Annotated in this window: 51 protein-coding genes (2 of these 51 cut by a window edge); 20 read left to right on the top strand and 31 right to left on the bottom strand. The window is 55.4% G+C overall.

Annotation, left to right across the window (positions count from 1 at the left end; genetic code table 11):
- On the top strand, positions 1-334 hold the final stretch of the coding sequence (trmA, locus tag EDF81_RS22830) for a tRNA (uridine(54)-C5)-methyltransferase TrmA (protein WP_123350465.1). It extends 767 nt beyond the left edge of the window; the window shows 334 of its 1,101 coding nt (coding positions 768-1,101); its start codon lies beyond the left edge, outside the window; its stop codon occupies positions 332-334.
- A 31-nt stretch (positions 335-365) separates the two neighbouring features.
- Here trmA and EDF81_RS22825 read toward each other — a convergent pair whose 3' ends face one another.
- On the bottom strand, positions 366-719 hold the full coding sequence (locus tag EDF81_RS22825) for a YijD family membrane protein (RefSeq protein ID WP_123350464.1): 354 nt from the start codon (positions 717-719) through the stop codon (positions 366-368).
- 15 nt (positions 720-734) lie between these two features.
- A complete protein-coding gene (gene fabR, locus EDF81_RS22820) occupies positions 735-1,370 on the bottom strand; it encodes an HTH-type transcriptional repressor FabR (RefSeq protein WP_123350463.1) in 636 nt (211 codons plus the stop codon).
- Between the two features lie 197 nt (positions 1,371-1,567).
- Here fabR and sthA point away from each other — a divergent pair, with 197 nt between their 5' ends.
- Complete coding sequence (sthA, locus tag EDF81_RS22815) at positions 1,568-2,968, top strand: Si-specific NAD(P)(+) transhydrogenase (protein WP_123350462.1); 1,401 nt, start codon at positions 1,568-1,570, stop codon at positions 2,966-2,968.
- Here the strand turns inward: sthA and oxyR are convergent.
- The 4 genes from oxyR to argC form a co-directional block, all read right to left on the bottom strand.
- Complete coding sequence (oxyR, locus tag EDF81_RS22810; RefSeq protein ID WP_123350461.1) at positions 2,951-3,868, bottom strand: DNA-binding transcriptional regulator OxyR; 918 nt, start codon at positions 3,866-3,868, stop codon at positions 2,951-2,953. The two genes, sthA and oxyR, sit on opposite strands and share 18 nt — an antisense overlap.
- A 269-nt stretch (positions 3,869-4,137) precedes the next feature.
- Entirely contained in the window at positions 4,138-5,511 is a 1,374-nt protein-coding gene (argH, locus tag EDF81_RS22805; RefSeq protein ID WP_123350460.1) for an argininosuccinate lyase, read from the bottom strand.
- A 68-nt stretch (positions 5,512-5,579) separates the two neighbouring features.
- Positions 5,580-6,356, bottom strand: a complete 777-nt coding sequence (gene argB / locus EDF81_RS22795) for an acetylglutamate kinase (protein WP_123350458.1) — start codon at positions 6,354-6,356, stop codon at positions 5,580-5,582.
- A 6-nt stretch (positions 6,357-6,362) separates the two neighbouring features.
- Positions 6,363-7,367 (bottom strand): N-acetyl-gamma-glutamyl-phosphate reductase, encoded by a 1,005-nt coding sequence (gene argC / locus EDF81_RS22790; RefSeq protein ID WP_123350457.1) that lies wholly within the window; start codon positions 7,365-7,367, stop codon positions 6,363-6,365.
- Between the two features lie 194 nt (positions 7,368-7,561).
- On the opposite strand from argC, the gene argE reads away from it, so the two are divergent.
- The 4 genes from argE (at position 7,562) to EDF81_RS22770 (ending at position 13,608) form a co-directional block, all read left to right on the top strand.
- Positions 7,562-8,713: an acetylornithine deacetylase gene (argE, locus tag EDF81_RS22785; RefSeq protein ID WP_123350456.1), complete on the top strand. Its 1,152-nt coding sequence runs from the start codon at positions 7,562-7,564 to the stop codon at positions 8,711-8,713.
- A gap of 267 nt (positions 8,714-8,980) precedes the next feature.
- Complete coding sequence (locus tag EDF81_RS22780) at positions 8,981-9,805, top strand: DUF1796 family putative cysteine peptidase (RefSeq protein WP_123350455.1); 825 nt, start codon at positions 8,981-8,983, stop codon at positions 9,803-9,805.
- A 221-nt stretch (positions 9,806-10,026) separates the two neighbouring features.
- Positions 10,027-12,678 carry a phosphoenolpyruvate carboxylase gene (gene ppc, locus EDF81_RS22775; RefSeq protein ID WP_123350454.1) on the top strand — a complete coding sequence of 884 codons (2,652 nt, stop codon included), beginning with the start codon at positions 10,027-10,029 and terminating at the stop codon, positions 12,676-12,678.
- Between the two features lie 96 nt (positions 12,679-12,774).
- Positions 12,775-13,608, top strand: coding sequence for an AraC family transcriptional regulator (locus EDF81_RS22770; RefSeq protein WP_123350453.1), 834 nt, complete (start codon positions 12,775-12,777; stop codon positions 13,606-13,608).
- Here the strand turns inward: EDF81_RS22770 and EDF81_RS22765 are convergent.
- The 5 genes from EDF81_RS22765 to EDF81_RS22745 are packed head-to-tail and all read right to left on the bottom strand — an operon-like array spanning position 13,595 to position 18,552.
- Positions 13,595-13,951: a PTS fructose-like transporter subunit IIB gene (locus tag EDF81_RS22765; protein ID WP_123350452.1), complete on the bottom strand. Its 357-nt coding sequence runs from the start codon at positions 13,949-13,951 to the stop codon at positions 13,595-13,597. The genes EDF81_RS22770 and EDF81_RS22765 overlap by 14 nt on opposite strands.
- Position 13,952: 1 nt before the next feature.
- Positions 13,953-14,828, bottom strand: a complete 876-nt coding sequence (locus EDF81_RS22760) for a [formate-C-acetyltransferase]-activating enzyme (protein WP_123350451.1) — start codon at positions 14,826-14,828, stop codon at positions 13,953-13,955.
- Complete coding sequence (locus EDF81_RS22755; protein WP_123350450.1) at positions 14,794-17,091, bottom strand: formate C-acetyltransferase; 2,298 nt, start codon at positions 17,089-17,091, stop codon at positions 14,794-14,796. The genes EDF81_RS22760 and EDF81_RS22755 overlap by 35 nt, the downstream gene beginning before the upstream one ends.
- 48 nt (positions 17,092-17,139) lie before the next feature.
- The gene (locus tag EDF81_RS22750) at positions 17,140-17,460 is read right to left on the bottom strand and encodes a PTS fructose-like transporter subunit IIB (RefSeq protein ID WP_123350449.1); all 321 of its coding nucleotides are present in this window, start codon (positions 17,458-17,460) and stop codon (positions 17,140-17,142) included.
- 12 nt (positions 17,461-17,472) lie between these two features.
- Positions 17,473-18,552 carry a PTS fructose transporter subunit EIIC gene (locus tag EDF81_RS22745; RefSeq protein WP_123350448.1) on the bottom strand — a complete coding sequence of 360 codons (1,080 nt, stop codon included), beginning with the start codon at positions 18,550-18,552 and terminating at the stop codon, positions 17,473-17,475.
- A gap of 310 nt (positions 18,553-18,862) precedes the next feature.
- Here EDF81_RS22745 and ptsP point away from each other — a divergent pair, with 310 nt between their 5' ends.
- From ptsP to EDF81_RS22730, 3 genes are read left to right on the top strand one after another with little or no spacing between them, the layout of a single operon-like run.
- The gene (gene ptsP, locus EDF81_RS22740) at positions 18,863-21,364 is read left to right on the top strand and encodes a phosphoenolpyruvate--protein phosphotransferase (RefSeq protein ID WP_123350447.1); all 2,502 of its coding nucleotides are present in this window, start codon (positions 18,863-18,865) and stop codon (positions 21,362-21,364) included.
- 17 nt (positions 21,365-21,381) lie between these two features.
- A complete protein-coding gene (fsa, locus tag EDF81_RS22735; RefSeq protein WP_123350446.1) occupies positions 21,382-22,044 on the top strand; it encodes a fructose-6-phosphate aldolase in 663 nt (220 codons plus the stop codon).
- 9 nt (positions 22,045-22,053) lie between these two features.
- Positions 22,054-23,157 carry a glycerol dehydrogenase gene (locus EDF81_RS22730; protein WP_123350445.1) on the top strand — a complete coding sequence of 368 codons (1,104 nt, stop codon included), beginning with the start codon at positions 22,054-22,056 and terminating at the stop codon, positions 23,155-23,157.
- A gap of 61 nt (positions 23,158-23,218) precedes the next feature.
- On the opposite strand, the gene katG is transcribed toward EDF81_RS22730, so the two are convergent.
- The 4 genes from katG to cpxR form a co-directional block, all read right to left on the bottom strand.
- Positions 23,219-25,399 carry a catalase/peroxidase HPI gene (gene katG / locus EDF81_RS22725; RefSeq protein WP_123350444.1) on the bottom strand — a complete coding sequence of 727 codons (2,181 nt, stop codon included), beginning with the start codon at positions 25,397-25,399 and terminating at the stop codon, positions 23,219-23,221.
- A gap of 143 nt (positions 25,400-25,542) precedes the next feature.
- A complete protein-coding gene (gene metF, locus EDF81_RS22720; protein ID WP_123350443.1) occupies positions 25,543-26,433 on the bottom strand; it encodes a methylenetetrahydrofolate reductase in 891 nt (296 codons plus the stop codon).
- Positions 26,434-26,638: 205 nt separating this feature from the next.
- Positions 26,639-28,012 carry an envelope stress sensor histidine kinase CpxA gene (gene cpxA, locus EDF81_RS22715; protein ID WP_123350442.1) on the bottom strand — a complete coding sequence of 458 codons (1,374 nt, stop codon included), beginning with the start codon at positions 28,010-28,012 and terminating at the stop codon, positions 26,639-26,641.
- Complete coding sequence (cpxR, locus tag EDF81_RS22710) at positions 28,009-28,707, bottom strand: envelope stress response regulator transcription factor CpxR (protein WP_123350441.1); 699 nt, start codon at positions 28,705-28,707, stop codon at positions 28,009-28,011. The genes cpxA and cpxR overlap by 4 nt, the downstream gene beginning before the upstream one ends.
- Positions 28,708-28,858: 151 nt before the next feature.
- Here cpxR and cpxP point away from each other — a divergent pair, with 151 nt between their 5' ends.
- Positions 28,859-29,359, top strand: coding sequence for a cell-envelope stress modulator CpxP (cpxP, locus tag EDF81_RS22705; RefSeq protein WP_123350440.1), 501 nt, complete (start codon positions 28,859-28,861; stop codon positions 29,357-29,359).
- A 75-nt stretch (positions 29,360-29,434) separates the two neighbouring features.
- Here the strand turns inward: cpxP and amyA are convergent, their stop codons facing one another.
- Positions 29,435-30,922 (bottom strand): alpha-amylase, encoded by a 1,488-nt coding sequence (gene amyA, locus EDF81_RS22700; protein WP_123350439.1) that lies wholly within the window; start codon positions 30,920-30,922, stop codon positions 29,435-29,437.
- 104 nt (positions 30,923-31,026) lie between these two features.
- Between amyA and fieF the strand changes: the two genes are divergently transcribed.
- On the top strand, positions 31,027-31,932 hold the full coding sequence (gene fieF, locus EDF81_RS22695; protein WP_123350438.1) for a CDF family cation-efflux transporter FieF: 906 nt from the start codon (positions 31,027-31,029) through the stop codon (positions 31,930-31,932).
- 186 nt (positions 31,933-32,118) lie between these two features.
- Positions 32,119-33,081 (top strand): 6-phosphofructokinase, encoded by a 963-nt coding sequence (pfkA, locus tag EDF81_RS22690; RefSeq protein ID WP_123350437.1) that lies wholly within the window; start codon positions 32,119-32,121, stop codon positions 33,079-33,081.
- Positions 33,082-33,140: 59 nt separating this feature from the next.
- Here pfkA and rraA read toward each other — a convergent pair whose 3' ends face one another.
- The 7 genes from rraA to priA form a co-directional block, all read right to left on the bottom strand.
- Positions 33,141-33,626 (bottom strand): ribonuclease E activity regulator RraA, encoded by a 486-nt coding sequence (gene rraA / locus EDF81_RS22685; RefSeq protein WP_123350436.1) that lies wholly within the window; start codon positions 33,624-33,626, stop codon positions 33,141-33,143.
- Between the two features lie 88 nt (positions 33,627-33,714).
- Positions 33,715-34,644 carry a 1,4-dihydroxy-2-naphthoate polyprenyltransferase gene (menA, locus tag EDF81_RS22680; RefSeq protein WP_123350435.1) on the bottom strand — a complete coding sequence of 310 codons (930 nt, stop codon included), beginning with the start codon at positions 34,642-34,644 and terminating at the stop codon, positions 33,715-33,717.
- A gap of 68 nt (positions 34,645-34,712) precedes the next feature.
- Positions 34,713-36,047 carry an HslU--HslV peptidase ATPase subunit gene (hslU, locus tag EDF81_RS22675; RefSeq protein ID WP_123350434.1) on the bottom strand — a complete coding sequence of 445 codons (1,335 nt, stop codon included), beginning with the start codon at positions 36,045-36,047 and terminating at the stop codon, positions 34,713-34,715.
- A gap of 9 nt (positions 36,048-36,056) precedes the next feature.
- Positions 36,057-36,587, bottom strand: a complete 531-nt coding sequence (gene hslV / locus EDF81_RS22670) for an ATP-dependent protease subunit HslV (RefSeq protein WP_123350433.1) — start codon at positions 36,585-36,587, stop codon at positions 36,057-36,059.
- Positions 36,588-36,678: 91 nt separating this feature from the next.
- Positions 36,679-37,653 (bottom strand): cell division protein FtsN, encoded by a 975-nt coding sequence (gene ftsN / locus EDF81_RS22665; RefSeq protein ID WP_123350432.1) that lies wholly within the window; start codon positions 37,651-37,653, stop codon positions 36,679-36,681.
- A 95-nt stretch (positions 37,654-37,748) separates the two neighbouring features.
- Positions 37,749-38,777, bottom strand: coding sequence for a DNA-binding transcriptional regulator CytR (gene cytR, locus EDF81_RS22660; protein ID WP_123350431.1), 1,029 nt, complete (start codon positions 38,775-38,777; stop codon positions 37,749-37,751).
- A 158-nt stretch (positions 38,778-38,935) separates the two neighbouring features.
- Positions 38,936-41,131, bottom strand: a complete 2,196-nt coding sequence (gene priA, locus EDF81_RS22655; RefSeq protein WP_123350430.1) for a primosomal protein N' — start codon at positions 41,129-41,131, stop codon at positions 38,936-38,938.
- A 201-nt stretch (positions 41,132-41,332) separates the two neighbouring features.
- Here priA and rpmE point away from each other — a divergent pair, with 201 nt between their 5' ends.
- The gene (rpmE, locus tag EDF81_RS22650) at positions 41,333-41,545 is read left to right on the top strand and encodes a 50S ribosomal protein L31 (RefSeq protein WP_123350429.1); all 213 of its coding nucleotides are present in this window, start codon (positions 41,333-41,335) and stop codon (positions 41,543-41,545) included.
- A 50-nt stretch (positions 41,546-41,595) separates the two neighbouring features.
- Here rpmE and metJ read toward each other — a convergent pair whose 3' ends face one another.
- A complete protein-coding gene (gene metJ / locus EDF81_RS22645) occupies positions 41,596-41,913 on the bottom strand; it encodes a met regulon transcriptional regulator MetJ (RefSeq protein WP_123350428.1) in 318 nt (105 codons plus the stop codon).
- 276 nt (positions 41,914-42,189) lie between these two features.
- Between metJ and metB the strand changes: the two genes are divergently transcribed.
- Both metB and EDF81_RS22635 read left to right on the top strand, forming a co-directional pair.
- Positions 42,190-43,350 carry a cystathionine gamma-synthase gene (gene metB / locus EDF81_RS22640; RefSeq protein ID WP_123350427.1) on the top strand — a complete coding sequence of 387 codons (1,161 nt, stop codon included), beginning with the start codon at positions 42,190-42,192 and terminating at the stop codon, positions 43,348-43,350.
- 2 nt (positions 43,351-43,352) lie between these two features.
- Entirely contained in the window at positions 43,353-45,785 is a 2,433-nt protein-coding gene (locus tag EDF81_RS22635; protein WP_123350426.1) for a bifunctional aspartate kinase/homoserine dehydrogenase II, read from the top strand.
- 50 nt (positions 45,786-45,835) lie between these two features.
- Here EDF81_RS22635 and EDF81_RS22630 read toward each other — a convergent pair whose 3' ends face one another.
- From EDF81_RS22630 to EDF81_RS22605, 6 genes are all read right to left on the bottom strand, one after another.
- Positions 45,836-46,861, bottom strand: a complete 1,026-nt coding sequence (locus tag EDF81_RS22630) for a hypothetical protein (protein ID WP_123350425.1) — start codon at positions 46,859-46,861, stop codon at positions 45,836-45,838.
- Positions 46,858-47,853, bottom strand: a complete 996-nt coding sequence (locus tag EDF81_RS22625; protein ID WP_123350424.1) for a hypothetical protein — start codon at positions 47,851-47,853, stop codon at positions 46,858-46,860. Before EDF81_RS22625 ends, EDF81_RS22630 begins: the two co-directional genes overlap by 4 nt.
- A 253-nt stretch (positions 47,854-48,106) precedes the next feature.
- Positions 48,107-49,021, bottom strand: a complete 915-nt coding sequence (locus tag EDF81_RS22620; protein WP_123350423.1) for a carbohydrate kinase family protein — start codon at positions 49,019-49,021, stop codon at positions 48,107-48,109.
- Positions 49,022-50,032 carry an SIS domain-containing protein gene (locus EDF81_RS22615; protein ID WP_123350422.1) on the bottom strand — a complete coding sequence of 337 codons (1,011 nt, stop codon included), beginning with the start codon at positions 50,030-50,032 and terminating at the stop codon, positions 49,022-49,024.
- Between the two features lie 5 nt (positions 50,033-50,037).
- Positions 50,038-51,114, bottom strand: a complete 1,077-nt coding sequence (locus EDF81_RS22610; RefSeq protein WP_123350421.1) for an ADP-ribosylglycohydrolase family protein — start codon at positions 51,112-51,114, stop codon at positions 50,038-50,040.
- 13 nt (positions 51,115-51,127) lie between these two features.
- The gene (locus EDF81_RS22605) at positions 51,128-51,880 is read right to left on the bottom strand and encodes a GntR family transcriptional regulator (RefSeq protein ID WP_123350420.1); all 753 of its coding nucleotides are present in this window, start codon (positions 51,878-51,880) and stop codon (positions 51,128-51,130) included.
- Positions 51,881-52,187: 307 nt separating this feature from the next.
- Between EDF81_RS22605 and EDF81_RS22600 the strand changes: the two genes are divergently transcribed.
- The 5 genes from EDF81_RS22600 to EDF81_RS22580 are packed head-to-tail and all read left to right on the top strand — an operon-like array spanning position 52,188 to position 57,165.
- The gene (locus tag EDF81_RS22600; RefSeq protein ID WP_123350419.1) at positions 52,188-53,522 is read left to right on the top strand and encodes an MFS transporter; all 1,335 of its coding nucleotides are present in this window, start codon (positions 52,188-52,190) and stop codon (positions 53,520-53,522) included.
- Positions 53,519-54,325: an outer membrane protein OmpK gene (locus EDF81_RS22595; RefSeq protein ID WP_123350418.1), complete on the top strand. Its 807-nt coding sequence runs from the start codon at positions 53,519-53,521 to the stop codon at positions 54,323-54,325. Before EDF81_RS22600 ends, EDF81_RS22595 begins: the two co-directional genes overlap by 4 nt.
- Before the next feature lie 52 nt (positions 54,326-54,377).
- Positions 54,378-55,514, top strand: a complete 1,137-nt coding sequence (locus EDF81_RS22590) for an esterase-like activity of phytase family protein (RefSeq protein WP_184999581.1) — start codon at positions 54,378-54,380, stop codon at positions 55,512-55,514.
- Between the two features lie 34 nt (positions 55,515-55,548).
- Positions 55,549-56,283 (top strand): oligogalacturonate-specific porin KdgM family protein, encoded by a 735-nt coding sequence (locus EDF81_RS22585; protein WP_260232765.1) that lies wholly within the window; start codon positions 55,549-55,551, stop codon positions 56,281-56,283.
- 12 nt (positions 56,284-56,295) lie between these two features.
- Complete coding sequence (locus EDF81_RS22580) at positions 56,296-57,165, top strand: DUF2608 domain-containing protein (RefSeq protein ID WP_123350416.1); 870 nt, start codon at positions 56,296-56,298, stop codon at positions 57,163-57,165.
- Between the two features lie 52 nt (positions 57,166-57,217).
- On the opposite strand, the gene yiiM is transcribed toward EDF81_RS22580, so the two are convergent.
- On the bottom strand, positions 57,218-57,671 hold the 3' portion of the coding sequence (gene yiiM, locus EDF81_RS22575) for a 6-hydroxyaminopurine reductase (protein ID WP_123350415.1). 224 nt of this gene lie beyond the right edge of the window; only the last 454 of its 678 coding nucleotides appear in the window; its start codon lies beyond the right edge, outside the window; it ends in the stop codon at positions 57,218-57,220.

Here is a 57,671-nt window from a genome sequence, read left to right as displayed (position 1 = left end):
TATCGATAATGTGCAAATCATTCGAATGGCAGCGGAAGAGTTTACCCAGGCGATGAACGGCGTGCGGGAATTTAACCGCCTGCAGGGGATCGATCTAAAAAGCTATCAGTGCGAAACGATTTTCGTCGACCCGCCGCGCAGCGGGCTGGATAGCGAAACCGAGAAGATGGTGCAGGCGTATCCGCACATTCTGTACATTTCCTGCAACCCGGAAACCCTGTGCCAGAACCTGCAAACCTTGAGCCAGACCCATAACGTTACGCGCCTGGCCCTGTTCGATCAGTTCCCCTACACGCACCATATGGAGTGCGGCGTGCTCCTGACGCGTAAGTAAGATGATACCCGGGCGGTTCACCGCCCGGACATTACTCTGTGACCCGCCGATTACGGATGCGGAAGCCAATCCAGAAGACCAGCGCCACGGACAGCACCGCAGGCAGGAAGTTAGAGCCGATATCCGGATATTCTGCGCGCACCACCGTGCTGTACAGCAACACCCCGAGAATAAAACAGGCGGCGGCCAGACCCGGCAGCCCGACGGGCATGGTGCGATTCTGGTAGCGCTGATGCAGACAGTAGACCGTCAGCACCAGCGAGATCATCGGGAAGAGAGAAAACGGTACAATTGAACTAAACACCGCGGCAAAGGTGCCGTTGATGGAAAGGCCGGCAATCAGCGCCAGCAGTAGCGTACCTTTGTCCTGAACACTCTGTTTCATTGTATCCCCTTCAGATTATTCGACGGATTGCGGACTCTTTTCCTGTTCGCGGCGATACCAGTAGTATGCGCCTTTGGCGATCATCCGCAGCTGTAACACCAGGCGCTCTTCGAGCTGGCGCCGCTGTTCAATGCCAACGTCCAGCGCTTCCGCACCGGCGCTAAACACAATCGTAACCATTGCTTCCGCCTGGGCTTCAGTAAAGGCGCGAGACATATGGTTTTCGAGTTCAAGGTAGTCGGCAAGTTCCGCGATAAAGTGCTGGATTTCGCGGGCGACGGCGGCACGAAACGCCGACGAGGTGCCGGAACGCTCACGCAGCAGCAAACGAAATGCGTTGGGGTTATTGCCGATAAACTCCATAAAAGTGGAGACGGATGTGCGGATCACACTGCCGCCTTTGGCGATACGCTGGCGCGCCTGGCGCATCAACTGACGCAGCATCAGGCCGCTTTCATCGACCATGGTCAGGCCCAGTTCATCCACATCGCGGAAATGGCGATAAAACGATGTCGGTGCAATCCCTGCTTCACGCGCAACCTCACGCAGACTCAGACTGGCAAAACTCCGCTCCGCGCTTAACTGGCTGAATGCCGCTTCCACCAGCGAACGCCGGGTTTTTTCTTTCTGTTGCGCTCTTACGCCCATCACAATATTTGAATCCTTCCAAAAGCCCAGCAGGCACTATACCAGAGAATAAAATTAATCCGTTCATGCTGGATTGTGAATGATTGTTTACGAGATATTCCCGCGGTCTCACAACAAAAAAGCACAGTGATAATTGGGTTATCCCGACGATGATGTTACTATTCTGTTGCTTTTATGTATAAGAACAGGTAATCCATGCCATGCCACATTCTTACGATTACGATGCAATAGTTATAGGCTCAGGCCCGGGCGGCGAAGGCGCGGCCATGGGGCTGGTTAAGCAAGGCGCGCGGGTCGCAGTGGTCGAGCGATACAGCAGCGTCGGCGGCGGCTGTACCCACTGGGGAACCATCCCGTCAAAAGCCCTCCGCCACGCCGTCAGCCGCATTATCGAATTTAATCAAAACCCACTCTACAGCGACCACTCCCGACTTCTGCGCTCCTCCTTTGCCGATATCCTTAATCATGCTGATAACGTGATTACCCAGCAAACGCATATGCGGCAGGGTTTTTATGAGCGTAACCACTGCGAAATTTTACAGGGCGATGCCCGTTTCGTGGATGAACACACGCTGGCGCTGACCTGTCCTGACGGCTCGGTAGAAACTCTGACGGCAGAAAAGTTTGTGATTGCTTGCGGCTCACGCCCCTATCATCCGGCCGACGTCGATTTTTCACATCCGCGCCTCTACGACAGCGACTCAATCCTCAGCCTGCACCACGAACCGCGCCACGTCATTATTTATGGCGCCGGGGTGATCGGCTGCGAATACGCCTCGATTTTCCGCGGGATGAACGTCAAGGTGGATCTGATTAACACCCGCGACCGCCTGCTGGCGTTTCTCGATCAGGAGATGTCCGATTCGCTCTCTTACCACTTCTGGAACAGCGGCGTCGTTATTCGCCATAACGAAGAGTATGAGCGTATCGAAGGCACCGATGACGGGGTGATTATGCACCTGCGTTCCGGCAAGAAGGTCAAGGCGGACTGCCTGCTCTACGCCAACGGCCGTACCGGCAACACCGATAGCCTGGCGCTGGAAAACATTGGTCTGAAGGCGGATGGTCGCGGCCTGCTGAAGGTCAACAGCATGTATCAGACTGCGCTGCCGCATGTCTATGCGGTGGGTGACGTCATTGGCTATCCGAGCCTGGCCTCAGCCGCCTACGACCAGGGGCGTATTTCTGCCCAGGCGATGATGACCGGCGAAGCGACGGCCCATCTGGTGGAGGATATTCCGACCGGTATCTACACCATTCCGGAGATCAGCTCCGTCGGGAAAACCGAGCAGGAACTGACGTCGATGAAAGTGCCTTATGAAGTGGGACGTGCACAGTTTAAACACCTGGCGCGGGCGCAAATCGTCGGAATGAACGTGGGGACGCTGAAGATCCTGTTCCACCGGGAGACCAAAGAGATTCTGGGGATCCACTGCTTTGGTGAACGCGCCGCCGAAATTATTCATATCGGCCAGGCGATTATGGAGCAGAAAGGTGGTGGTAACACCATCGAATACTTTGTTAACACCACCTTTAATTACCCGACCATGGCGGAAGCCTATCGGGTGGCCGCGCTGAACGGCTTAAACCGCCTGTTTTAACCCGCTGTCGAAGTGGGTGCTCATCATCCCGCGTACCGACTCTGCCAGCTGCTCATAGCGGCTGCGCAGGGGCGATCCCGGACGATAAACCAGCCCAACGGTACGACGCGGCTCAGGCTTGATGCACGGCAGATAGACCACCCCATCGCGCTTGCGCTCCTTCGGTACCGCCAGTGCCGGCAACAGCGTGATGCCGCTGCCCGCCGCCACCATATTACGCAGCGTTTCCAGACTGGTCGCCCGGAAGTGGGTGTCTTCATCCGCACCGGCTTCAAAGCAGAAGCCCATCGCCTGATCGCGCAGGCAGTGGCCATCTTCCAGCATCAGCAGTTTCTCGCCCGCCAGATCGGAGAGCGGTACACGATCCCGGTTTGCCCACGGGTGATCCTCATAGATCGCCAGCAGCATTGGCTCGTCAAAGAGAGGGACTTCGATAAAGGACTCGCTCTCTTTGACCAGCGCCAGAATGGCACAGTCCAGTTTGCCGCTATCAAGCTGCGCAAGCAGCTGATGCGTCTGGGCTTCATGCAGGTACATTTCCAGCTTCGGAAACGCCTGGTGCAGCATCGGGATAATATGGGGTAGTAAGTAGGGTCCGACTGTCGGGATTAGGCCGATATGCAATGGACCGGACATGGTCTCTCCTTGCTGGCTCGCCATTTCCTTGAGCACTTTGACCTCACGCAGTACCGTACGTGCCTGATCCACCAGCAGTAAACCTGCCTGAGTGAACAGCACTTTGCGGCTGGTGCGTTCCAGCAGCATTACGCCAAGCTCATCTTCCAGTTTGCGAATTTGCCCACTGAGCGTCGGCTGGCTGACGTGACACGAGTCCGCCGCACGACGAAAATGGCGATGCTCGGCTAACGCGACCAGGTATTCAAGATCACGAATATTCATTATTCATCCTCCGTCACCACGATAGTTCGTGGCGATAGATAGCATAGCAACGAACGATTATCCCTATCAAGCTTTCTGCTTAATAATACGTATCAAGACGAGGCGGCCCTCATTTAACCCTGAAAGCTAACGCCTCGTCTGGAGAGTTTCTCTCGAACAACTAAAGCCAACGTGAACGTTTTGCGGACCCCGTGTCCGCTTTTTTTTATCTGAAAAAGCCCGACTCTCGCCAGGCTTTTCGTGCTTTCGCTTTAATACCGTATCGACGCTTAAACCAATCGTGCTTTGGCATCCGCAATCGCCTGCGCAACCTGCGTCGGAGATACGCCGCCTTTGGCCGCACGTTTATCCAGGCAGGACTGCAGGGAGAGGATCGGGTAAACATCGTCTCCAATCACCGCACTGAATTTTTGCAGATCGACCAGCGCCAGCGCTTCCAGTGGTTTCCCCTGACGAATCGCCTCAACCACCGCTTCGCCGACGATATGGTGCGCTTCACGGAACGGTACGCCTTTCGCGACCAGGTAATCTGCCAGCTCGGTAGCATTAGCATAACCCTGCTGCGCGGCTTCCTGGCAACGCGGACGCTTCACCTGAATACCGTCCAGCACCAGCGCGGCCATATGCAGACAGTCGAGCCAGGTATCGAGCGCGTCGAACAGCCCCTCTTTGTCTTCCTGCATATCTTTGTTATAGGCCAACGGCAGACCTTTCAGGGTCATCATCATGCCGGTCAGCGCGCCCTGCACGCGTCCGCATTTACCACGGATCAGCTCCAGCGCATCCGGGTTTTTCTTCTGCGGCATCAGGGAAGAACCTGACGTTACGCGATCGGACAGCTCGACAAAACCGGCTTCGCCGGAGTTGAAGAAAATCAGGTCTTCGGCAAAACGGGAGAGGTGAACCATACCGATGGAGGCGTCGGACAGCAGCTCCAGGACATGGTCACGATCCGAGACGCTGTCGAGGCTGTTACGGGTAGCGGACGCAAAGCCCAGCCAGCCGGCTAGCTGCTCGCGGTCAATTTCATAGGCGGTCCCCGCCAGCGCGCCGCTGCCCAGCGGGCTGACGTCGAGACGTTTCAGCGTATCCTGCAGGCGGCTCTCATCGCGGGCCAGCATTTCCACATAGGCCAGACACCAGTGGGCAAAGGTCACCGGCTGGGCGCGCTGAAGGTGGGTATAACCCGGCATCACCGCGTCCTGGTTATTCGCTGCGGTTTCCACCAGCGCAGACTGCAGCTGACGGCTGGCCGCCAGCAGTTCAGCAACCGTATCTTTGCACCACAGTTTAAGGTCGGTCGCGACCTGGTCATTACGGCTGCGGCCGGTATGCAGTTTCTTGCCCAGCTGGCCGACTTTGTCGATCAGCTTGCCTTCCACCCAGCTATGAATATCTTCAGCATCGCTTTCGAGGATCTGCTGTGGATTAGCCTGCACCTCTTCCAGCAGCACCTTCAGCGCCTCTTCCAGCTGCAGCTGCTCATCCGCCGTCAGCACACCTACCGTGACCAGCGCTTTGGACCAGGCTACAGAGCCGACGATATCCTGCTCGGCCAGACGGTAGTCAAAGCGCAGCGAGTCGTTAAACTGTTTGAACCGCTGATCCGCTGCCTGTGTAAAACGCCCACCCCAAAGTGCCATAACCGTGCTTCCTTAATTATCTGATATTGACTACACCGGACGACCTCTGCCATCCGGCCTCTAACAACTTACGCCAGAATGCGCGTGCCGATTGGCGTGCCGTTAAACAGCGCCGGTAACTGCTCGGCGTGACGCCAGGAGGCGATATCCACCGGACGACCCAGGGTACGAGCCGCATCCAGCGCCGCATTCACTTTGACAATCATGCCATCGGTAATGATGCCCTGCTCGATCAGCTGCTCTGCTTTCGCCGCCGTCATCTCGGCGATACGCTGCCCTTTGCCGTCGAGAATACCGCTGACGTCCGAGAGCAGGATCAGGTCCGCACCCAGCGTGGCAGCAAGCGCAGTCGCCGCCTGGTCAGCGTTAACGTTCATTAACTGGCCGTCATCGGTCACCCCAATGGAGCTTATCACCGGCAGGAAACCACTCTCCAGCAGGGCGTTAATCAGCTTCGGCGAACCCGGTTTCGCCAGGCCCACGTGGCCCAGTTCTTCATCCAGCTGCGTCACCGACACGCTATCGCCGTCGCCGAGGAACAGCCCCACGCTGGCAATCTGGTTTTTCTTCGCCCACGCCAGCAGCGTTTTGTTGGCGGTCCCGGCCAGCGCACCGGTGATGATGTCAATTTGATCGGCAGGCGTCACGCGCAGGCCATTTTTCTTTTTCACCGGCAGATTCAACTGCTTCATCAGCTCATCCACCACGCAACCGCCGCCGTGGACGATCACCAGCGGACGCTGATGGGATTCGCGGTAGTTCACCAGCGCGGTAAACAGGCGCTCCAGCGCCTCTTCGCTATCCAGCAGTACGCCGCCAAGTTTGATAATTAATGGGTTCATCATCGCACCTTAAATAAGAGCCTGGGTTTCAGCATAGCCGAAACGAATATTTGCACACTGCATCGCCTGTGCCGCCGCGCCTTTCAGCAGATTATCTTCGGCAGCCACCACGATTAAATGTTCGCCCTGCACCGCAAAACCGATATCGCAGAACGGTAGCCCAACCACATTTTTCAGCGCCGGCAGCGTTTTGTCATACAGACGCACCAGCGGTTTATTGCCGTACGCCTGCTGGAAGACTTCCGCCACCTGCTCTTTGCTGACGCCAGGCTTCATGCGGCAGGTAATGGTTTCCAGGATCCCACGCGGGAAGCTCCCCAGATGCGGAGTGAAGATCACCTCTGCCCCCAGGTGGGTCGTAATTTCCGGATGGTGGCGATGGTTAAAGACGCCGTAAGGCTGGAGGCTTACTTCACAGAAGCTATTAGAGACAGCTGCTTTACGTCCTGCGCCGCTGACGCCACTGGTCGCGTTGATCACCGGCCACTGGTTTAGATCCAGCAGCCCGGCTTCGATCAGCGGGCGCAGAGAGAGCTGCGCCGCCGTCGGATAGCAGCCCGGGACGGCAATCAGATTCGCTTCTTTCATCGCCTCGCCGTTCCACTCGGCCAGGCCATACACCGCCTCGGCCAGCAGCTGCGGTTGCTGATGGGTGAAACCATAGTATTTTTCGTAGAAGGCGCTGTCGTTAACGCGGAAAGCCCCGGAGAGATCGAACACCACGCAGCCCGCATCAAGGAACTGCGGCGCCAGATCGTGGCTCACCTCGTGGGCGGTGGCGAGAAACACCACGTCCACACCGGCGCTAAATTCGCTGATATCGGACATCGGCTGCAGGGGCATATCCACGATCCCCTTCAGCTGCGGATGCAAATCGGAGATTAATTTTCCTGCATCATTGCTTTGCGCTGAGACCGTCAAAGCAGTTATGTTCATATGAGGATGGCGATTTACATAGGTCACAAGCTCTGCGCCGGCATAGCCGCTGGCGCCCACTATCAGCGTATTTAACATCGGGGCTGTTCACCTTCTTACGTCATGTTTGTCGGGGAGAGATAGACTTTAGCCTACGGATATCTTCCCTTACCGAGTTCAGCGCGACCAATAACCACTGTGATTATGGGTTTTATTCCGCTCAACGTTAATGTATTTTTATTCACAAATAATGCATGAATATTGATACTATCACGAGCCAGGGTATGTCAACAATGAAAAAGAATTTACCGCCATTTATCGAGATTTACCGCGCTCTGATCGCCACTCCGTCGATCAGCGCAACGGAAGAAGCACTGGATCAGAGCAATGCGTCTTTAATCAATCTGCTGGCAGGCTGGTTTAGCGATCTTGGCTTTGCGGTGGAGGTACAACCCGTTCCGGGAACGCGCAATAAGTTCAACCTGCTTGCCAGTACCGGACAGGGTGCCGGTGGCCTCTTGCTGGCCGGTCACACCGATACGGTGCCGTTTGACGATGGCCGCTGGACCCGCGATCCCTTTACCCTGACCGAACACGACAACAAGCTGTACGGCCTCGGCACCGCCGATATGAAAGGCTTCTTTGCCTTTATTCTTGATGCCCTGCGTGACGTGGACGTGACAACGCTGAAAAAGCCGCTCTATATTCTGGCCACCGCCGATGAAGAGACCAGCATGGCCGGGGCGCGTTATTTCTCAGAAACCACCGCTCTGCGCCCGGACTGCGCCATTATCGGCGAACCGACATCGCTGCAGCCGGTCCGCGCCCATAAAGGCCACCTCTCCAACGCGATCCGCATCCTGGGCCAGTCCGGCCACTCCAGCGATCCGGCGCGCGGCGTCAACGCCATTGAGCTGATGCACGACGCTATCGGCCATATTCTGACCCTGCGCGACACGCTGAAAGAGCGCTATCACTACGAGGCCTTTACCGTGCCTTACCCGACGCTCAACCTCGGCCATATCAGCGGCGGCGACGCGGCCAACCGCATCTGCGCCTGCTGTGAACTGCATATGGATATCCGTCCGCTGCCGGGGATGACCCTCAACGATCTGGACGGACTGCTGAATGATGCTCTGGCCCCGCTCAGCGAGCGCTGGCCGGGCCGCGTGACGATTTCCGAGCTGCACCCGCCGATCCCGGGCTACGAGTGCCCGCCGGACCATCAGCTGGTTGAAGTGGTAGAAAAACTGCTCGGTGCGAAGACCGAAGTAGTGAACTACTGCACCGAAGCGCCGTTTATTCAGACCCTCTGCCCGACGCTGGTGCTGGGGCCAGGCTCTATCAATCAGGCCCACCAGCCGGATGAATACCTGGAAACACGCTTTATTAAGCCAACGCGGGAATTAATTACCCAGGTGGTGCACCACTTCTGCTGGCATTAAATTTTCACCAGCGGGGCCTCTGAACCAAGATTGCCGATAGCCGGCAACCCTTTTAGAGGCCCTTCGCTATTCAGTGAAAGCGCGAGGTTGTATCCCTTCTAATTATATGATTATATCGACTTACCATAATGTAAATATGGAGAAACCACTCTATCTGGCTCAATATATTTATGAAACAAAACAATCCATTCACAAGATAAATAAATATTCCAAATTAAAGAATATTTTAAATTAAGGATGAAATTATAACCCGGGAAGGTGATATTAATGGGTGGTGAAATATTCAGGCAGTATATACGAAACAATCTCAAGTCGCTAAAGCGAACCCTTTGTAACCTGCGTAAAAAATGGAAGTATCGTCACAACGTAGGTGCTGACACTCTCTGGGTTTCACTGGGGGAAAACTGCCTGGCCGATGACATTCTCAGGCGGCATGGCAGAAAATCCTTCAGTTCGGTCTTTTCCTCCGGGCGCTCCAATATTGAATACCTTCTTCAGATGGAGCACGACGGTTATCAGAATCTACTTAAAAAAGAACACCTGCAGCATTTTCCAGATGGTGACCGTTCCGTTGTACGCTCGACGTTTTATAAACACTGCGTGGGGCAGTATAGCGAAAGACATATGCTTGGGTTTGAATTCTCTCATCACGACCCTCTCAGGATTAAAGAAGATAATCGTGCATTCAAACGCCGGGTCGCTCGCCAGTTACAGTATCGTGGTAAAAAGAACTTTGTTTTTCTTTACCATCACCGGATAACAGAGAATTCAGACCTTCGCCTTTTAAGGGCGAACTTAAACGAGTTCCTGTCGCTCTACAACACCGCTGGCTGTAACTGCAAAATCATCCTTTTTTATCAACATATCATCGCAGATTGCGATGCTAAGCATCTCGCCTGTACCTCATACGGCACTGGGTTACTTGAGTTTGTATGTTTCACCCACGAGATATGGGGCGGGGATGATCTGGACACGTTCTGGGCCAGAAAAGACGATCTCCTTTTCGCCGAGATGTTCGATACAGTAGACGATTACAACCGGCTCGGAGGTCAGTCTGCCGTAGCAGGGTTGCAGACGCCCGGTTGTCCCTGACACGGCCAAAAACCCCCGTTTTCATAAGCTATGCTTATCTGGCGCAAAGTGAATTAAATTTCGTAAATTGCCGACATTTTTTCGTTTGCTGAAGCGATTTCGCCGCAATTGACGCACGGGGTTTTACGTGGCTTTATAAAGGACGGTGTCGATATCCGATGTCTCAGGTTCCGGGGCGTCAGGTATAACAAAATAAAATGAGATGGGGTGTCTGGGTTAACATGAACGAACAATATTCCGCATTGCGTAGTAATGTCAGTATGCTCGGCAAAGTGCTGGGAGAGACCATCAAAGACGCGCTGGGAGAGAACATCCTCGACCGCGTAGAGACGATCCGTAAGCTGTCAAAATCCTCCCGCGCGGGCAACGAGGCCAACCGCCAGGAATTGCTCACCACCCTGCAGAATCTGTCGAATGACGAGCTGCTGCCGGTGGCCCGTGCATTCAGCCAGTTTCTGAACCTGGCGAATACCGCCGAGCAATACCACAGCATCTCGCCAAACGGCGAAGGCGCCAGCAACCCGGAAGTGATTGCCCGTACGCTCAGAAAACTCAAAGACCAGCCCGAACTTAACGAAGCGACCATCAAGAAAGCGGTCGAATCCCTTTCGCTGGAATTAGTGCTTACCGCCCACCCGACCGAGATCACCCGCCGTACGCTGATCCACAAAATGGTGGAAGTAAATAACTGCCTGAAGCAGCTCGATAATAAAGAGATTGCCGACTACGAACGCAACCAGCTGATGCGCCGCCTGCGCCAGCTGATTGCCCAGTCCTGGCACACGGATGAAATCCGTAAATATCGCCCAAGCCCGGTTGATGAAGCAAAATGGGGCTTTGCCGTTGTCGAAAATAGCCTGTGGGAAGGTGTACCAAACTACCTGCGCGAGCTGAACGAACAGCTGGAAGAAAACCTGGGCTATCGTCTGCCTGTCGATTTTGTTCCCGTCCGTTTCACCTCCTGGATGGGCGGTGACCGCGATGGCAACCCGAACGTAACCGCCGATATCACCCGCCACGTCCTCCTTCTCAGCCGCTGGAAAGCAACCGATCTGTTCCTGAAAGATATCCAGATCCTGATTTCCGAGCTGTCGATGGTTGAAGCCACGCCTGAGCTGCTGGAGCTGGTCGGTGAAGAGGGAGCCAGCGAGCCATACCGCTACCTGATGAAAACCCTGCGTAGCCAGTTAATGGCGACCCAGGCCTGGCTGGAAGCGCGCCTGAAAGGCCAGCGTCTGCCGAAACCTGCCGGTCTGCTGAGCCAGAACGAGCAGCTGTGGGATCCGCTGTACGCCTGTTATAAATCACTCCAGGCGTGCGGAATGGGCATCATCGCTAACGGTGAACTGCTCGATACCCTGCGCCGCGTGAAGTGTTTTGGCGTGCCGCTGGTGCGTATCGACGTGCGTCAGGAAAGCACCCGCCACACCGAAGCGCTGGGCGAACTGACTCGCTATCTGGGCATTGGCGACTATGAAAGCTGGTCAGAAGCCGATAAACAGGCGTTCCTGATCCGCGAACTGAACTCCAAACGACCTCTGGTGCCGCGCAGCTGGGAGCCGAGCGAAGAGACGCAGGAAGTGTTCAAAACCTGCAAGGCCATCGTCGATGCGCCGAAAGGCTCCGTTGCAGCCTATGTCATCTCCATGGCGAAAACGCCCTCCGACGTGCTGGCGGTTCACCTGCTGCTCAAAGAAGCGGGGATTAGCTTTGCCCTGCCGGTCGCCCCGCTATTTGAAACCCTCGACGACCTGAATAATGCCAACGACGTGATGACCCAGCTACTGAATATCGACTGGTATCGCGGCTTTATTCAGGGCAAACAGATGGTCATGATTGGCTACTCTGACTCCGCTAAAGACGCGGGCGTGATGGCTGCTTCCTGGGCGCAGTATCAGGCTCAGGATGCGCTGATCAAAACCTGCGAGAAAGCCGGTATTGAGCTGACCCTGTTCCACGGACGCGGCGGCTCCATCGGTCGCGGCGGCGCACCGGCACATGCGGCACTGCTCTCGCAGCCGCCGGGCAGCCTGAAAGGTGGCCTGCGTGTGACCGAGCAGGGCGAGATGATCCGCTTCAAGTACGGCCTGCCGGAAGTCACCATCAGCAGCCTGTCGCTCTACACCAGCGCCATTCTGGAAGCCAACCTGCTGCCGCCGCCGGAGCCGAAAGACGACTGGCGTCATATTATGGACGAGCTGTCAGACATCTCCTGCGACCTGTACCGCGGCTACGTGCGTGAAAACAAAGACTTCGTACCTTACTTCCGCTCTGCAACGCCTGAGCAGGAGCTGGGTAAACTGCCGTTGGGTTCGCGCCCGGCCAAACGTCGCCCAACCGGCGGCGTGGAGTCGCTGCGTGCGATCCCGTGGATCTTCGCGTGGACCCAGAACCGCCTGATGCTTCCGGCCTGGCTGGGCGCGGGTGCGGCGCTGCAAAAAGTGATGGAAGACGGCAAGCAGAGCGAGCTGGAAGCCATGTGTCGTGACTGGCCGTTCTTCTCCACCCGCCTGGGTATGCTGGAGATGGTGTTCTCCAAAGCCGACCTGTGGCTGGCGGAGTATTACGATCAGCGCCTGGTAAAACCTGAGCTGTGGAAGCTCGGTAACGAACTGCGCACGCTGCTGGAAGCGGATATCAAAGTGGTGCTGGATATCGCCAACGATTCACATCTGATGGCCGACCTGCCGTGGATTGCCGAGTCCATTCAGCTGCGTAATATCTACACCGACCCGCTGAACGTGCTGCAGGCCGAACTGCTGCACCGTTCGCGTAAAGCGGAAGAAGATGGCCTTGCGCCGGATCCACGCGTCGAGCAGGCGCTGATGGTGACCATCGCAGGCGTTGCCGCCGGGATGCGTAATACGGGCTGATCCTCTCCCTGTCTCACAAATGGCCACACCTCGTGTGGCCTTTTTTTTGCGCCCCGGTTAATGTGGATCCGTCACTTTCGCAATCGTTCAGGGATTATGAACCACGACGTCAGCACGTTACTTCTGCAGTTCACCCGCGGCACCACACCGCTTCGGCATGTCTACTTTGCCAGCGCTGCCAGCCCGCCTCCCGATATCGCCTGGCAGGTCGGTTTTCCACGGCTGGAGATTGTGCTCAACGGAGAAATAACCGACCTCTCTTTTACGCTGACGGAAAATGACGTGCTTTTTATTCCCGCCGGAGGCTGGAACTGTCCGCAGTGGCTTACGCCCGTGACCACGTTAAGCATTCTGTTCGGCAAACAGCAGCTGGGGTTCAGTATTCAGCACTGGGATGGTACTCAATTGCAAAACCTGGCCAAACAGCACGTTGCCCGCCGTGGCCCTCGCGTGGGATCGTTTTTACTCCAGGCGCTGAATGAAACGCTGATGCAGCCGCAGGACAACCACACGCCCCGGCTGATCGTGACCAGTCTGTTAGGCCACTGTGCCGATCTCCTTGGCAGCCAGATCCAGACGGCATCCCGTAGTCAGGCGCTGTTCGAGGCGATTCGCGACCATATCGACAGCCATTCCGCCGAAGCCCTAAACCGCGAATCGGTGGCGAAGGCGTTTTATATTTCGCCGAATTATCTCTCTCACCTGTTTAATAAAAGTAGCGCCCTGGGCTTTAACGAATATCTGAACCACATCCGACTGGAGAAAGCGAAGGCGCTGCTGAAAGGCTATGATATGAAGGTCAAGGAAGTGGCACGCACCTGCGGCTTCACCGACAGCAACTACTTCTGCCGCCTGTTCCGTAAAAACACCGATCGCTCGCCGTCAGAATACCGCCGGCAGTATCACAGCCAGCTGCTTATGACAAAATAAGGTGCGTGTGCTGTGGCGCGGACAGCAGCTTGCGTACCGCACTGATGACTTTTTGCGGATCGCATAAAAAAGCATTAATGCCCGACTGAACATAGCGGGCCTGCGTAAACCGCCCGGCCCCCGCCAGTTCAATATCGGTGATCAGCAGGACGACATCGGCCCGGCTGATCTCTTCCGCGCTCAGGCTGTTTTCTATACCCAGCGCTCCCTGCGTCTCGATTTTAATGTGCCATTTTTCCTGCTGGCACAGTTTTTCCAGCCGCTCGGCCGCCATATAGGTATGCGCAACGCCGCTGACGCATGCCGTGACCGCCACCATAAATCGCCCGTGTGCTGTCGTCATTTCAGCCTCCGACTCTCACCCGAAAACCGGCCCGTTCGGCCATCAATCGCAAGACGCTCACCTCCTCCCGCGTCGGGGGCGGCACATCTTTCATCTCCCAGATTTCACCCAGCAGCCGGTACTTAGGCTCGCCATACGCGTGAAACGGCAGCAGGTGCAGGTCCGTTATACCCAGAGGCTGTAAAAACCGCAAAGCCCGCTGAAAATTATCGTTGCCAAGCGTATACCCCGGGATCAGCGGCAGCCGTGGGATCACCCGGATACCTTCCGCCACCAGCCGTCGAAAATTATCCCGCACCCGCGGCATATTCATTTTGACGTGCTGCTGGGCACGCCGGGCCTGCATAATTTTCAGATCGAACAGGACTTCGTCACATTGCCGGGCCAGCGGCAGCAGGCGGCTGAACGGCGCATCTCCCGCCGTTTCAATCGCCGTATGCACGCCCAGCCTGCGCAGGCGGGTAAGAAAACGCGTGGCAAAAGCCGCCTGCATCAGCACCTCGCCGCCGGAAAGGGTTACGCCTCCGCCGGAGGTCCGGAAAAAGACCTCATCCTTCATCACCTCTCGTTCAAGCGTCTCGATCGTGACGTCGCGCCCGATACGCTCAAACGCGCCTGAAGGGCACTCGTCGGCATCCTGCGGGCAGATGGCGCAGTGCAGGCACTTGCTTTCTCGCCGCACCGTTTCAATTTTGGGCGAGATAGATTCCGGGTTCGCACACCACGGACAGCGGTGCGGGCAGCCCTTAAAAAACACCACCGTACGGATACCGCCCCCATCATTCAGGGAGTAGCGCTGGAGATTAAAAACGCGCGCAGTCTCTGCGCGTCTCTCCGGCTCCTCACAGCTGATGCGCGGTGCGGCGGATAATGTCATCCTGAATCTCCTTTGACAGCTCCACAAAGAAGGCGCTATACCCCGCGACCCGCACCACCAGCCCGGCGAAATTTTGTGGCTGTTTCTGCGCGTCTCGCAGGGTATCGGCATTCACCACGTTGAACTGAATATGCTGCAGCTTTAGCTGGGTAAAGGCGCGCAAAAAGTCGGACAGTTTCTGCAGCCCGGCGTCACCCTCCAGCGTGGCAGGCATAAACTTCACGTTCAGCAGCGTTCCGTTGGAGAGAAGGTAGTTATCCAGCTTGCTGACCGATTTCAGTACCGCCGTCGGCCCCTGCGTATCCTGGCCCACCATCGGCGAAAGCCCGCCATCCGCCAGCTGCTCTCCGGCCAGACGCCCGTCAGGCGTTGCCCCGACCACGGCCCCCAGCGGCACGTGCGCCGATACCGTATAAGAGCCCGGCGTAAACAGCCCGCCGCGGGGGTTACGGTATTTTTCTACCTCTTTACAGTAATATCGCAGCAGTTCGGCGCTAATATTATCGACCTCGTCAATATCGTTGCCGTACTTCTCAAAGCGGTTAATCAGCCGGGCGCGGACTTTTTCACCCTCCGGGGTGGCAAAATTGGCTTTCAGCACCGCCAGTAGCTCATCAAAGCTGAGACGCTGCTGATCGAACACCATACCTTTCAGCGCATGCAGTGAATCGCTGAGGTTGGCGATCCCGATCCCCTGCACGCCGGAGAAGTTGTACCGCGCTCCGCCATCGGTAATATCCCTGCCGTTATGCAGGCAGTCACTGATAAACGAAGAGAGCAGCGGCACTGGTGCCCTGTCCCGGTGGCCGATGTCGCAGATATTGCTGCCTTCAACCATCAGCCGGATGTAATGGTCTATTTTCGTGCGGATATGTTCCAGCAGGCTCTCCCAGGTCAGCGCCGCATTGCCTTCCTGTTCCTGCAGCGCAATCTCCATGACTTTCAGCAGGTTGAACATGGCAATATCGTGCAGGCCATAGGTTTTACCCGGAATAGAGAGCTCCACGCAGCCCACCACCGCGTAGTCGCGCGCGTCCTCCAGCGACACCCCGCGATTTAAAAAGGCGGGAACCACCACTTCATCATTAAAGATTTGCGGAATGCCGGTGCCGAGGCGGATGGTTTCGGCGGTTTTTCGCAGGAATGGCGTATCAATAAGCGCATTAACCCGCACGCCCAGATTCGGCTGGGGCAGCTGCACGCTCTGGTAGGCGTCCAGGCAGAGGAAAGAGAGCACGTTCACCGCGCTGCGGCCGCTCTCCGTCAGCCCGCCCAGCAGCGCCGTGTAGCCGGTCGGAAAACCGGCGAAGTAGCGCGCACTCCCGGTCGAACGCAGTAAGACCACGTCGTTACATTTCACCCACAGCGATTCGAGGATTTCCTGAAGGAATGCGGGCGATTCTCCCTGAGTCAGCGAAGCCTGATAGTAAGGCAGCATATACTGGTCGAAGCGCCCGAGAGACAACGAACTGGCATTGGACTCATACTGCAAAATCACGTTCATATACCAGAACAGCTGACAGGCCTGCCAGAAAGTCTGCGGCCTGTGCCGGGCGTTATGTCGCGAAAGTTCGGCAATGGCCAGCAGCTCTTCACGCCGCTGTGGCTGCTGGCACTGCATCGCCATCTCGTCCGCCAGTGTGGCATAGCGCAGGATATGGCGCTGCGAGGCTTCAAGCAGCAGTAGCGCCGCCTGATAAAAGTCATTTTCCGGCGCACGCTGGCAGTGCGCCCGCATCTGCGCCACCAGCGCGTCGAGACCGTTATCCAGCAGGCGCGGATAGTCGATAATGATATGCCCCTGCCCTTTGTCGGTCTGGTTGACGCTGAAAATGTGCGTCCCTGTCGCGGCCGTGACCTCGTCCGGCATTTGCGCATTAATGAAATCCTTCATTGAACGCGTCGCCCAGTAAGGATACAGCGTCTCACGATAGATCCGCTTATCGTCGTCGCTTATCGCAAAACGGTCCTGCGGCCGCGTCGGGAACGCATCCAGCTCTTTCAGCAGCCAGTAAGGATCCATTTCCGGCGACATAATGCCCGCTCGCGGTTTGACTGTCCGGTTGCCGACGATCAGTTCATCATCACGAATCGCAATCTTGACGCCGTCCAGAATATGCACCGTGGCTTTCGCCCGGCGCAGGATCACCGACTCGCCTTCCGTCTGCCGGTGGCTCTGTGTGTAGAGAAGCGCACGCTCAAGGGAGATTTCACGGGGCTGTGCAAAAAGTGCAGCCTTCAGGCGCTGAATTCGATTCGTCATGGGGCACTCCTTTACAAGAAAAGCCCGCCCTGGCGGGCGGGAAACCAGTCAGGCCATTTGCGCCAGATGCGCTTCGATCTTGTTCATAATGCCGTCAGCGCGCTTAACGGCATCGCTGATGTTCACGCGAACGATCGTCTTACCCTGGAAGCGCTCTTCAAACTTGATGCCAATATCTTTGGTCAGGATCACCAGGTCCGCCGCGGCCACGTCCTCTGCACTCAGCGCGTTCTCCTGCCCAATAGAGCCCTGGGTCTCCACTTTTATCTGCCAGCCTTTGGCCTTTGCCGCGCTTTCCAGCGCTTCAGCCGCCATATAGGTGTGTGCCACGCCTGACGGGCACGCTGTTACTGCAACTATGGTCGTCATCCTTCACCTCGCTTAATGAATTTCAAAATCCAGCTCCAGGTCATCCTGCTTATCATCGACCGGTTTCTGCTGCCTGCGCGCCACGCTTTTCAGAACGTTGACGCTGACCGCCGTCACCACGGCACCCACCGCAACCGCGGCCATATAGCCGAGCTTGCCCTCAACCACCGGCAGCACAATCAGCCCGCCCCACCCGGCATAACACTGTGCGCCGGTCAGCGCTGCCACCACCGCACCGCAGGCCGAGCCAAGCATAATCGAAGGGATCACCCGCAGCGGATCGGCGGCGGCAAACGGGATAGCGCCTTCCGTCACCCCCACGCAGCCCATCACCAGCGCGGCCTTGCCCGCCTCGCGCTCTTCGTCGGTAAAGTTGCTGCGACGCATCAGCGTTGCCAGCCCTAACCCGAGCGGCGGAACGCAGATCGCGACGGCGGCAATGGCCACGACCGCATAGACACCCTGGGCCACGCAAATCAGCATAAAGGCGTAGGCCACTTTGTTAACCGGACCGCCCATATCAAAAGCCAGCATCAGCCCCATCACGACAGCCAGTACAATAATGCTGCCCTGCTGCATCCCCTGTAGCCACTGCGTCAGGCCCTGCGTTAACGCACCAACCGGTTCACCGAGGCCCCACATCATGATCCCGGCAGTCGTCACGGTGCCGATAATCGGGATAACAAAAATAGGCATCACCGAGCGCAGCACTTTCGGAACAGGTATGCGCTTGAGATAAAAGACAATAATGCCGCCGAGGATCCCGGCGATGATGGCGCCAAAGAATCCCGCGCCAAAGCTGTTGCCGACCCAGGCACCGATCGCGCAGGGCGCCAGCGCGGAACGTTCAGCAATGGAGTAGCCGATATAGGCCGCCAGAAAAGGCACCATCAACGTTAAGCCCGCGACGCCGATATCAAAAAGCTTCTTCAGATTCGGGTCTGTCGCCGCATCGGGTACGGCACCCTTACCGTAGAGCATCACGGAAACGGCCAGCAGGATGCCGCCTGCCACCACAAACGGAATCATATGCGACACGCCGGTCATCAAATGCTGACGGGTGTTTTTCAGGATCTGCACCAACTCTTTCATTTGTCGCTCCCGGGCCGGTCGGCCCATCTCCTAAACCTTGATGTGGAAGACAATAGGCAATCAGCGGCGGGACAGACAGTGGACAAACCGACCATTTACTGGATTTTTGTAACATTCGAAGAAAAATGCGATCGCTCTCAAAGAGTCGGCTTTAGCGGTGAAAAACAGAACGGGAAGGCGCCTGTGAGGAAGATCTCACTTTTATACCGACATTACATTTATCCAGTTTTTGGCAGAAATGTCAGATAGTCCGCCGCCTTTTATCCCCTCTATGCTGTCGACCATGCTTTTTGAAATAAGGAGAAAGGTTATGGCCCAGGTAGTGGAGTTCGTCTGCGATCTGCCCAATGGCGTCCATGCGCGTCCCGCCAGCCACGTCGAAACGCTGTGTAATACCTTCATATCGACGATTGAGTGGCATAATTTGCGAACCGGCAGGACGGGCAATGCTAAAAGTGCGCTGTCGCTGATTGGTACCGATACGCTGGCAGGAGACGCCTGTCGACTGTTGATAACCGGCCAGGATGAAGGGGCGGCCGAACAGAAGCTAAGCGCCTGGATACGCAGTGAATTTCCCCGCTGTGACGCCCCCCTGGCAGCGCCTGACAGACAGCCGGTGGCGTCCCTGCCAGAGTCGCTGTCGCGCCTGAACGCAACGCTATTTCGCGCCAGCCCGGTGTGCGGCGGAACCGCCGGAGGCGTGTTAACCCCGCTCGTCTCTCTGGATTTCAGCGACCCCGGACCGCTTCCGGCCGCTCAGGCGCTGCCGGAGGAACAGGCGCTGCTGGAGAAGGGGCTGACAACGCTGGTAAAAACGCTGGCTCTGCGCCTGCTTGACAGCGACGGCACCACGCACGCAATTCTTGAAGCCCATCGCTCTCTGGCGACGGATGCGACGTTACGCCAGCACCTGCAAACCGGCGTCAGCGAGGGGCTGAGCTGCGCCGGAGCTATCGTCCGTAGCGCGGGTCATTTTTGTGACGAGTTCAGCCGCTCCGGCAGCCGCTATCTGCAGGAACGCGCCCTCGACGTCCGCGATGTCTGTTTTCAACTGCTGCAGCAGATCTATGGCGAAGCGCGATTCCCGGCACCGGGCAAGCTGACGCAGCCTGCGATTTGCATGGCGGAAGAGCTAACCCCCAGCCAGTTTCTGGAGCTGGATAAAACGCTGCTGAAAGGTCTGCTGCTGAGGAACGGCGGCACCACATCCCATACGGTGATCCTCGCCCGTTCCTTTAATATTCCGACGCTGGCTGGCGTGGATATCGATCCCCTTGCCCGCTGGAAGCAGCAGCGCATCTGGCTGGACGGCAACGCCGGGGTGATTGCGGTGGAACCTGATAACGCGATAGATCGCTATTATCAGCAGGAAGCACGCGTTCAGGCCGCGCTGCGCCAGCAGGAAAGCCTCTGGCTTCACCGCGAAGCCCGAACCGCCGACGGCGTTCGCCTGGAGGTCGCGGCCAATATTGCCCACGCCGTCGAAGCGCAGGCGGCCTTTAACAACGGTGCAGAGGCCGTTGGCCTGTTTCGCACCGAAATGCTTTATATGGACCGCGCCTGCGAACCCTCGGAAAACGAGCTGTACAACCTCTTTTGCCAGGCGCTCGACGCATCGGACGGGCGTAGCATTATTGTGCGCACCATGGATATTGGCGGTGATAAACCGGTGGATTACCTGAATATTCCTGCAGAGAACAATCCGTTTCTTGGCTATCGCGCCGTGCGAATTTATGAAGAGTACGCCAGCCTGTTTACCACGCAGCTGCGGGCGATCCTCCGCGCCTCTGCGCACGGTAGCCTGAAGATCATGATCCCGATGATCTCCTCTATGGAGGAAATTCTGTGGGTTAAAGAGAAGCTCGCCGACGCAAAGCAGCAGCTGCGGCATGAGCAGGTTCCCTTTGATGAAAAAATCCCGCTCGGCATCATGCTGGAAGTGCCCTCGGTGATGTTTATCATCGATCAGTGCTGTGAAGAGATCGACTTCTTCAGTGTCGGCAGCAATGACCTGACGCAGTATCTGCTGGCGGTCGATCGCGATAACGCCAAAGTGACCCGCCACTACAACAGTCTGAACCCGGCCTTTCTGCGGGCGCTGGATTATGCCGTGCAGGCGGTACATCGTCAGGGAAAATGGGTTGGCCTGTGCGGCGAGCTGGGTGCGAAAGGTTCGGTCCTGCCGCTGCTGGTCGGGCTTGGCCTGGACGAAATCAGCATGAGCGCACCGGCCATTGCGGCGACAAAAGCGCGCCTTGCTAAGCTCGACAGCCGGGCCTGCCGCCAGCTACTCAATCAGGCGATGGCCTGCCGGACGTCGCTGGAGGTTGAACATCTGCTGGCCCAGTTCCGGATGCACCAGCAGGACGCTCCGCTTATCGCCGAATCCTGTATCTCGCTGGATAACGACTGGCAGAGCAAAGAAGAGGTGATGAAGGGGATGACGGACAACCTGCTGCTCGCCGGACGCTGCCGCTACCCGCGCAGGCTGGAGGCCGATCTCTGGGCGCGCGAAGCCGTGTTCTCTACCGGCCTCGGCTTTAGCTTCGCCATTCCACACAGTAAATCAGAGCATATTGAACAATCGACCATCAGCGTCGCCCGCCTGCAAACGCCGGTGCGCTGGGGTGATGAAGACGCACGGTCCATCATTATGCTGACCCTTAACAAACATGCCGCCGGCGACCAGCACATGCGTATTTTCTCCCGACTGGCACGCCGCATTATGCATGAAGAATTTCGTCAGGCTCTGGTCAGCGCCGAATCCGCCCGGGCCATTGCCGGCCTGCTGCAACGTGAACTGGAACTGTAACTTAACGAGGAAGCATCATGGAACTCTATCTGGATACGGCGAACGTCAAAGAAGTCGAGCGCCTGGCACGCATCTGGCCCCTGGCAGGCGTCACCACCAACCCGAGCATTGTGGCAGCAGGAAAAGAACCCCTCTGGGATGTCCTGCCCCGGCTCAGACAAGCCATCGGGCCACAGGGCAGGCTGTTTGCCCAGACAATGGCCCGTGACGCCGCAGGCATGGTCGCTGAAGCGAAACGTCTGACCAATGCGTTTCCCGATCTGGTGGTGAAAATACCGGTGACGGCGGAGGGGCTGACCGCTATCAAACAGCTAAAACAGGCGGGTATTTCCACGCTGGGAACGGCCGTTTACAGCGCCGCCCAGGGATTGCTGGCCGCGATGGCCGGAGCGGAATACGTGGCGCCCTATGTTAACCGTATCGATGCCCAGGGCGGGGATGGCATTCGTACTGTGCAGGAGCTGCAAACGCTATTAAAACTTCACGCTCCGCAGAGCAAAATCCTGGCCGCCAGCTTTAAAACGCCCCGCCAGGCGGTCGATTGTCTGCTCGCTGGATGTGAAGCCATTACCCTTCCATTAGACGTAGCGCAACAAATGCTCGGCACGCCTGCGGTAGAGTCGGCTATTGAGAAGTTTGAGCAGGACTGGAAAAACGTATTTGGCAACCTCAACCTTTAAGGAGTGATAATGGACAGAATCATTCAATCGCCAGGAAAATACATCCAGGGTGCGGACGTGCTTACCCGCCTCGGCGACTACCTCAAACCCCTGTCAGAGCGCTGGCTGATCGTCGGCGACAAGTTTGTTCTCGGTTTTGCCGAAGAGGCGCTACGCAAAAGCCTGACCGATGCCGGGCTGGCGGTGGAAATTGCCCCTTTTGGCGGCGAATGTTCGCAAAATGAAATCGATCGCCTGCGAACGGTAGCGGAAAAATCCCGTTGCGGTGCGGTACTGGGGATTGGCGGCGGCAAGACGCTGGATACCGCCAAGGCGCTGGCGCACTTTATGCATCTCCCGGTGGCGATTGCCCCCACCATTGCTTCGACGGATGCGCCCTGCAGCGCCTTGTCGGTGATTTACACCGACGACGGCGAGTTTGAACGTTACCTGATGCTCCCCAAAAATCCCGAAATGGTGATCGTCGATACCCGTATTGTGGCTGGCGCACCGGCACGGCTGCTGGCCGCCGGGATTGGCGACGCGCTGGCGACCTGGTTTGAAGCCCGCGCCTGCTCCCGCAGCGGCGGTAAAACGATGGCGGGCGGTCAGAGCACCCAGGCCGCACTGGCGCTGGCCGAGCTGTGCTACAACACGCTGGTGGAAGAAGGCGAAAAGGCGATGCTGGCCGCTGAGCAGCATGTGGTTACGGCGGCGCTCGAGCGGGTGGTGGAAGCCAATACCTATCTGAGCGGCGTTGGCTTTGAAAGCGGCGGCCTTGCCGCAGCCCATGCTATCCACAACGGGTTAACGGCCATCCCGGACGCCCACCACTTCTATCACGGTGAAAAAGTGGCGTTCGGCACCCTGACTCAGCTGGTGCTGGAGAACGCGTCGGTAGAAGAGATCGAAACCGTTGCCGCGCTCTGTTACAGCGTAGGTCTGCCCATCACCCTGGCGCAGCTGGATATCAAAACGGATATTCCGGCCAAAATGCGTACCGTGGCGGAAGCTGCCTGCGTCGAAGGGGAAACCATCCACAATATGCCGGGCGGAGCCACGCCGGACCAGGTCTATGCCGCGCTGCTGGTGGCCGATCAGTACGGCCAGCGTTTCCTGCAAGAGTGGGAATAATCCCGATAAAAAAATCCCCGCATCGCTGCGGGGATTGTTATTTTATACGTCAGGTAAAGACTTACAGCAGGTCAAAGCGGTCGAGATTCATCACTTTCACCCATGCCGCCACAAAATCCTTCACGAATTTTTGCTGAGCATCGCTGCTGGCATACACCTCCGCCAGTGCACGCAGTACCGAGTTTGACCCGAAGACCAGATCGGCACGCGTCGCGGTGTATTTCACCTCGCCGCTCAGACGGTCCCGGCCTGCAAAGAACTCGGAAGCGCTGTCCGTGGCTTTCCACTCGGTGCGCATATCCAGCAGGTTGACGAAGAAATCATTGCTCAGCACGCCCGGACGATCGGTGAAGATGCCATGCTGACTCTCATCCGCATTCGCCCCCAGCACGCGTAACCCGCCCAACAGCACCGTCACTTCCGGTGCGGTCAGCGTCAGCTGCTGGGCTTTATCAATCAGCAGTGACTCGGTGGTCGATACGCCAGGTGCCGTACGGTAGTTGCGGAAGCCATCGGCAATCGGCTCGAGCAGGTCAAACATCTCGATATCGGTCTGATCCTGACGCGCATCTACGCGGCCTGGCGTAAAGGGTACGCTGATATCCGTGCCTGCGGCTTTCGCAGCCTGTTCGACACCGACAACACCTGCCAGCACAATAACGTCGGCAAGAGAGACTTTGCCTGACGCCGCCTGAATGGCTTCCAGCTTAGGCAGGACACGGGCGGCAACGGCGTTGACCTCCCATCCTCTCTGCGGTGCCAGCGCCAGGCGCGCACCGTTTGCGCCGCCGCGCTTGTCGCCACCGCGGTAGGTCGATGCAGAAGCCCATGCCACGGAAACCAGTTCGCTGACGGAAAGCCCGGACGCAACAATATCGGCTTTGATGCTCTGGATGTCCTGCGCCATCGGATGCAGCGTCGGCCGCGGCAGCGGATCCTGCCAAATCAGCTCTTCTTTCGGCACTTCCGGGCCAATATAGCGTGCGATCGGCCCCATATCACGGTGTGTCAGTTTGAACCAGGCGCGGGCAAAGGCTTCGTTAAAGGCCTGCGGATCGTTCAGGAAACGACGTGAAATTTTCTCAAACTCAGGATCGAAACGCAGCGTCAGATCCGTTACCAGCATCGTCGGCTTACGCTTTTTCGACGGATCGAACGGATCGGGAATAATTTCCGGCGCATCGACCGCTTCAAACTGAATCGCACCTGCCGGGCTGCGGGTCTGCACCCACTCATATTTGAACAGGTTCTCGAAGAAGTAATTGCTCCACTGGGTGGGCGTCTGTGTCCAGACCACTTCCAGACCCGAGGTAATCGCATCAGCACCTGAACCCGAACCGTAGCTGCTGTTCCAGCCAAAGCCCTGCGCTTCAATCGGCGCGGTTTCAGGATCGTCACTCACGTGCGTCGAGGCCGCAGCACCGTGCGTTTTGCCCAGCGTATGACCACCGGCAATCAGCGCCACGGTCTCTTCGTCATTCATCCCCATATTGCCAAAGGTGGCGCGGATCGCCGAGGCGGCGGAAAGCGGCTCACCGCTGTGCTCCGGCCCTTCAGGGTTAACGTAGATCAGACCCATCTCTGTCGCGCCCAGCGGCGCTTTCGCCAGCGATTCGGGATGACGATGGGTAAGCCAGGCTTTCTCATCGCCCCAGTTCACATCGAGATCCGGCTCCCAGACATCCTCGCGTCCGGCACCAAACCCGAAAGTGCGGAAGCCGGAATTCTCCAGCGCAACGTTACCGGCGAGAACATACAGGTCGGCCCAGGAGATTTTCTGGCCGTATTTCTGTTTGATAGGCCACAGCAGACGACGCGCCTTATCCAGACTGACGTTATCGGGCCAGGAGTTTAAGGGGGCAAAGCGCTGCTGGCCGCGCCCTGCGCCGCCACGACCGTCAACGGATCGGTAGGTGCCTGCGCCGTGCCACGCCATACGGATAAAAAGACCGGCATAGCTGCCCCAGTCCGCAGGCCACCAGGGCTGGGAATCGGTAAGCAGCGCTTTCAGATCGCCTTTAAGCGCTGAATAATCTAATTTGCTGAATTCTTTGCGGTAGTCGAAATCGTCGCCCAACGGATTTGAGCGGCTGGAGTGTTGGTTAAGAAGGTCTGTGCGGAGTTGTTTCGGCCACCAGTCGCGGCTGCCTGTCCCTGCCCCCGCACTCTGATCTGAAGCGCCATGGTGGAAAGGACATTTGCCCGCTGATGTCTTGTTATGGGTATCGTCTGACGTGCTCATCGCTCTGCTCCCTTTATCGTGTATACCGTTACGATATACACCTTCAGAGATCAGATATAGTCGAAAAAATCCACAGATTCGATAGCCAATTCCTTTTATTTACGAACGCTCACAAAAAACGTACTTTTTGAAGGGTTTATCCTTTATATCGCCGGACGCACGCCTAGCGTATGGCAGATGGCATAGCTCATTTCGGCGCGGTTCAGCGTGTAGAAGTGGAAATCCTTCACCCCTTCACGGCTAAGAATCTTCACCATATCCATGGCGATACTGGCCCCGACCAGCTTACGGGTTTCTGCATCGTCATCCAGGCCATTAAACATCTGGGACATCCAGGACGGGATACGCACGTTGGTCATATCGGCGAACTTCTTCGCCTGCTTAAAGTTGGAAACCGGCAGGATCCCGGGAATGATTTCGACATCGATACCGGCGGTGACGCAGCGGTCACGGAAGCGCAGATAGCTTTCGACATCGAAAAAGAACTGGGTAATCGCCCGGTTGGCACCAGCGTCGACTTTACGCTTCAGGTTAAGCAGGTCAGCCTGGGCGCTTTTTGCTTCCGGATGCACTTCCGGGTAGGCGGCAACGGAGATGTCAAAATCCGCCACCTCTTTCAGAAGACAAACCAGATCGGTCGCGTACATATCCGGCTTGCCGCTGCCCGGGGGCAGGTCACCGCGCAGGGCGACGATATGGCGGATGCCGTTGTTCCAGTAATCCTGAGCGATAGCGCGCAGCTCATCACGGGTCGCATCAATACAGGTCAGATGCGGTACGGCCTCAAGGCCGGTGCGATCCTTAATTCCTTTAATGATGCTGTGGGTGCGGTCACGCTCGCCCGAGTTGGCACCGTAGGTCACCGAGACAAATTTCGGCTTCAGGATGCTAAGACGATCGATGGAGTGCCACAGGGTTTGCTCCATTTCACTGGTGCGCGGCGGGAAAAACTCAAAAGAAACGTTAATCTGACCGTGAAGATCGGCCAGATTCTGATTCAGGGCTTCCCGCTGGTTGGCGTGAAAAAAGCTCATACCTTACCTCATCAATCGCTTGTCATTATTCGGCTTTGTGAACTTCTATACGTTTAGACGTCCAGATGCCAAAATGACGGAAAAGCACCCCGTCGTCAACTGAAATATACTGATTAACGGTGAGGAATACTCAGGGAAGGTGAAAAAAATTCAGGAGGGCGACAGGCCCTCATCGCGAGAGCCTGTCGTCAGCGGGATACGCCCGTCAGGAACGTCTGTACAGCGGAAGCCAGAGAGTCAGCCGCAGACCACCCAGCGGGCTGTCATCGGCTTTAACCCAACCACGGTGCTGCTGAATGGCGGTTTCGACAATCGCCAGCCCCAGCCCGGTTCCGCCGGATTCACGATCGCGGGCTTCATCGGTTCGGTAGAACGGTCGGAAAATCTGCTCGCGATCCTCCTGACTGACGCCTGGACCATCATCGTCGACGTTGATGGTGATACCGTCTTTATCCACCGCAAAGCTGACTGAGATTTTGGTGTGCGAGTAACGCAGAGCATTACGCACAATGTTCTCCAGCGCGCTTTCCAGTGCATTCGGGTTACCGTAAAGCGGCCAGGGCCCGGGCGGATATTCCACGGTGAACGATTTGCCGACCTGCTCTGCTTCAAACGCGGCGTTGTCCAGCACCTCATTCCACAGCTGATTCGCCTTCACCGTTTCGCTGACCAGCGCGTTTTTCTGCTGATTGCGCGACATCACCAGCAGATCGTTGATCATACTGTCGAGACGCTGCGCTTCGGTTTCAATACGCTCCAGCTCTTTGCTCTCACCGCTGCGGCGACGCAGCAATGCCGTACCCAGCTGCAGACGCGTCAGCGGCGTACGCAGTTCATGGGAGATATCGGAGAGCAGGCGCTGCTGGGTGGTCATCATACGCTCCAGCGCCGTCACCATCTGGTTAAAGCTGGCCCCCGCTGCCAGAAACTCCTGCGGCCCGGCTTCCAGTTCCGGATGCTGTCGCAGGTTGCCCTGCGCCACTTCGTCCGCCGCGTTTTTCAGCTTACGCGCCGGTTTCGCCAGGCTCCACGCCAGCCATAACAGCAGCGGCGAGCTCACCAGCATAGTGACAATCAGCAGCAGCAGCGGACGGTCAAACAGCAGGTTAATAAAGTCAGACTGAGAGTTACTTGCCGGACGGATCAGGTAGAGCTGGTAATTATCTTCCCCGTCCCGGATAGAAAATGGCCCGACCATCTCCACCCGGCCGTATTTCTTTTTCTGCGGATGATCGGCGTTATCCGACTGCCCGATAAAGTTACGGATGACCTGCATTTCATTGCGCTCCGCGCCGATCACCCGACCTTCACTGGTCACTAATAATAAACGCTGCCCCGGCGGGGCCCATTTATCAATCGCGCGAAATAGTCGCCGCCACCACATCAGATCGTTAGGGGGATCGTTAGCCAGCTCTTCCGCCACGTGCTGTTCAATCATCAGCCCCTGGCGCTGCTCGCTTTCCAGCAGCTCGGTCATCTGACGCGAGTCCAGCTTCGGCAGCATCAATACCAGCATCAACACCAGCGCCAGCGTTAACCAGAAAATGGCGAAAATGCGGGCGGTCAGGCTGCCTATCATGAAGCGGACACCATCAGATAGCCGCGCCCACGCAAGGTTTTAAACCACGGGTGCCCGTCCTTACGCTCCGGCAGCTTGCGGCGCAGGTTGGAGATATGCATATCGATAGCACGGTCAAACGGCGTTAAACGCTTGCCCAGCACTTCCTGGCTCAGGTGCTCACGGGACACCACCTGGCCAAGATGCTGCGCCAGCAGGTATAGCAGAGTGAACTCCGTCCCGGTCAGTTCCAGCGTCAGCCCGTCGAAACTGGCTTCCTGGCGGCCCGGATTGAGGCTCAGCCCGTCAACTTCCACGGTCGGTGAGCTGCTGTCGCTGTTTTGCTGCTGTTCGCTCCAGTGTGAACGGCGCAAAATAGCGCGAATACGCGCTACCAGTTCGCGGTCATTAAAGGGTTTAGGTAAATAGTCATCCGCGCCCAGTTCAAGGCCAAGCACGCGGTCCAGCTCGCTGCCACGAGCGGTCAACATAATCACGGGGGTCTGGTGTGTCTGACGTAGCTCTTTAAGGGTGTCGATACCGTTTTTCTTCGGCATCATCACGTCGAGCAAAAGCAGGTCGATACTGTCGTCAAGAAGCGCCAGCGCCTGTTCCCCATCATGGGCAACCTGCACATTAAAGCCTTCCATCTCGAGCAGCTCCTTTAACAGGGAGGTGAGCTCCCGGTCATCATCTACTAACAGGATTTTATTCATTGTTTAAATACCTCCGAGGCAGAAATTACGTCATCAAGGCGCGCTAATCCATGACTTTACGTTGTTTTACACCCCCTGACGCATGTTTGCAGCCTGAATCGTAGACTCTCTATCGTTGAATCGCGACAGAGAAAGATTTTGGGAGCAAGTGATGCGCAGAGTGACCGTTGCCGTCATGGCCTCAACGCTAGCGCTAAGTGCAACAAGCCAGGCCGCTGAAGTCGTTTCCGGCGTGAACTGGCACCCGAGCGAAGCACTTACGCAACGTGGTAGTCAGACCAATATGTTCGATGGCATTAGTTTAACCGAACATCAGCGACAGCAAATGCGGGATCTGATGCAACAGGCGCGGCACGACAGGCCTCCTGTTAATGTTAGCGAAATGGAGACAATGCACAGCCTTGTCACCGCAGAAAATTTTGACGAAAACGCCGTGCGCGTTCAGGCCGAAAAGATGGCGCGGGAACAGGTTACCCGCCAGGTAGAGATGGCGAAGGTTCGTAACCAGATGTTCCGCCTCTTAACGCCCGAGCAGCAAGCGATTTTGAATGAGAAACATGAGCAACGTATGCAGCAGCTGCGCGACATCGCGCAAATGCAGCGCGAGTCCTCATCGAAGCTTTTGAGTAGTAGCAGTAGTAGCACCCAGTAACAAACCCTGTTTTTCCTTGCCATAGACACCATCCCTGTCTTCCCCCACATGATGTGGGGGTTTTTTTTGCCCTTTTTACACCGTCTCCTCAATCACCCACACGCTCACACCACCGCCGTTGCAGGTAAAGACCCCTTCCCCGTTCTCATCCGTTGTGACCGTCCCCTCGCGGTTGCCGAGGAAATCACACCAAACTTTGTTACCGTAGTTCTCACCCAACGTCAGCGTTTTTTCGCCGTCGTCGCCGTTAGAGAGCACCACCACGCAGCCCGGTGCCTCGTCGGTGCCACTGCGGCTGAAGGCGATACAGTTGGGGTGATCGAACCACAGGGTCTGAACACCGTGGGCAAAACGCTGGCGGGCGAGGATTAACTGCGCCAGATCGTCAATAACCGGCATCTCTATCGGATACGTTTCACCATCGCCGCCGGTTCCTTCATAGCTTGCGCCATAGAGATCCGGATAAAACACGGAGGGTACGCCGTTTTCCCGCAGCAGGATCAGCGCATAGGCCAGCGGCTTAAACCAGGCCTCAACCGGTGCTTCCAGGGCCTGCAGCGGCTGGGTATCGTGGTTGGCCACCAGCGTTACCGCATGGAAAGGGTCGGCTTCCACCAGGGTGCCGGTGAAAATCTGCGTCATGTCGTAATCACGGCCCTGCAGCGACGCTTCGTGAAATTTCATTTGCAGCGGAGCGTCAAACAGCATGGTTTTGCCTTCGACCTGGTGAATGTACTGCTGGAGCTTGTCCACCTCGTGGGACCAGTACTCTGCCACGATAAACAGCGGTTTCGGGGCCACTTCCTGGACGTGCTCAATCCACTCTTTATAGAACCAGGCCGGGATATGTTTGACCGCATCGAGGCGAAAACCGTCGCAGTGGGTTTGCTCCATCACCCAGCGCGCCCAGTATTTGATCTCCTCCGTCACCGCGTGGTTACGAAAATCCGTGTTGGCCCCCATCAGATAATCGAAGTTGCCCAGTTCATCATCGACCTGATCGTTCCAGCCGTCCCCGGTGTAATCGTTGACGATCTTGAACACCCCATCCTCGTCGGGATTTTCAATATGGTCGATGCCGCTAAAGCATTTGAAATCCCAGATAAACCGGGAGTATTGCCCGGCGCGGGCGGGAAAGGTGTAGCGCGTCCAGGCCTCACACTCAACGACCTCCTCATCGATTTGCGTGCGGTCCTGCTCATTCACCCGATTCACGCGGATCGCCTCTTTTTCATCCGCCCCCATCTTGTGGTTCACCACCACGTCGAGCAGCACGGCAATCTCGTTCTGCTGTAGCGCCTGAATCGCGGTAAGCAGCTGGTTTTTATCGCCGTACTTCGTGGCGACCGAACCTTTCTGATCAAATTCACCTAAATCGAATAAATCATAGGTATCGTAGCCCACGGAATAGCCACCGGAAGCGCCCTTAGAAACCGGCGGGAGCCAGACCATATTGATGCCCATATCGTTAAAACCGCCGGCCCGCTCGCGAAGTTCAGCCCAGAGTTTGCCGTCGCCAGGGTAATACCAGTGAAAAGTTTGCAACAGAGTGGGATTGTTCATGTGTCGTGCTCCAGAATGCGACTTCTGGAAGTATGGATGAAAAGGCCAAATTTAGCGCAACCTGAGAATCCGCTATACTGGCGCCAGCAACTGCAGGAGTGTTTATGGATCAATCTTACGGGCGCCTGGTCAGCCGGGCGGCCATCGCCGCCACGGTGATGGCATCGTCATTGCTGGTGATTAAAATTTTTGCCTGGTGGTATACCGGGTCGGTCAGCATTCTGGCTGCGCTGGTGGATTCACTGGTCGATATCGCCGCGTCGCTGACCAATCTGCTGGTGGTACGTTACTCGCTCCAGCCCGCGGATAAAGAGCATACCTTTGGTCACGGCAAGGCCGAATCGCTGGCCGCGCTGGCGCAAAGTATGTTTATTTCCGGTTCAGCCCTGTTCCTGTTCTTAACCGGCATTCAGCACCTGGCGCGCCCGGAGCCGATGAACGCGCCCGGCATCGGGGTCGCCGTTACGCTCGTTGCCCTTCTGTCTACCCTGGTGTTGGTAACCTACCAGCGCTGGGTGGTGCGGAAGACAAAAAGCCAGGCGGTGCGGGCAGATATGCTTCATTATCAGTCTGATGTTATGATGAACGGTGCCATTCTGGTGGCCCTCGGCCTGTCGTGGTACGGCTGGCATCGCGCGGATGCGCTGTTTGCATTGGGCATCGGCGTCTATATTTTATATAGCGCGCTGCGCATGGGCTACGAGGCAGTACAGTCATTGCTGGACCGGGCGCTGCCCGAAGAGGAACGGCAGGAAATCGTTGCTATCGTTAACGCCTGGCCTGGGGTTAGCGGGGCACACGACCTTCGCACGCGGCAGTCAGGGCCGACACGCTTTATTCAAATGCATCTGGAAATGGAAGACAACCTGCCGCTGGTGCTGGCACATCAGATTGCCGACGAAGTTGAACAGGCAATTCTGCGACGTTTTCCGGATTCGGATGTCATTATTCATCAGGATCCCTGCTCGGTGGTTCCACCGGAACAACAAGGGCATTTCGAACTTTCTTAATGTGTTGTAAAAAGTGTGGGCTGGACCGGCATTTTTTGTATAAATTACCGCCATTTGGTCTGACCTGAATCAATTCAGCAGAGAGTGGCTGATATACTATCTGCAGTATTCGTGAACGTACTTCCGTAGAAACCGAAGGCGTTTCAGCAACAGATTTCATTTTGCATTCTAAGCTCAGAGGTAGTCATGATTAAGAAAATCGGTGTGTTGACAAGTGGCGGTGATGCGCCGGGCATGAACGCAGCCATTCGCGGCGTTGTCCGTTCTGCGCTGGCGGAAGGCCTGGAAGTCTTCGGTATCTATGATGGCTATCTGGGTCTGTATGAAGATCGTATGGTTCAGCTCGACCGCTACAGCGTTTCCGACATGATCAACCGCGGCGGCACCTTCCTCGGTTCGGCCCGTTTCCCGGAATTCCGCGATGATAAAGTACGTGAGATCGCGATTGAGAACATGAAGAAACGCGGCCTTGATGCGCTGGTGGTTATCGGCGGTGACGGCTCCTATATGGGCGCAAAACGCCTGACCGAAATGGGCTTCCCGTGCATCGGTCTGCCGGGCACCATCGATAACGATATCAAAGGCACCGACTACACCATCGGCTACTTCACCGCGCTGGGTACGGTCGTGGAAGCGATTGACCGCCTGCGCGACACCTCTTCTTCACACCAGCGTATCTCTATCGTTGAAGTGATGGGCCGCTACTGCGGCGACCTGACCCTGGCGGCGGCTATCGCCGGCGGCTGTGAGTTCGTGGTGGTGCCGGAAGTGGAATTTAGCCGTGAAGACCTGGTGGCAGAAATCAAAGCCGGGATCGCCAAAGGTAAGAAACACGCTATCGTCGCCATTACCGAGCACATCTGCGACGTTGATGAACTGGCACGCTTTATCGAAACCGAAACCAAACGCGAAACCCGCTCCACCGTTCTCGGCCATATTCAGCGCGGCGGTTCCCCGGTTCCTTACGACCGTATCCTGGCATCCCGTATGGGCGCTTACGCCATTGAACTGCTGCAGCAGGGCTACGGCGGCCGCTGCGTCGGTATTCAGAACGAGAAGCTGGTTCACCACGACATTATCGACGCCATCGAAAATATGAAGCGTCCGTTTAAAGGTGACTGGCTGGACTGCGCGAAAAAGCTGTACTGATAGCGCGGCGCGGGACGAGAAACAAAAAGGCCATCGCGATGCGATGGCCTTTTTTTATGTTACTCGATATCGAGCGGATCTTCGGAGAGGATAATCCCGGTATTGTCGGCATACAGATGGTCACCGGAGAAGAAGGTCACGCCGCCGAAATTGACGCGAACGTCGCTTTCGCCAACGCCTTCACCGGCGGCACCAACCGGAATAGCGGCCATAGCCTGAATGCCGATATCCAGCTCTTCAAGGTCATCCACCTGGCGCACCGCACCGTAGACCACCATGCCTTCCCATTCATTCTGTACCGCAAGACGGGCCAGATCCGCATCGATTAATGCGCGTCGAACAGAACCCCCGCCGTCGACCAGTAAAATCCTGCCACGGCCGTTCTCTTCGAGCAGATCGTAAAGCAACCCGTTGTCCTCGAAACATTTTACCGTGATGATTTGACCGCCAAACGACGACCGTCCGCCAAAGTTGGAGAACAGTGGTTCCACGACGTTGACATCTTCCTGATAGATGTCACAAAGCTCGGAAGTATCGTATTTCATAGGCTCAACGTTCAGTTGCTGCGAGAAGTTTCAGTATATCGCGGCAACTGCACTGTTGGCAAAATCATCAGTTGTTCGTTGATTTCTGTCAGTTAAACCCGGTATGGCTAACGACAATGCCGATAACAAACAGCAGATGGGTCAATAACGCGGCCTTCACCGTGCGTTCGAGCATCGGCCGCATCGCCATCGGATCCTGCTCCCGCAGCACATAGCGCGCCTGTTTAACCAGCAGCGGCACCGCCAGCAGGAACAGCCATCCCCACGGACTGCGCAGCGAAATCAGATTAAACAGCGCCAGACAGACCACCGCGCCCGCCAGCAGGCAGGCGTGGTAGACGCGCGCTTTTTTCGGCCCCAGGCGAACCACCAGGGTGTCTTTACCGTTTTCCCGATCGCTATTGATATCGCGCAGGTTGTTAATATTCAGCACCGCCGTTGACAGCAGGCCACAGGCCGTGGCCGGCAGGAAGGTCATAAGGTCAATGGTGTGCGCCTGCAGATACCAGGTCCCCATCACGCTCAGCCAGCCGAAGAAAATCAGCACCGACATATCCCCCAGCCCGATATAGCCATACGGGCGACGGCCGACCGTATAGGTAATGGCGGCGATAATCGACAGCCCACCCAGCACCAGGAAACCAATAAAATCAGCAAACGTCCGGTATGACACCACCAGCAGCCCCAGGCCGCTCAGGCAAATCAACACAACGGTAATGATCAGCGCCTTTTTCATCTGCGCCTGGGTGATCGCGCCTTTCTGCATGCCGCGCAGCGGCCCGATACGTTCCGGCGTATCGCTGCCTTTGACCGCATCGCCATAGTCGTTTGCCAGATTGGAGAGGATTTGCAGCAGACCGGCGGTGACCAGGGCCAGCAGCGCCACCAGCGGATCGAAATGGCCCTGCCACCAGGCGAGGGCGGAGCCCACGATAATGGCCGCAACGGCCAGCGGCAGCGTTTTGGGTCGCAGGCTTTCGAGCCAGGCTTGAGTGGGACTCAGGGATTGTTCAGTCATTAGTAACCAGCCAATAAAAATGGGGCTAATTAGCCCCATCAACAGTGATGAAAACGTATTGGACGCGATTATAAGATAAAACGGCTCAGATCTTCATCTGCAACCAGCGCATCCAGATGTTTGCTCACATAATCAGCATCAATTGTTATGCTTTCACCGTGCAAATCGCTGGCGTCATAGGAGATATCTTCCATCAGACGTTCCAGAACCGTATGCAAACGACGGGCACCGATGTTCTCGGTGGTTTCGTTTACCTGCCACGCGGCCTGGGCGATACGCTTGATGCCATCCTGGGTAAACTCAATGTTCACCCCTTCAGTGCCCATTAGCGCTTTGTACTGAACGGTGATCGACGCATTCGGCTCGGTCAGGATACGCTCGAAGTCTTCGGTGGTCAGCGCCTGCAGCTCCACGCGAATCGGTAAACGACCCTGCAGTTCCGGGATCAGATCCGACGGACTGGCAACCTGGAACGCCCCGGAGGCGATAAACAGAATGTGGTCGGTTTTTACCATCCCGTGTTTGGTTGAGACGGTGCAGCCTTCCACCAGCGGCAGCAGGTCGCGCTGCACGCCTTCACGAGAAACGTCCGGGCCGGAGCTATTGCCTCCGCGCTTACAGATTTTGTCGATCTCGTCGATAAACACGATACCGTGCTGCTCAACCGCATCGATAGCATCCTGCTTCAGCTCTTCCGGGTTCACCAGCTTCGCGGCTTCTTCTTCCACCAGCAGCTTCATCGCATCTTTGATTTTCAGCTTGCGCGGCTTCTGCTTCTGTCCGCCCAGATTCTGGAACATGGACTGCAGCTGGCTGGTCATCTCTTCCATGCCCGGAGGTGCCATGATCTCCACGCCCATCGGTGCAGCGGCGAGATCGATTTCAATCTCTTTGTCATCCAGCTGCCCTTCGCGCAGCTTTTTGCGGAATGACTGGCGCGCAGCGGATGGCTCCTGAGGCGCTTCCGACTGGCCCCAGTTGTTTTTCGCCGGTGGGATCAGCACGTCGAGAATGCGCTCTTCCGCCAGCTCTTCTGCGCGGTAGCGGTTTTTCTCAATCGACTGCATGCGCACCATTTTCACCGCGGCATCGGTCAGATCGCGGATAATCGAGTCCACTTCTTTCCCGACATAGCCCACTTCGGTGAACTTGGTCGCTTCAACCTTGATAAAAGGCGCGTTGGCCAGCTTCGCCAGACGACGGGCGATTTCGGTTTTACCGACGCCGGTCGGGCCGATCATCAGAATGTTTTTCGGTGTCACCTCGTGACGCAGCTCTTCATCAAGCTGCATACGACGCCAGCGGTTACGCAGGGCGATAGCAACAGAACGCTTGGCGGCGTCCTGACCGATAATATGTTTGTCCAGTTCGCTGACAATTTCGCGTGGGGTCATTTCAGACATGGGCGATCCTTACGCTTTAGAGGGTAATTCTTCGATGGTATGGAAGTGGTTGGTGTAGATACAGATATCACCTGCAATCCCCAACGCCTTCTCAGCAATATCGCGCGCACCGAGCTCGGTGTTTTCCAGCAGGGCACGGGCAGCGGCCTGGGCGTACGGACCGCCAGAGCCGATAGCAATCAGATCTTCTTCCGGCTGAATGACATCGCCATTACCGGTGATAATCAGCGAGGCGTTTTCATCCGCCACCGCCAGCAGCGCTTCCAGCTTGCGCAGCATACGGTCGGTGCGCCAGTCCTTCGCCAGCTCGACCGCCGCCTTCACCAGATGCCCCTGGTGCATTTCCAGCTTGCGTTCAAACAGCTCAAACAGCGTAAAGGCATCGGCAGTACCGCCAGCAAAACCGGCGATCACTTTGTCGTTATACAGGCGACGGACCTTCTTCACGTTGCCTTTCATCACGGTGTTACCCAGCGTGGCCTGGCCATCACCGGCGATCACGACATGGCCGTTACGGCGAACACTTACAATTGTTGTCACGGGCAGACCCCCTGGTTGCATAAAACGAATACAGGCCCCGTACCGCGTACGGGGCAGATTGCAATTATAGATGGGGGAGATTTTGGGGGTTTCAACCCCCGGAGGCGAGCCGAATGCAGTTTGCGTGTCCCGCCAGTTTCAGGCGGCCAAGCGTATTGTCGGCATTTTCTTTGCCTTTTATCGGTCCCATCACCACACGATTCCAGCTGTTGCTGCTGGTAATGCGGGAATCGAAACCTTCAAATGCCAGCTGCGCACGCACGGTTTCCGCCTGATCGACGCCTTTGAACGAGCCGCACTGAACCATCCAGCGGCGTTCATCTTTCTTCTCCGCCGTTGGCTTCGGTGCTTCCGGTTCACGGGTCACCGGCGCGGCCTGCTGCGCTTTCGGCGCTGCCGCAGAGGTATGCGCTGGCGTCTGGAGCAGATCCTGATACGCCTGCTGCTGAGCGGCCGTTTGCTTCGGCGGCTGTGCAGGCTGTGTCTGACGCGGCGGCGTGGTGGTCGTACGCGGCGCTTCCGTCACGCGTGGCGGCTGTTGCACAGGCTGCGTCTGCGTGACGATCTGCTGTTGCTGAGCGGCCTGCTGTTTTTGTCGCTGCTGCGCCACCGTCTGCTGACGCTGCTCGGCCGTTTGCTCATTCCACGGCACCTCGTTCAGCTGCGTAGGCTGCTGACGCATATCCGCCTGCATCTGGGCCAGCAGCTGGCGCTGCTCGTCGGTCAGCTGATTCGGGTTCTTCACTTCGCCGCCCGCTGAAGGTTCGGTAGGCGCACGTACGCCCGGCTGGCGGCTTTCCAGCTCTTTAATATAGCGCCAGCGCTCCTCCGGCTTAGGTGGAAGTCCATTCCCGGTCGCCTGACGTCCCTGCAGCGTATCCGACTCTTCTTTTTTATGGTGGGTGATAAAGTACAATCCACCGATAAACGCAATCAGCGCAGCCACAGCAACCACGACCATGACTGGCGATACCGCAGAGGATCGACTCTGCTTTTTCCGTGGTGTGCTCTTTTTGCGCCGCGAAGGAGCCGGTTGGCTGCGGCGTACATAATCTCGTTGTGCCACTGTCGTTTCGCTGTATTTATTTCGTTTGTCAGCCCGCCATGTTACTTAAGCGGCGGGCCTTTGACCAGCAAGGCGAGTCCGAAAGCCCTGTCCGGTTAAACCTGGCGCGCCAGGGTACTCCCCCGCACCACCAGTTCGCAGTCCAGCAGACGCGATCCGCTGCTGACGTTGATGCCCTGCAGCTGGTCGAGCAGCAGCATCATCGCTTCACGGCCAATCTCAAAGCGCGGCTGGGAAACGGTGGTCAGCGGCGGGTCGCAGAACTCAGCCAGAGCGATATTATCAAAGCCGATAATCGACAGATCCTGAGGCACCTGCAATCCACGACGCTTCGCATGGGACAGCGCGCCCAGCGCCATCACATCGCTGTGGCAAAAGACGGCGGTCGGCGGTTTCGGCAGTGCTAATAGCTGCTCCAGCGCCTGCGCCCCGGCCTCATAGGTAAAGTCGCCGCGAGCAATATAGTGCGGATCGACCTCAAGCCCGCTGCGACGCAGCGCCTGCACATAGCCCTGCAGGCGATAGTGACACAGAGGCATCTCTTCCGGCCCGGCAATACAGCCAATGCTTTCGTGGCCCAGCTCATGCAGATAGTTGACGGCATTAAAGGCGGCGGTGAGGTTATCGATATGCACCGTCGGCAGCTCCAGCTCGGGCGCAAATTCGTTGGCCATCACCATCGGCGGCAAATTGCGCTGCTCTTCGATGCTGGCATCGAACGGCAGGCGAGAGCCCAGCAGCAGCATGCCATCGATCTGCTTGGTGATAATCAGGTCGATAAACGTCTTTTCCTGCTGATTCTGGTGGGCGCAGTCGCCAATCAGCACCAGATAGCCGTTTGCCGCCGCGGCGGTTTCGATCCCGCGGATAATCTCGCTAAAAAACGGATCGCAAATATCCGGGACGATCGTCAGGATCGTCCGCGATTCGCTGCGTTTCATATTTCGACCGGACATCTGCGGAAAATAACCGACGTCGATGGCCGCCTGCTCCACCCGGTTACGGGTCGAGAGAGAGACTTTATCGGGGTTCATTAACGCCCGTGATACGGTTGCCGTCGAGACTTTCGCCTTCAGGGCAACATCCTTCATTGTTGCTGATGCAACCTGTTTCTTCGGCTTCACCTTTTTCTCCTTGCATGCACCGCGCAGGCACAGACACGTCCGCTGTAATCTGACATCCGACACATTTTTATCAGATCGTTACGCACGGCGGTTACAGAAATTTCATTAAAAATGTGACGGTCGTTAAATTTTACGATCCACCTCGCATCCCAGGAGGCTCAGCCTTCAATCGGATCGACGTCGAGAACCCATTTGACCTTGCGGGATTCAGGCAGGGTGTTAATCAATACCAGCGCGCCGCTGACAATATGCTGCAGCCGGATTCGGGAAGGATGCTGGAGCAAAATCTGCCAGCGGTAGCGGCCGCCGCGTTTCGGCGCCAGCGCCGGTACCGGCCCCAGCACCCAGAGTTTATCGTCCGCCAGCGGGCTGGCCTGCAGCAAATTGCGCAGTTGCTGGAGGAACAACGGCGCCTGCTGATTATTGTGATCCTCGGCGCGGATCAGGACATGGCTGGTCCAGGGCGGCAGCTGCAGCGTTTGCCGCTCCGCCAGCGCCTGCTGCGCAAAGGCCTCGTAGCCCTGATGCAGGAGCGTCTGCAGCAGCGGATGATCGGGATGGTGGGTTTGTAGCACCACTTCGCCCTGCTTACCGGCACGTCCGGCACGGCCCGCCACCTGGGTGTAGAGCTGGGCAAAACGCTCTGCGGCGCGGAAATCCGCCGAGAACAGGGCGCCGTCAACGTCCAGCAGTGCCACCAGCGTCACATCGGGAAAGTGATGGCCTTTGGCCAGCATCTGGGTGCCGATCAGGATCCGCGCCCCGCCGCGATGCACCTCTGCCAGCTGCTGCTCCAGCGCGCCTTTGCGGCTGGTGGTGTCCCTGTCGATACGTGAAATCGCCACGCCGGGGAAGAACGGCGCCAGGGTTTGCTCCAGCTGTTCGGTACCCAGGCCGACCGGCACCATATGGGTAGAGCCGCAGGACGGGCACTGGCGCGGCACCGGCCGCTGGCTGTCACAGTGGTGGCAGCGCAGATGATGCTGGGCCTGATGCAGGGTGTAGTAGTGGTCGCAGCGCGGACATTCGGCGATCCAGCCGCAGTCGTGGCACAGCAGGGCCGGAGCAAAGCCCCGACGGTTCAGGAACAGGATCACCTGGTTATTGGCCTGCAAATGCTGGCGCATACGCTGAATCAGTGCCGGAGCGAGCCCGGCCTGAACCTGCTGCCCTTTCAGATCCAGCACGTGCTGGGTCGCCGGGCGCGCATTGCCCGCCCGACGGGTGAGGCGCAGCATGCGGTACTTGCCCTGGCGGACATTGTGCAGAGTTTCCAGCGCCGGGGTTGCCGAGCCGAGGATAATGGGAATTTGCTCGCTATGGGCCCGGTACACCGCCAGGTCACGGGCGTGATAGCGCCAGCCTTCCTGCTGTTTATAGGAGCTGTCGTGCTCCTCGTCGATCACAATCACGCCCAGGTTTTTAAACGGGGTAAACAGCGACGAGCGGGTGCCGATCACAATCGCCGCCTCGCCGTTTTTCGCCTTCAGCCAGGCGGAAAGCCGCTCGGTATCGTTAAGGCCGGAGTGAAGCACCTCCACCGGCGCCTGGAAGCGCTGACGAAAGCGGGCAATAGTCTGCGGCGTCAGGCCGATTTCCGGCACCATGACCAGCGCCTGTTTGCCCTGCGCCAGCACGTTTTCCAGCACGCTCAGATAGACTTCGGTTTTACCGGATCCGGTGATCCCGTCCAGCAGCCAGGCCGAGAAGGTGTCGGAGGCGCTGTGGATCGCGCCGACGGCGGTGGCCTGCTCGGTATTGAGCCGCAGACGATCGCCCGCCACCTCGTAGCCATCACGCCAGTCGCGCAGAGCAGGCGTTTCGCTCGCCAGCTCGCACAGCCCTTTTTTGCGCAGCCCCTGTAGCGCCGCGTCATTAAATTCCAGCTCGGCGACCTGGTGACGCCAGATTTTCCCCTGCCGCAGCGCGGCCAGGGCCTGCTGCTGTTTGGGCGAGCGCTTCAGGCCGTTGATATCCATCGCCATACCCTGCTCGGTGGCAAACCAGTACCACATCGGCGCGCCGCTGGCGGGTTTCCCCTGGCGCAGCAAAATGGGCAGGGCATGGAACAGGACATCGCCAACAGGATGGTGATAGTAGTCTGCCGCCCACATCAGCAGACACCAGACGGAAGGGGAAAAAACCGGCTCGCTATCGAGCACCTCAAGCACGCTTTTCAGGTCTTTCAGCGGCAGGTCGCTTGTCTCGCCAACGGCCACCACGATGCCTACCCGCTGCTGGTTGCCAAAAGGCACGCGCACGCGACAACCGGCGCTGACGCTGCTGCCTGAGGGCAGCAAATAGTCAAACGTGCGGGGTAGCGGTACCGGCAAGGCAACATGGGCGACGGGCATTGAATCATCCTGACGTGAAAACTGGCGGGTTAGTATACACATACTGGAGAGGCGACGCGGATCAGTTTGCACAGGCTGGTTAAATTCTGTATGATTCGCCGCCTTTGGTACAGATTCGTATCAGGGATTATCAATTAACATCGCGTGGTGTCTGGCGTTAGGGCTGGAAGAGCGACGCGGCCTTAAACTGAGGTTTCCCCCATGAAAAAAGATATTCACCCGAATTATGCAGAAGTTACTGCAAACTGCTCCTGCGGCAACGTGATCACCATCCGTTCTACCGTAGGCCATAACCTGAACCTGGACGTGTGCGGCAAATGCCACCCGTTCTACACTGGCAAGCAGCGTGACGTTGCTTCCGGTGGCCGCGTTGACCGCTTCAACAAGCGCTTCAGCGTACCAGGCAGCAAGTAATAGTCTGCAAGAAAAAGGCGCCTTCAGGGCGCCTTTTTTGTATCCGCGATTTAGTATTCCCACGTATCCGGGTCGATCCCCAGTTCACGCATAATCACTTTCGCCTCTTCCGGGATCTCATCACTGCGCTCTTTACGCAGATCTTCATCATTCGGCAAAGGCTGTCCGGTAAACGCATGCAGGAACGCTTCACATAACAGCTCGCTGTTTGTGGCGTGACGCAGGTTGTTGACCTGACGACGTGTACGTTCATCGGTAAGGGTTTTTAACACTTTCAGAGGAATGGAGACCGTAATTTTTTTTACTTGCTCACTCTTCTTACCGTGCTCAGCGTAGGGGCTGATATATTCGCCGCTCCATTCAGCCATGAGATACCTTTAATCCTCTCAGTCATTAATAAAGGGCCAGACTCATGATCGTTCGCATGGTTCAGGCCATAATCTCGCGTAGTTTACCGTAGAGGCCGTAGCCTGACACGGCTATTGCATCTGCCAGCAAGATCTAATGCGTATGATTTTAACGGCTATTGGCGTTTTGCTCAATCTATACGCAAAGAAGTTTAGATGTCCAGATGTATTGACGTCCATCATCACAATGTTTACTCTGGATCTGACTTTCACCGATTAAGCCAGGAATAGCTCACTATGACGCGTAAACAGGCCACCATCGCAGTGCGTAGCGGATTAAACGACGACGAGCAGTACGGCTGCGTTGTCCCGCCCATCCACCTCTCCAGTACCTATAACTTCACCGGCTTCAACGAACCTCGCGCCCATGACTACTCCCGTCGCGGTAACCCGACGCGTGACGTGGTGCAACGTGCGCTGGCGGAACTGGAAGGCGGCGCGGGCGCGGTGTTGACCAATACCGGCATGTCGGCGATCCACCTGGTGACCACGGTGTTCCTGAAGCCTGGCGATATCCTGCTGGCTCCCCACGACTGCTACGGCGGCAGCTACCGTCTGTTCGACAGCCTGGCAAAACGCGGCTGCTACCAGGTGCGCTTTGTCGATCAGAATAATGAGCAAGCCCTGCGTGCGGCGCTGGCGGAAAAGCCGAAGCTGGTGCTGGTCGAAACCCCAAGCAACCCGCTGCTGCGGGTCGTGGATATCGCGAAAATCTGCGGTCTGGCGCGGGAAGCCGGGGCGATTAGCGTGGTGGATAACACCTTCCTGAGCCCGGCGCTACAAAACCCGCTGGCCCTGGGCGCGGACCTGGTGCTGCACTCCTGCACCAAATACCTCAACGGCCACTCCGATGTGGTGGCGGGCGTGGTCATTGCAAAAGATCCTGATACCGTCACAGAACTGGCATGGTGGGCGAATAATATCGGCGTCACCGGCGGCGCCTTCGACAGCTATCTGCTGCTGCGCGGCCTGCGCACGCTCTCGCCGCGTATGGAAGTGGCCCAGCGTAACGCTCAGGCCATCGTGGATTTCCTGAAAAAACAGCCGCTGGTGAAAAAGCTGTATCACCCGTCTCTGCCGGAAAACCAGGGCCACGAGATCGCCGCCCGCCAGCAGAAAGGCTTTGGTGCGATGCTCAGTTTTGAACTGGATGGCGATGAACAAACGCTGCGCCGCTTCCTTAGCGGGCTCTCTTTGTTTACGCTGGCAGAATCGTTAGGCGGAGTGGAAAGCCTGATTTCCCATGCCGCCACCATGACCCACGCGGGTATGGCCCCGGAAGCGCGTGCCGCCGCCGGGATCTCCGAGACGCTATTACGCATCTCAACCGGTATTGAAGACAGTGAAGATTTAATTGCCGATCTGGAAAATGGCTTCCGGATCGCAGCAGAGGGATAAACATGAGTGTGATTGCGCAGGCAGGGACGACGGGTCGTCAGCTACACAAGTTTGGCGGGAGTAGTCTGGCAGATGTGAAATGTTATCTGCGCGTCACCGGGATTATGGCGGAGTATTCGCATCCCGGCGACATGATGGTCGTTTCGGCCGCAGGCAGCACCACCAACCAGCTGATTAGCTGGCTGAAGTTAAGCCAGACCGATCGCCTTTCTGCGCATCAGGTTCAACAATCTCTGCGCCGTTACCAGAGCGAGCTGATCGGCGGCCTGTTGCCGCCGGAAGAGGCCGACGTGCTGGTCGCGGCGTTTATCCAGGATCTGGAGCATCTTGCGGGCCTGCTCGACGGCGGCGTGACCGACGCGGTCTATGCCGAAGTCGTCGGTCACGGCGAAATCTGGTCCGCCCGTCTGATGTCTGCGGTCCTCAATCAGCAAGGGCTGGAGGCTGCCTGGCTGGACGCCCGCACCTTCCTGCGCGCAGAGCGTGCCGCTCAGCCGCAGGTGGATGAAGGCCTGTCATGGCCTCTGCTGCAGCAGCTTCTGACCCAGCATCCCAATAAACGTCTGGTCGTGACCGGCTTTATCAGCCGCAACGAGGCAGGCGAAACCGTGCTGCTTGGCCGTAACGGCTCCGACTATTCCGCCACGCAAATTGGCGCCCTGGCCGGTGCCTCTCGCGTCACCATCTGGAGCGACGTGGCGGGCGTCTACAGCGCCGACCCGCGTAAAGTGAAAGATGCCTGTCTGCTGCCGCTGCTGCGGCTGGACGAGGCCAGCGAGCTGGCGCGTCTGGCAGCACCGGTCCTGCACGCCCGTACTCTGCAGCCGGTTTCCGGCAGCGATATCGACCTTCAACTGCGCTGTAGCTACACGCCGGAACAGGGTTCCACCCGCATCGAACGCGTCCTGGCCTCCGGGACCGGCGCACGGATCGTCACCAGTCATGACGACGTCTGCCTGATCGAGTTCCAGGTGCCTGCCAGCCAGGATTTTAAACTGGCGTACAAAGAGATAGACCTGGTGCTGAAGCGCACTCAGGTTCGGCCGCTGGCGGTAGGGGTGCATCCCGATCGCCAGCTGCTGCAATTCTGCTACACCGCTGAAGTGGCGGATAGCGCCCTGAAGCTGCTGGATGAAGCCGGACTGCCGGGCGAACTGCGCCTGCGCCAGGGTCTGGCCCTGGTGGCGATGGTCGGCGCGGGCGTCAGCCGTAACCCGCTTCACTGCCACCGTTTCTGGCAGCAGCTGAAAGGCCAGCCGGTGGAGTTTACCTGGCAGTCAGAAGAGGGTATCAGCCTGGTGGCGGTGCTGCGTACCGGGCCGACCGAAAGCCTGATTCAGGGGCTGCATCAGTCTCTGTTCCGCGCTGAAAAACGCATCGGCCTGGTGCTGTTCGGCAAAGGCAATATAGGCTCCCGCTGGCTGGAGCTGTTCGCCCGCGAGCAGAGCACCCTCTCCGCCCGCACCGGTTTTGAATTTGTGCTGGCTGGCGTGGTGGACAGCCGCCGCAGCCTGCTCAGTTATGACGGGCTGGATGCCAGCCGGGCGCTGGCGTTCTTTAACGATGAAGCGGTTGAGCAGGATGAAGAATCTCTGTTCCTGTGGATGCGCGCTCACCCCTATGATGATCTGGTGGTACTGGACGTGACCGCCAGCGAGCAGCTGGCCGATCAGTATCTCGACTTCGCCAGCCACGGTTTCCACGTGATCAGCGCCAACAAGCTGGCCGGCGCCAGCACCAGCGATAAATACCGCCAGATCCACGACGCCTTTGAAAAAACCGGCCGTCGCTGGCTCTATAACGCCACCGTCGGCGCAGGCCTGCCGGTTAACCATACGGTACGCGACCTGATCGACAGCGGCGACAGCATTCTGGCGATCAGCGGTATCTTCTCCGGCACGCTTTCGTGGCTGTTCCTGCAGTTTGACGGCTCGGTGCCCTTTACCGACCTGGTGGATCAGGCCTGGCAGCAGGGACTGACCGAACCGGACCCGCGCGTTGACCTTTCCGGTAAAGACGTGATGCGCAAGCTGGTGATTCTGGCCCGTGAGGCGGGCTATGACATTGAGCCGGACCAGGTCCGCGTCGAATCGCTGGTGCCGTCCCACTGTGAGGAAGGGTCGGTCGATCACTTCTTTGAGAACGGCGATGAGCTGAACGAGCAGATGGCGCAACGGTTTGAAGCCGCTCAGGAGATGGGACTGGTCCTGCGCTACGTGGCGCGTTTTGATGCCAACGGCAAAGCCCGCGTCGGCGTCGAAGCCGTTCGTCCCGAACATCCGCTGGCCTCGCTGCTGCCCTGCGACAACGTCTTCGCCATCGAAAGCCGCTGGTATCGCGATAACCCGCTGGTGATCCGCGGCCCGGGTGCAGGTCGCGATGTCACCGCCGGAGCAATTCAGTCGGATATTAACCGGCTGGCGCAGCTGCTGTAGCTGTAAACAAAAAGTGGTCCCGCATGGGACCACTTCGTTGAGCGCGATACCTACTGCCCGAACATATCTTTTGCGTCGCCGCCCGACTCGTCTTCGATTGTGACCTCAACGACCGTAACACCCTGGGTGAGGCCTTTCAGTGGGTCCGTATACCAGTCCAGACGCCCAATACTCGTCACTCTGTAGCGGGCCTGGGAACTAATATATATTTCCCCTCCATGGAGAGAAGAAAACCTTGCCCCGTTATGAGCAAGGGATAACGGATCGTTAATCACAAATAAAACAACAGGATAGCCATATTTATCCGGCCCTCCGACACCATCACCAAAGGTGTTATTGGGCCAGTCATTATAAAACCAGTCATCGGGGATCTCTGTATTAACGCCAGTACATCCCATACTCATCGCTTTGCTTATGGCAAAAGCCGGGCTGGCATGCGCGATAATGGGAATTTTAGCACTAATAAGATCGCCGGTAATAATACCATAATCACCTTCGGCAACAACCGAAGGATCGTTGCGGTACAGCATCTTATTTTGACGATAATTAAATGCAGAAGGTTCACAGGTGGGTACAAATGGATAAAAATATTTCAGTCCTTCCATCTCATTACTCCACCATGCAACATCGTACTGCCGGGTATTCGTATTCTCTAATTGAGCAATAGCGTTGTCGGTATAGCTCACCAGATTTACAGTACTGATATCTGTGGCAGCATAAATCAAATAAGAAATAAAACTCGGATAGAATACATTATTAGTGCCACTATATTTTATACCAATATAAAAGTCCGGGGATTGACTGAGCATCCTGAGCATCCCTTTGTCTATTGGCGAGAGGTCCTCATTTGCACTGGCATTAATACCAACATGAGTAAGATATTGGTTAGCCATACCAGCCTTCATTAATGTCTTATCCAGAAAGCAGTCAATATCCCTGGGAACTTCAACATTAGCCCCTTTACCAAACAACCTCTCTCTAATAAAGAAATCATTATAATGGTCATTGTAGTGATAACGCCAAAAATCAGGTAAGTTTTTAAGCAAGGTTGCATAAATTGGGTTTACGCCTTTCATTTTTCACCCCCATTTAATTTTGGAATGGTGACATCCGTCCCGGTCATGATATTTTTAGCTTCCACCACAAGCGCTCCTTCGGCCGGTGTTAACTCTTGTAGAGCCACCAACAAACCATAGGTGGGATCGGCTTCGATACTGACAACCCGAAAGAGTGAATTTAATGGAAAGAGAATTTCAGCCTGGTTTAATTGTGTCATCGGAACAATCAGTCGGCCAGAGAGCATATCAATGCGGAAAAAAACGCGTCTGAAGTGTGCATCCACGCTAATTGCGGGTTCAACTCCTCCCGGCCATACTGCCGTTTGCCGGATAACAAACTCTGCTGCAACGGAAGGATGGGCGCTGGTTGACATAAAATCCGTATTGGTCACGATATCGTTCACGTGAATAACACGGTCTCCGATTACCGACCCGTTATAATCATATATGGTTCCCGAAGCCTGCCCCGGATTAGGTGCCGTTAACGCGCCACGGAAAACCATCATGCCGCTGTAGCCCTGAGTCCACCAACTGACATCATATTCATCAGGGTTCAGCAGTCCAATTTGGGTTAATGCCGAACTTAATATACTCACCGTTCGTAGCCCCACCTCCCGATTTGGGAAGTATCGCGCAATATAGGCGGGATCGATATCCTCGTATTCTGCCTGTAAATCCCAGCAGCGGGTGATCGCATGGAAAGGGACAGAATTCATAGTATAAAGATGAAGCACGACTAATTGCTCAGAGCTCAGACGCCCAAGGAATCTGTCCGGCGCTCGGCGCAGCGCTAAATGCAACAGATAATTATGTGTTCGTGCACAAACCTCCTGTATATCATCAGAGAACGTCGTTAAATTTCTCGGCATGGGTAAGGATTCATTGGTTGATGGTACAGAATCAGCAGCCATCCACGTATCGTATTCATTGTTCGCTAATCGACGAAAAAAACGCGGTGCCGATAGCATAAACTCCGGTATATATTGAAAAGATCCAGGATTTACGGGCATAAAAATCTCCTTTTTATTTAAACACATTGCGTGATTAATTAAAAACAAGGTACAGATGAATTAGTAAGCCTATCCACATTAATTGAAATGCGGAATGTTTCCATCATATTTACGCGCAAAGCCCGGCGTCTATCAAATAGAATTAACACATCCTGCCAACAAATCAAAAAGAACATTTAAGATTAAGGGGCATTAATAGTTAGAACGTTCACTCATTAACACATCAAAAAGACTAAATAACATTAACATGCATTTATTTATTAGCCCCAATAAATGTAGCCACTTCCTCAACGTCAGGTAGATGTCCTCTGGCACCCAGAGCCGTGATGCTAATTGCTGCCGTAGCGGAAGCAAACTCCAGCGCAGAACTGAGCGTGGCATGGTTAATGATTGAATAAATAAACGCGCCATTAAAGGCATCACCCGCCCCGGTGGTATCAATGACCGACACGTCAAAGCATGCCCGTTTCTCACTCTCATTTTCCGTCACCGCAACCACGCCTTCAGCATCCAGCGTTACCACCACCGCATCCAGCTGATACTGCTGCCGTAGCCGCTGTAAACTTTCTGGTTCGGGCTCTTCACCGCAGCCAGAAATAAATCCGGCCTTGTTAAAAATAACAATATCCGCCAATGAAAAAATGGTATTGAGCCTTTCGGGAGTACCGGCAATATGAGGTTCGATATCAACGATGATTTTTGTTTTCGCCTGTTGGGCAAGCGCAGCCATTTTCTGAAATTTATCAATATCTGAAGGCATCGTATAAATATAATAGCTTTGTTCGATAGCCATTCTGGCACACTCTTCGTCCCACTCGGGCGTATCGCCGGGGGCATAGACCAGAGACTTCTCGCCGGTATCATCAATTAAGATCACCGCCATATTCGCAGCATGTCCGGGGATCGTGCGTACAAAATCGCAGTTCACGCTAAATTTTTTAAAATCACTGAGGATTTTCTGGCCGTTGCTGTCATCCCCGCAGCAGGAAACAGACGTAACGCGAACGCCCAGACGCGCCATCGCACATGCGCTATTGGCAACGGTTCCTCCGACTTGCTGATCCAGAAGCTGTCCGACAACCTTCCCTCCCCGCTCAGGAAGTGACGGCACGCCAAGAATAATATCAACGTTCCCACTCCCTAACGCCGCAACATCATACTTTTTCATTTAGTAACTCTCCTGGTGACGGACTCTTTGCCCACCCTGTTCAATAAAATCGACGGCCAGATACCAGCTCATCTCATAGAGATGCTGCAGAAGGCAAAAAAGGTGACTGGCTTCATCAGCGTTCGGCGGCACATCAATCATTTCGCAGCTGGCACCTTGATTCAGCAGTGCGTCCCGGGTCTGGAAATAGAACGTGCGTTCAGAACGAGAGCCGGGGAGTAATATGAAGTGTTCGCCTGCTTTAACCTGATTCAGACGCAAGGCGTGGTGGAACTCTTCCAGCGGAAAAGCGTATGAGCGGATCTGAGGTCCACACGACAGCAAATTCGCCCCCGTCAGAGCCGCCCCCCAGGTCAGATGATTCCCCAGAAAGGTCACCATGCTTTCCCGATAAAGGCGCCTCTCTTTCGTCTTCCAGGCTTCCCCAATCTCACTGAACGAGCCCGGCGGTAAACCCGATACGCCATTGAACCCCGGAGAGACGCCCTCTATGACATCAACCAGTCGCAGTAATAAATAGAGCGTCGCGCTGGTACTTTGCGTCGGCATACCGCGTTTTGTTGCACCGATGAAGACAAGGCTGTCCGTCAACCGGCTAAAAGGGGTTCCACCCACATTGGTTAAGCCCAGAACCTGAGCCTGCGACGCGTTTGCGTACGTTATTGCCTCAGTCACCGGCGATAGCCGACCGCTGGCGCTGATCGCCACAATCAGTGTTTCCCTGCCGTATCGCGTCAGATCGGTACTCAGGAAATCAAAGGTCTGGCGAGCCACGCAGGACAGGACGCTGTGACGTTCAATCCAGGCCGCCGCAATCAGTGCGGCAGTCCACGAATCGCCTGACCCCACCAGGATGAGATGTCGGAGCTTATCGACCTCCAGGCGATGACCGACAAACAGACTGCGCCACGTCAGATCCAGTCGTTTCAGAAATGAAAATGTGGTGTCAATCTCTTCACGCGTTGCCGCCAGAGGCATGATCGATTGTGCATCCACTTCCCACACGTTCATATTGGTTACGCCTCCAGAGACTGATAAGCCAGCTCTGAAAGCCCTTCCGCAATACGCTCCAGATTAAAATCCCGGCTATTAACGGAACGGAAAAACGCATACTTATCTTGCGGCAGCGCGCTAAACCCTTTCCACGCTCCGGCAATCGCCCCGGCCATGGTGGCAATACTGTCCGTATCATTACCGACATTACTGCACGCATAAATGGTTTCCCAGGGTTCACCTTTGCTGTAGATCAGCAGCCCAATCGCTGCCGGAATTGCTTCATGAGCGGCGACGGAGTTACCAACAAGGCCCTCCATTTCCCTCAGGCAGCCTTCAAAACTCTCCGCACGTAACGCAATTTCAGACGCGAGCCGAATACGCATCGCAATCGAAGGGCCAGCAACACAGCGGGCATGCTGTTTTGCCAGGGTTTCTCCATATTCAGCGCCCCACAGAGAGGCCCTGTAGATATCGTCCAGCGTACTGTCGGCCAGCATCGCCTGGGATGTCGCGGCGGCAATGGCGCAGGCGCTGGCAATCGCAATATTGGTATCATGTGACGGCAAGCAGGTGATCAGTGCCAGCTCACAGGCCTCTTTCAGTTTTCCCGGCCAGACAAGCCCGGCTGGGGCGACGCGCATCCCGGCACCGTTTGTGGTACCGATATTCGGCGCCTGCCGCGAGGATGTTCCGATTCGACCAATAGTATTGGTCGGGCGACCTTCTTTAAGCGCACTAACCACCTGTTCCGTGGTCGGGCCTTTATAGTTGCTATAAGGCTGCATATCTGCCCAACGCAGCAGGCATTTAACCCAGTCGGCATTGGTAAACTGATTAAAGCCTGCGGCGATTAACCCCTCAGATAAAACATACATCTGGCTGGAGTCATCCGTGATTAGCCCTGCGACGCCGTTCAGAGAACCGGCGAACGTATCACGCGGTGGCTCGACAAAATCATCCAGCCATCCGCCCCATTTTTGTTTGATTTCATCGATGCTGTATAACTCTGTCGCCGCCCCTAAGGCATCGCCCATACCGGCACAGGCCAGTGAGCCAAGAATTTTTTCATAAAGCACTGATTTACTGTTTTTTTTCATAACATTCCCTTAATCACACACTGAAGCTGTCTTTCGTAATACGGGTCTTCCAGGAGTAGCGGCTTGCCGCATAAACCATCTCGACATATTCAACGGGCTTTCGCTCAACCGACAGGGTAATTCGGGTGCAGTTCAGCACCACATCATCGGCCCCGAGTTCCAGCCATGTTCGTTCATTGGGTGAAGGCAGACGGGCAGAAATCGTCTCTGTCGCCTCCAGCAGTTTTATCGACAGCATGTCTTCCAGCAGCGCGTAGAGTGAACCTTTCATCAGTAACGCCTCTTCCGTGAAGGCCGTGTTGCCGTTCAGCGCCAGCCAGGATGACTGTATTCCCAGCGGAGTTGTCCCCATATAACGAACGCGTTTAACAAAAAAAACCTGCTGAATATTGGCGTCGAGCATCAGGTGCTGGCGGATAATGTCACTGAGCGGAACATAACCTATTTCGAGTATTCGCTGAGCAGGCTTTCCCCCTTTCGCGTTAACATCATCGGTAAAACTATGCAGTAAATGGTTTTCCCGACTTCGGGGAGGCAGAACAAAGGTGCCCTTACCATGGACACTGTGTAAATAGCCCCGCTGCTTCAGGCTCTCTATCGCTTTTCGAAGCGTTGTGCGGCTGCAATAAAAATAATCTGCCAGCACCCTTTCCGTTGGAATGGCTCTGTTTTCTTTCCACTCTCCCGCATTTATTTTCTTCTTGATGATGTCGAAAATTTCCCGGTGTTTTAACTGAGCTTTACTGGGGCCAGCGAGTTTACGCATTGTAATTTCATCACCTCATGTGGTTGATACCAACCTTACCTTTTTGAGTAACAAGGATGAAAATCCGCAGCGATAATTATGCAGGCGAAATCACAAAAAACCTCAAATAACCTTTAAAAACAACACATTAACTCAAAGATGGTTTTTCTGTGAGTCCATTCAATAAATTGATAGCTGCATATTGTGGTCTTAACCAATGCACGCTTATTGTCGCAACGTCTGATGCAACCCTAATAACTTATTATGACGACACTTAATATTTACCGTCTGTATATTTTCATTTGCATTATTTATAGGACATATGGTTATGAAATTATCGATAAGAGAAAAAATTGGCTTTGGGGCCGGTGACTCAAGCGTCGCTATTGTTTTAATGTCGACAATCCTTTTTCTTTCTTTTTTTTACACCGACATTTTTGGTCTAAAACCGACGGATATGGGGATCATGTTTATCGTGGTAAAGGTCTTTGACGCTATCATTGATCCTTTAATTGGCATCGCCACCGACCATACCAAAACAAGATGGGGAAAGTATCGCCCGTATCTTCTCTTTAGCGCCATTCCGTTCGGCATCTCAATATGGCTGCTCTTTACCACCCCCAGCGTTGATTACTCCCTGAAGCTGGCCTGGGCCTATGCCACCTATGTGGTGATGACCCTGTTTTTCACTCTGGTGTCGATCCCGTACGTTTCATTAATTGGGGTAATCTCTGACGATCCTCAGGAACGACTGAGCGCCAATAGCTACCGTTTTGTCATGACAAAAATAGTGATGTTTGCCGTCGGCTACATCGTTCCCCTGGGCGCTAACTATTTCGGTAAAGGCAGTCCGCAGGCAGGGTATCAAATCACCATGGGTGCTATGGCCATCCTCGCGACCCTGCTCTGTTTATACTGTTTTGCCACCGTCAAAGAGCGCGTGCATCATCCGAAGTCCGATCTGAGTCTGAAAGACCAGATGAAGAGCCTGTTTAAAAATGAGCAATGGCTGATACTGGCGATCACCATTGCCGTTATGATGGCGGGCGGTGTTATTCGGGGATCGGTGAGTTTTTACTATGCCCTGTACTATCTCACTGATAGCGACTACTCCTGGGTTTCCCTCTTCTTTGTCGCAGGTGTTGTGGCTTCGGTTCTCTCTATGCTCTCCTGCTCAACCTTCACACGCGCCTATGACAAAATAAAGGTCTTCAGACACACTCAGTTTCTTGCATTTGCCCTGGGCGTGCTGATGTATTTTATTGTGCAACCCGGCGATCTCATGTTGGGGCTGATTTTTTATGTGCTGATAACGTATTTCGCTGAAATGCAGTTGCCTATCTACTGGGCTTCTATTGCAGAGGCCGTAGATTATGGCGAAGCCAAAACCGGTAAACGCGTATCAGGCCTCGCTTTTGGTTTTATCCTTTTCTTCCAGAAAATAGGGATCGCGGCAGCCGGGGGCTTTGTCGGATTTGCACTCACGTATTACGGCTATCAGCCGGGCACGACTCAGTCGGCGGCAACACTAGTTGGGCTGTCATTAATGATGACGATTTTTCCGGCCCTGACTAATTTGATGGTCAGTCTGATAATGAAAAAATACATTATTAACGATAAATATTACGAAGAGATTAAAAAAACACTAAGGGCAAATATATGAAAAGGACCTATGCTATAGCTCTGGCGACTATTATTATTAGTAGTAGTGTTACCGCTGCTGATTATTCTCAGGATCGCAATAAGAATGATTCCCGGTGGTTCAGGTTTAACTATATGTATGCTATCAACGAGCTGCCGGGTGAATCCAATCATGATTACATTGAAATGGAATTCGGTGGTCGCTCCGGGATATTTGATGTCTATGGTTATGTAGATATATTCAACCCCAGCAACAACAAAAGCAGTGACAAATATGAGAGGGAGAAACTGTACATGAAAGTATCTCCCAGGATGTCTATTGACGGATTATTACAGAAAGACTTGTCCTTCGGTGCAGTCCAGGAACTCTATGTTGCAGGAATTATGTCAATCGGAGGGGCCGGGCATGTTGCCGACGATAGCTCGGCCAACGGCGGCCTTGTTGGCCTCAGCGCTGATATTAATGTTCCTTTTATGGGCGTTATGGGCTGGGGATTGTATGGTCAATATGACATAAATGACCAGAAGTGGAATGGATATCAAATTTCAGCGGGCTGGTTCACACCATTATATACCTTTGCTAATAAATCATTTATTTCATATCAGGGTTATGCCGACCTCAACTTTGGTATGAAGCACCATCCTTCCCGCGATCTTTCATCAACCGCAGCGGATATGTTTAATGGTTTTTACTGGCACCATGGCAAGCTTTCACTGGGTTATGGCCTGAAACTATTTAAAGATATTTATGGTTTGAACAATGGCGGTTTTGCTGGAAAAACCACCGGTGCGGCACATTATTTCAGTGCAGGCTATTTATGGTAAGGACTATCCACAGCGTTATTTATAAATAATAGCTAACACAGGGAATCTCATTATGAAAAAAAGAATCATTTTTTTTACGACGATGGCATTTTTTAGTTGTGGCGTTAGCAGCTCACAGGCAGCCCTTCATTATGCAGGCGAATATGCAATAGCCACAGGCGCGAAAAATAATGGTATCGAACCCTACGGCCTGTCCGCTATCACCTGGGATAAAAAAAACAACATCTATTACGCCATCAACGACAGCAGAAATAATGAATTAGAGGGAGAAGCCTCTTTATATAAAATAAGCATGAAGCTGTCGGAAAAGGGGATATCGGACGTAAAATTCCTTGAGCAACACCCTCTGCTGGACACTGTGGGTCAGCATTTTCCCAAAGAAACGGTAGATGGTGAAGGGCTGGCGCTGACGCCTGACGGACGTTCCCTGCTCTGGAGTTCGGAACTGGGCGCGCCTCTGCGCCTGAGTGATAAAAACGGCATGATGAAAAAAGAGTTCACCTCACTCTTCCCTGCACATTTTAACGTGACCGGAGGCAAGGAGAGTCCCACAGGCGTGCGGAGTAACCTGTCGTGGGAAAGCGTCACATTCGTACCCGGGGGTCAGGCTCTGTTTATGGCGGTGGAAGGGACTCTCAAGCAGGATGGAGAACTGGCTGGCCCGTTAAACTCCGGGAGTTCCAGAATATTGAAATTCAGCTCGGACTCTTCAGGCCAGCCGCTGGAACGGCTTCATGAGTATGTTTATATCACCGACCCTGTGCCCAAAGTCACCGAGTTTGGCATCAACGATAATGGCGTATCGGATATGCTTGCCCTCAACGATCATCAGCTTCTGGTCATTGAACGTTCTGGCCGAAATGTCAGCGCGGGTTTTAACGACTGGGATTTCGATGTCCGCGTTTATCTCGCGGAGACGTCCGCAGCAACGGATATTGGCCATATTGAGTCATTACGTGATTATAAAGAGAGATCCAAAATACAGCCTGTATCTAAAAAGCTAATGATTAATTTCAGTGATTACACAGAGCAGCCCGATTGTATTGAAGGCATCACTTTTGGACCCGATATTAATGGCCATAAAACCCTTCTTTTTGTTACCGACAACAACCAGCAGCCCTATCAAAAAACAAAGTTCTATCTCTTTATTGATGCCGATGATGAATTAGGTCGTTTAATGCAAAAGTAAAATATGGCAATCCCACATTCAACGGAGAAATTTTATGCAGCCAGGGAAAATAACACAATTACTCTTCATCAGTGGCATGGTGCTGATCCCACCGGTCATCGCTTATGCCGAACAACCTCATGGTTTTGTTGACTACCGGCATGAGTATCTCGATAAATCCCGAACCCACGGCGATCGGGTAGAGTTTGGCACATTTTTCAGCAATGGAATCGGGTTACTGGGGGAGATCAGATACAATACCGATGAAGGCAAGAAAGATAAGTTTGACCCTTCCGGGTTCGCCAACAACGGTCATGGGTTATCCATTCTCTATCGGTTTAAGCCCGTGGATGAGATGAAACTCTGGCTTGAACCTTCCTTCTGGCTTGATTCCACGTCCTTCTGGACCACTTATGAGTATGGATTAACCGCAGGCTATGATTTCAGCAAAGAATGGAAAGTCTCCGGTCGTTTTCGCTATGACATGGATAAAGCAACGGCGAAATCCCTGAGCTATGGTAATGAGGATCGCAATAACCGTCGCTATGATGTCTGGATTGACTATCGCCCGGACACGACGAATTTCCAGTACCAGTTAAACCTGGTTTACTATGATAACAATTACAAGACATGGAATAACGGTAATAAAAACTACACCGTCTCCTTTAAGACCGCGTACAAAATGGGTTCATGGACGCCTTATATCAGCGTTGCTGACTATAAAGGTATTGATAAAACGTCCAGCAACCGCCAGATCCGCTGGCGTCTGGGAATGACCTACAGCTTCTGAATCGGGATAATTATGAATATAATTAAAGGACTAACGCTGTTTGCCACTGCTGCTTTTGTGACTATTTCGGCCAATGCCGCTGTCAGCATTATCAAAACGACAGACTACGCAATAATAGAAGACGTTATCAGGCAACAGGACCTCAAATATAGACCCGAAAACGTATTACTGGTTTTTGATATTGATAATACGTTACTGACCAGCGGTACAAAGCTCGGTGGAGACATATGGTATCAGTGGCAAACCGACAAACTCCCCAATAAGCCAGCCGCCGGGGAGAAGGTTCCCTGCCTGTATGATAACGCCATCACCTTGCTCTATGAGCTTGGCCCGATGAGCCTGACGGAGCCACAGGTTCCGGCCCTGTTACATCAGTGGCAGCAGAAACATACCGTCTTTGCGCTGACCTCGCGCTCTCAGGATACGCAGTCCTCTACGCTGCGGGAGCTAAAAAGACACGATCTCGATTTCAGCGTGTCTCCTCTGGCCGAAGCGGGTACGACGGTGCCTTTTGAGAAAGGCAGGCTGAAGCGGTCGTGGCTTTACACCCAGGGGATCCTGTTCTCTTCAGGGCAGGATAAGGGCATGGTGATTGATTTTTTGCTTAACAAAACGGGGCGCCATTTTAAATCAATCGTCTTTGTCGATGATGGTGCGGCCAATATCGCGGCGGTCCGGAAGATGTTCAGCTCCTCATCCTGGTCTGATGTAGAAACCATCGGGGTTCACTACACCCGTGTTGAAGATGCGCTGATTGCGCAGCAAGGCATGGTCCTGACACCGACTCAGGCACGTACGCTGACGCAGGAGTGGGCATTGTTAACAAAATCCCTGACGGCCGTGTTTCCGGACAGGAACCAGCTATGTGCTCTTGCTGAATAATACGTCGTCCCCTGGCCGGGATCGCAGGATCGGGTTCCGGCCATTGATACCGCTACGCCTTCCCCCACAAACGCCGCGAGTTATCTTCAATCACCCCGGAGAGACGGCGTTTCTGCATGGTCCGCGCCCAGCTTGCCGACAATCCTGCCGCCGAAAGTAAACGTCGGTACTGCTCGTCGTCGAAGGGCTGATACCAGGCAATCACGCCCGCTTCAAGCACGGAGATATCGCTGAGCCTGGAAACAAGCTCCAGCGGGGCATCGGCAGAAACCTCGCCTTCGGCGACCACCCGGTAGAGCCAGCCCGTACGGCCGCTCTCCTGCATCGTTGATGCCATATCGGGGATCGCAAAGTGAAAATTGAGCTTAAAGCAGGGCGAGCGCGGCTGCGTGACCTGGATCAGGGCATCGCCCCAGCGGAAGATATCGCCAATAAAGACATTGTGCTCGGTCAGCCCCTCGGTAGAGAGATTTTCCCCGAATGCTGGCGCACTAAACAGCGCCGCC

Source organism: Enterobacter sp. BIGb0383 (assembly GCF_003751845.1).
Lineage (GTDB): Bacteria > Pseudomonadota > Gammaproteobacteria > Enterobacterales > Enterobacteriaceae > BIGb0383.
Note: the sequence above shows the minus strand (reverse complement) of the source record. Positions and strands in the feature narration are given on the sequence as shown.

Excerpts from the sequence above, each read along its gene's own strand:
- EDF81_RS22825 (WP_123350464.1), bottom strand. The coding sequence starts at position 719 with ATGAAACAGAGTGTTCAGGACAAAGGTACGCTACTGCTGGCGCTGATT.
- sthA (WP_123350462.1), top strand. The coding sequence starts at position 1,568 with ATGCCACATTCTTACGATTACGATGCAATAGTTATAGGCTCAGGCCCG.
- oxyR (WP_123350461.1), bottom strand. The coding sequence starts at position 3,868 with ATGAATATTCGTGATCTTGAATACCTGGTCGCGTTAGCCGAGCATCGC.
- argH (WP_123350460.1), bottom strand. The coding sequence starts at position 5,511 with ATGGCACTTTGGGGTGGGCGTTTTACACAGGCAGCGGATCAGCGGTTC.
- argB (WP_123350458.1), bottom strand. The coding sequence starts at position 6,356 with ATGATGAACCCATTAATTATCAAACTTGGCGGCGTACTGCTGGATAGC.
- argC (WP_123350457.1), bottom strand. The coding sequence starts at position 7,367 with ATGTTAAATACGCTGATAGTGGGCGCCAGCGGCTATGCCGGCGCAGAG.
- argE (WP_123350456.1), top strand. The coding sequence starts at position 7,562 with ATGAAAAAGAATTTACCGCCATTTATCGAGATTTACCGCGCTCTGATC.
- EDF81_RS22780 (WP_123350455.1), top strand. The coding sequence starts at position 8,981 with ATGGGTGGTGAAATATTCAGGCAGTATATACGAAACAATCTCAAGTCG.
- ppc (WP_123350454.1), top strand. The coding sequence starts at position 10,027 with ATGAACGAACAATATTCCGCATTGCGTAGTAATGTCAGTATGCTCGGC.
- EDF81_RS22770 (WP_123350453.1), top strand. The coding sequence starts at position 12,775 with ATGAACCACGACGTCAGCACGTTACTTCTGCAGTTCACCCGCGGCACC.
- EDF81_RS22765 (WP_123350452.1), bottom strand. The coding sequence starts at position 13,951 with ATGACGACAGCACACGGGCGATTTATGGTGGCGGTCACGGCATGCGTC.
- EDF81_RS22760 (WP_123350451.1), bottom strand. The coding sequence starts at position 14,828 with ATGACATTATCCGCCGCACCGCGCATCAGCTGTGAGGAGCCGGAGAGA.
- EDF81_RS22755 (WP_123350450.1), bottom strand. The coding sequence starts at position 17,091 with ATGACGAATCGAATTCAGCGCCTGAAGGCTGCACTTTTTGCACAGCCC.
- EDF81_RS22750 (WP_123350449.1), bottom strand. The coding sequence starts at position 17,460 with ATGACGACCATAGTTGCAGTAACAGCGTGCCCGTCAGGCGTGGCACAC.
- EDF81_RS22745 (WP_123350448.1), bottom strand. The coding sequence starts at position 18,552 with ATGAAAGAGTTGGTGCAGATCCTGAAAAACACCCGTCAGCATTTGATG.
- ptsP (WP_123350447.1), top strand. The coding sequence starts at position 18,863 with ATGGCCCAGGTAGTGGAGTTCGTCTGCGATCTGCCCAATGGCGTCCAT.
- fsa (WP_123350446.1), top strand. The coding sequence starts at position 21,382 with ATGGAACTCTATCTGGATACGGCGAACGTCAAAGAAGTCGAGCGCCTG.
- EDF81_RS22730 (WP_123350445.1), top strand. The coding sequence starts at position 22,054 with ATGGACAGAATCATTCAATCGCCAGGAAAATACATCCAGGGTGCGGAC.
- katG (WP_123350444.1), bottom strand. The coding sequence starts at position 25,399 with ATGAGCACGTCAGACGATACCCATAACAAGACATCAGCGGGCAAATGT.
- metF (WP_123350443.1), bottom strand. The coding sequence starts at position 26,433 with ATGAGCTTTTTTCACGCCAACCAGCGGGAAGCCCTGAATCAGAATCTG.
- cpxA (WP_123350442.1), bottom strand. The coding sequence starts at position 28,012 with ATGATAGGCAGCCTGACCGCCCGCATTTTCGCCATTTTCTGGTTAACG.
- cpxR (WP_123350441.1), bottom strand. The coding sequence starts at position 28,707 with ATGAATAAAATCCTGTTAGTAGATGATGACCGGGAGCTCACCTCCCTG.
- cpxP (WP_123350440.1), top strand. The coding sequence starts at position 28,859 with ATGCGCAGAGTGACCGTTGCCGTCATGGCCTCAACGCTAGCGCTAAGT.
- amyA (WP_123350439.1), bottom strand. The coding sequence starts at position 30,922 with ATGAACAATCCCACTCTGTTGCAAACTTTTCACTGGTATTACCCTGGC.
- fieF (WP_123350438.1), top strand. The coding sequence starts at position 31,027 with ATGGATCAATCTTACGGGCGCCTGGTCAGCCGGGCGGCCATCGCCGCC.
- pfkA (WP_123350437.1), top strand. The coding sequence starts at position 32,119 with ATGATTAAGAAAATCGGTGTGTTGACAAGTGGCGGTGATGCGCCGGGC.
- rraA (WP_123350436.1), bottom strand. The coding sequence starts at position 33,626 with ATGAAATACGATACTTCCGAGCTTTGTGACATCTATCAGGAAGATGTC.
- menA (WP_123350435.1), bottom strand. The coding sequence starts at position 34,644 with ATGACTGAACAATCCCTGAGTCCCACTCAAGCCTGGCTCGAAAGCCTG.
- hslU (WP_123350434.1), bottom strand. The coding sequence starts at position 36,047 with ATGTCTGAAATGACCCCACGCGAAATTGTCAGCGAACTGGACAAACAT.
- priA (WP_123350430.1), bottom strand. The coding sequence starts at position 41,131 with ATGCCCGTCGCCCATGTTGCCTTGCCGGTACCGCTACCCCGCACGTTT.
- rpmE (WP_123350429.1), top strand. The coding sequence starts at position 41,333 with ATGAAAAAAGATATTCACCCGAATTATGCAGAAGTTACTGCAAACTGC.
- metJ (WP_123350428.1), bottom strand. The coding sequence starts at position 41,913 with ATGGCTGAATGGAGCGGCGAATATATCAGCCCCTACGCTGAGCACGGT.
- metB (WP_123350427.1), top strand. The coding sequence starts at position 42,190 with ATGACGCGTAAACAGGCCACCATCGCAGTGCGTAGCGGATTAAACGAC.
- EDF81_RS22635 (WP_123350426.1), top strand. The coding sequence starts at position 43,353 with ATGAGTGTGATTGCGCAGGCAGGGACGACGGGTCGTCAGCTACACAAG.
- EDF81_RS22630 (WP_123350425.1), bottom strand. The coding sequence starts at position 46,861 with ATGAAAGGCGTAAACCCAATTTATGCAACCTTGCTTAAAAACTTACCT.
- EDF81_RS22625 (WP_123350424.1), bottom strand. The coding sequence starts at position 47,853 with ATGCCCGTAAATCCTGGATCTTTTCAATATATACCGGAGTTTATGCTA.
- EDF81_RS22620 (WP_123350423.1), bottom strand. The coding sequence starts at position 49,021 with ATGAAAAAGTATGATGTTGCGGCGTTAGGGAGTGGGAACGTTGATATT.
- EDF81_RS22615 (WP_123350422.1), bottom strand. The coding sequence starts at position 50,032 with ATGAACGTGTGGGAAGTGGATGCACAATCGATCATGCCTCTGGCGGCA.
- EDF81_RS22610 (WP_123350421.1), bottom strand. The coding sequence starts at position 51,114 with ATGAAAAAAAACAGTAAATCAGTGCTTTATGAAAAAATTCTTGGCTCA.
- EDF81_RS22605 (WP_123350420.1), bottom strand. The coding sequence starts at position 51,880 with ATGCGTAAACTCGCTGGCCCCAGTAAAGCTCAGTTAAAACACCGGGAA.
- EDF81_RS22600 (WP_123350419.1), top strand. The coding sequence starts at position 52,188 with ATGAAATTATCGATAAGAGAAAAAATTGGCTTTGGGGCCGGTGACTCA.
- EDF81_RS22595 (WP_123350418.1), top strand. The coding sequence starts at position 53,519 with ATGAAAAGGACCTATGCTATAGCTCTGGCGACTATTATTATTAGTAGT.
- EDF81_RS22590 (WP_184999581.1), top strand. The coding sequence starts at position 54,378 with ATGAAAAAAAGAATCATTTTTTTTACGACGATGGCATTTTTTAGTTGT.
- EDF81_RS22585 (WP_260232765.1), top strand. The coding sequence starts at position 55,549 with ATGCAGCCAGGGAAAATAACACAATTACTCTTCATCAGTGGCATGGTG.
- EDF81_RS22580 (WP_123350416.1), top strand. The coding sequence starts at position 56,296 with ATGAATATAATTAAAGGACTAACGCTGTTTGCCACTGCTGCTTTTGTG.